Here is a 54489-nt window from a genome sequence, read left to right as displayed (position 1 = left end):
GGTGATTTAAACGCTGATGGTTATGTTCAGTTAACAGCAGGTAAGTTAACAAACGGTAAGCTTACAGGTTCAGGTAATGATGGTAAGTTTGTACCAGCTTCATATGATGGTCTTTCATTCTACTATACAGAAGTTCCATCTAACATGAACTTTACATTAAGAGCAAAGGTAACAGTTGATCAGTGGTATTTATCAAATGGTCAGGAAGCATTTGGTCTTATGGCAGCAGATCAGCTTGGCGGTTCTGGTTGGAACAATGCATATTACGCAGCAGTAACAAAGACAGAATATTATGTAGATGCTGATGGAAATGTAACAACAGATACAACAGCAACAAAGGTTACACAGAAAATCGGTATTGAATCACTTGAAAAGACAGGTGTAACAGCAGAAAATATTTCTTTAATGGAAGCTAATGATACAAATACAATTAATAACAATTTCTCATCATCAGCTTATCCTTTAGAGCAGAGATATTCTGATTCATCAAATGTAATCGGAAATAGTGTTAATACAAGTTCTGATCAGAATATTACAGAAATGTATTTAACAATTCAGAAGAATAACACAGGTTATTTTGTAACTTACGAATCAGTAGATGGTTCATATTCAGTAACAAAGAAGTACTATGATACAGAAGCTCTTTCACAGATTGATGCAGATTCAGTTTATGTAGGTTTCTTCGTATCAAGATATGCTCAGGCAACATTCTCAGATGTAACATTTACAACTGTTAGTCCTGAAAATGATGCTCCTGCAGAAGAGCAGCCAGTTGAAACAATTGAAACAGTAGCAACAATTGATTCAGCAGCTACAACAAATAAGTCTACTTACGAATTACAGTTCACAGCTAACGCAGATGGTGTAGCAACAGTTTACCAGAATGGCGAAGCTATTAAGGAAGTAGCTGTAACAGCTAATGAGCAGGTTAAAGTAGAAACAACACTTAACTTAGGTAGCAATACATTTACAGTTAAGTATGATGCAAATGATAATTATGTTCCTGGTGAATATAAGGTAATGAGTAATTATGATGAAATCACAATTAGTCAGACAGTAACATACAATGCATATAATGGTGAAACAATTTATGTATCTCCAAACGCTAATGGTACAGGTAGCAAGGAAGATCCAGCTGACTTACAGACAGCAATTAAGTATGCTCAGCCAGGTCAGACAATCGTAATGATGGAAGGTACATATAAGTACACAAGTACTGTAACAATTCCAAGAGGAACAAACGGTACAGAAGATGCACTTATTTACTTAATCGCAGATCCAGATGCAAGCACAAGACCAGTTATTAGTGGTGCAAATGCAAGTGGACATGCAATGGAAATCGCAGGTAACTACTGGTATATCCAGGGTATTGACGTTACAGAGTCAGCTGATGGTAAAGATGGTATTCACTTAAGTGGTAGCTATAACACAGTTGATAATGTAGAGACTTATGAAAATGGTAACACAGGTCTTCAGATTTCAAGACTTTCTGCTAATGATGCAGATAAGTCAACATGGCCTTCATACAACTTAATTCTTAACTGTACATCTTACAATAACCACGATAAGGGTTATGAAGATGCTGATGGTTTTGCAGCTAAGTTAACATGTGGCGATGGAAACGTATTTGATGGTTGTATTGCACATAATAATGCCGATGATGGTTGGGATCTTTTCGCTAAGGTTCAGTCAGGTGCAATTGGTGTAGTAACAATTAAGAATTCAGTAGCATATGCAAATGGATATCTACTTGATGGTACAAATGCTGGTAACGGTAACGGATTTAAGATGGGTGGCGATTCAATGACAGGCTATCATATCCTTTATAACTGTGTAGCATTTGATAACAAGTCAAAGGGTATTGATTCAAACTCTTGCCCAGATATTCAGATTAGTATGTCTACATCATTTAATAATGAAGCTAACAACGTAGCACTTTATACAAATACAGCAGCTAACACAGATTATTCTGCATCAGGTATTCTTTCATTCAGAACACAGAATACTGATAATGCTGAAAATATTAAGCTTGTAGGTAGTCAGGATTCAACAAAGGTTTACCAGTCAACAAACTACTTCTGGAAGTCAGCATCAGGAGAATCAAAGGATGCTTCAACAACAGTAACAAGTGATTGGTTTGAATCAGTAGATACAGGTATGGATTATACAACACATGTTTACAGCGAATTACCTGTAACTCGTAATGAAGATGGAACAATTAATATGAACGGTCTCTTAGTCTTAACAGATAAGGCTGCAGAGGGAACAGGTGCAACACTTAACGCAAGTACACTTACAGCATCTAAGGAAATTACTGTTTCAGAAAATGTAACAACAGGTTTAATATCAGAAGTTGCAGCTGATGAAGATGTAACATATGCAGTACTTGATGGTGATGGTGTAGTTGTTACTCAGGGCGAAAGCTTTGTAGTAAGATCAGCAGCAGATTTTGCTAAGTTTGTTAAGGTATTAGTTGACGGCGTTGAAGTTGATCCAAGTAACTATGTAGTAACAGAAGGTTCAACAATCGTTACATTTAATGCAGCTTACTCAGCAACACTTGCTACAGGTACTCATACTGTAGAAATTGTTTCAGAAGATGGAGTGGCAACAGCAACAATTACAGTAGCAAGCGCTACAACAGGTGAAGTTGCAGCAGATACAGCTACAGTAGTAGCAGCAGATTCAGCTACTGTAGCAGCAGATTCAAGCGAAGTTTCAACAACTGATAAGAAGACAGGCGATAGCGCAATGCCAGTTGTTTATGTAAGTCTCATGGCATTAGCAGCAGTAGCATTTGTTACTAATAAGAAGAGAAAGAACGCTTAATAGATAGTCGAATACAAGATTTTTTCTTAAGGTTTAAATTAAACAAAAGACCCTTTATTACTGAATTAATAAAGGGTCTTTTAATAAATAACCAATGATAAAACATAAAAAGTACAATATTACATCTTGGGGAATGACTAATTTTTATGTATAATTTCCACAGCAGACAAAGGGACCACCGCAAGGGTTCGTAGACGGGCATGAAGTATATATACAATTTAATAACGGGAGGACAACACAATGAAGTTTAAAAACTTTAAGAGAGTGCTTGTAGGGGTATTAGCATTTGCGCTAGTTATCGCTTCAATTCCATTTTCTGGAAGCTTGGTAAGTGTAAAGGCTGATGAGTTAAGCAATGGTTTAACTGCAACAGAAGCCGTAAAGGGTGAAACTTACAAAATGACTTTTGCTGGATTAGATGGAAGCGATTACAAACATACTCCAGGTACAAGCTTAGGCTTAGTAACATTTGTAAAGAACACAGCTAACAATGGCGCACATGGTTTGACTATGAACGATGGTGCTGAGATTACTGTAAAGGTAGCAGGACCTTGTACAATTACAGTTTCATCATGTTTTTATGCTAATGAATCGACAATTCTTTATATGAATGGAGAACAGGGTCAAAAGGCAAAAGTTGGAACTGATGGCGATACTTTAACTTACGAATACACTGGTGGAGCTGGAGAGGTTACATTTAGTGCAGTTGATGGTACAACATGGATTCATGAAATTACAGTAACACCTAATCCATATGTTGCTACAACAACAACATGGAATTTCAATAAGTCTAATGCAAACTATTCAAGTGCATATTCATTAGCACTTCAGGGAGCTAATAATGGTACAGGTACATTTGAAGGCTTAGAGATTGATGCTACAAATGGTAAGTTAGCAGCAAGAGATTCAGATGCACAGGCTAATGCAGGTACAACAATTACAATTCCTGTTGGCTCATATTCAAACTACACACTTAATGTAGTAGCTTATAATGGCGCAACAATGAGTGTAGATGGTGCTACACTTACAACAACTGAAGCAATTTCATGGAACAACTATTCAGTAACGGGAACTACTGATGAAGAAACAGAATCAATTGTACTTTCAATCGATTCTAATACATATATTAAGGAGATTTCATTGACTGAGGCTAGATCAACAGACCCAACACAGGCAGGAAATGGAAAAATCGACGTAGTTGACTTTGGTGCAGAGCAGTTAGATAGTAGTGTTTACAATAATTTACTTACAGAAAGCATTCAGACAGCATTTTACGGTTCAAGTGTTGCAGCTGGTACTCCTGGTGTAAATATTGGTGACTTTACTATTTATGATACAGAAGGTAACGAATTCATTTATTTCTGTGCTGGCGGTAAGACAAACAACAGATATAGAACAACTAATACAAACTTAACTAGATATGATGAAAAGAGTAAGAAGGATGCAGATGGTAATGAATACAAGGGTTACATTTATTCTAACAATCAATCAACAGATAGCGTATATATGAACTTTACATTAGTTGAAAATGATATTTTAACATTAATGCTTGGTTCAAACGGTGGTGATGCTACATATTATTTAGTATCTCCAAGTGGAAATATTCAGACATTTAATTTTAAAAACAAGGCTGGTCTTGAAGAAGCAACATTCTATGCTGCTGAATCAGGCACATATAAGTTATACTGTACTAACGAAAAGTTAGTAATTGCAAGAGCAACAAGAGTTCACACAGTTCCAGTTAAGATTACAGGTACATCTACATATGCAGATCCTAATGGTCTTGGAACAGCAGCTCCATCAGGTTACAGCTTAGTATTTACTAATAAGCAGACAGGTGGAGAAACAGTTGCTGAAGTAGCAGCAGATGGCTCATATAAAGCTTTCCTTTATCAGTCATTTGATTATGAAGTATCATTAAAGAATGCTAATGGTTATGTTATTGCAAGCCAGGATAAGTTAAGTGTTTCATCAGATGTAGAGTCACTTAGCCTTGATTTTGTAATCAATCCAGTAGAGCTTGTAACAATTACAGGTAATATTACAGGTATTAGTGCAGATGCGGCTGCAAAGGTACAATTAGCATTTAAAGCAGATAAGATTTATGTTCCAGAATTAACAATTAATAGTGATTTATCTTTCACATTAAAGGTTGAAGCTGGTGTTACATATGAAGTAGTAGCAACAGATGCTGCTGATTACACATTATTAACAACATCTATTGAAACAGATGGAGATGCTGTAAAGAATATTGAATTTGCAGCTAAGGATACATATGATGCAACAATTACACTTGCAGGTATCTCAAGTGAAGATGCTAAGAATGCAGTAATTACATTAACTAATATTAATGATACTTACGAAGATGGTACAAGCTATGTTTATACATATAACTATGGCGATAATATTTCCTTAAGAGAAGGTCAGTATTCAATTAAGGTTACAGGTATTGGTAACTATGCATACGAGCAGGCTCCAACATATGATTTAAAGCTTGGTTCATATGATAACACAGCTGATAAGACAGGTAATAGCGTAGAAGTTAAGTTCTATGATGTTACAGATTGGAATTTCTCAGTTTACAATAAGGCATATGATGGAAATGGTATCGAGACAATTAATGGTAGCAATTACTACTATGGTTTAGCTCTTAATGAAAATGTATTAGAGAACAAGACATACCTTCTTCTTAACGAATCAGCAGATGCTGAAGGTAATACAGTAAATGGTACAATTGAAGTACCAGTTAAGGCTGGCGATATCGTAACATTATCATACTGCTATAGCGCTTACTTTACAGCAGGTGATGTAACAGTAGCTAATAAGTCAGGTTCAACAAGTTTAATTGAACAGACAGAGGTTGTTGCAAGCCAGGATGGCACAATGACAATTAAGTCAAACGGTGGTCAGACATACTTCACAGAGATTAGCGTTGTAACTCCAACAGAGTATAAGAGCGTTATTACAGTAGGTGCAGATAAGGATTACCAGACAATTAATGATGCATTAGATGCAGCAAGAACAATGCAAAGAACAGATGACCAGGAAGTTACAATTGTAATTGATCCAGGTACATATCAGGAAATGCTTGTTATTGACGTTGACAATGTTAATTTAGTAAATGCAGCAGGAGATGCAGCAAGTACAGATCTTACAAATTCAGGTGTTGATATCGTAGATACAGCAGTTAGAATTACATCATACTATGGACATGGTTATGCATACTATAGTATGGATAAGAATTGTAAGTATAATGCAGATTTATTAGATGTTAATACATACAATGGTTATTATTCATTCCAGAATCCAGGTTCTGGTACAACAAACGGAAGCTACTGGAATGCAACAGTAGTTGTATATGCAGATGGCTTTAGCGCAGATGGAATTATTTTTGAGAACTCATTTAACCAGTATCAGTCAGAGCTTGCAGCTAACGATACAATCGTTGCACTTAGCAGTGCTAAGGGTGAATCAAAGGGTGCAAGAAATGACTACGAAGTTGGTTCAACAGCAGTTCAGGCAAAGGCTTATGTAGAAAGAGCAGCAGCTCTTGCAATCGTAAGCAATGTTTCAGATACATATTTTGATAATTGTAAGTTCATCGGTAGACAGGATACACTCTATGGTGGAACTGATTCTACAGTAGTATTTGATCAGTGCCAGATTTATGGTGGAACAGATTACATCTTCGGTGGTATGGAAGCTATTTTCTATCAGTGTGATTTAGTAGCTAACACAAGTGAGGATGCAAACGATACTTTCTACATTACAGCAGCTCAGCAGTCTTCTGGTAGAGGTTACTTAATGTATGAGTGTACAGTTACATCAACAACACCAGGTGTTGATACAGCTTCAACAAAGCAGTCTAAGCAGGGTTACTTTGGTAGACCATGGCAGGCTAATACAGCTGAAGTAGTATTCTACAATACAACAATTGAAACAACAGATTTCTATGATGGTGAATCAAAGCTTCTCATCTGCGATGAGGGATGGAATTCATCACTTGGTGGAAAGTCTACATTAAGCTATGAATATGGTTCAGTAGATGAAAATGGTAATGCAGTTGATACATCTAGCAGAGTTTCATGGTCAACATTACTTACAGAAGCTAAATTAAATGATGGTACAGAAATTAGCTTTGTAAACTTCGTTGGTAAAGATTTTATATTAGATATCATTGAAGATGGTGGCTTAAATTGCATTAATTATGAAGTATTAGATGGTGCAAATTCAACAGTAACTGTAGGTGAAGGATTAATAGTAAGATCTGCAGCAGATATTAGTAAATTCGGAAGAGTTACAGTTGATGGTGAAATAGTTGATCCTTCTAATTACACAGTAACAGAAGGTTCAACAATTATTGAACTTTCAGCTGATTACTTAGCATCACTTGGTGAAGGTTCACATACTGTTACAATTCTTTCAACAGATGGCGCAGCATCTACAGTATTTACATTACTTGCAGCTGAGCCTTCAACAGAAGAGCCTTCAACAGCTGAGCCTTCAACAGAGGAACCAGCAACAGAAGAGCCTTCAACAGAAGAACCAGCAACAGAAGAGCCTTCAACAGAAGAGCCTTCAACAGCTGAGCCTTCAACAGAGGAACCTTCAACAGAAAATACAACTGGCGAAGTAGCAGCAGATACAGACGTAGTAGCAGCTGAAACAACAACAGCAAGTGCTACAGAAGCTTCTACAGCGGCTAGCAATACAACAGAAGTTGCAGCAGATACAACTGTTACAGCAGATAGAAATAATTTCGTAATCGGACTTGCTCTAGCAAGCGTTTCAGCAGCAATTGCAGCTGGTGCAGTAGCAGCTAGAAAAAAGGAAGAGGAAGAATAAAACAAGGTTAGTAAAAGCAGTTAATGAATTAATACTTAGCTTTAAACTGACATAAAAAATAAGCTTGCAATCATTAATTCCAATTTATTCCAAGTGGAATAAGGAGTTATTGATTGCAAGCATTTTTATTTTTATTTAGAGATACATTTTCAAAGACTATAAACTAATCTTCTTATCTAATAAATATGCGGTACCCCAGATCATAAAAAACATAGAAATCAAAGATATAATAATCTGTGGTAAAATAGAGAATAAGTATTCTCCAATATTTTCAGGGCTTGAGTTAAGCTTTGGCAGGTGGTTTATAATAACTGCATATACAATGACAAATGCAATAAAGAGTGCAACTGAAAGAAATCCTCTAGCTTTGCTATTTGAAAGAATTGTAGCTGATATTGTTATTGATAAATATCCCATTACAACATAAGTTAAGAATACAATTACAACACTAATAATTGTAAATACAATTGATAGAATAAATGTTGAAAGATTTGTATCTAAACTTACTAGAACAATGTCTAAAATATCTAGTGCTGAAAAATTTGCTGTATCAAAAAGACTAGCATATAGTTTAATATCCCAAAATCCAATAGCTGCGAATACAAGAGCAACAACAAAAGCTGTTAAAATTGCATGTATAAGCTTTGAAAGAATAATTGAAATTGTTGAATTTGGTGTCATGAAAATAAGATATATAGTCTTATTTTTAAGCTCCTTACTATAAGAACTAATGGCAAGGGCAAATACAATAAAGTAAGAAATAGCAGTAGCAAATACTAAAAGTACAATTGCTAATTCGAGTCCGCTATAGTCTACATTGCTATAACAAATTAAAAAATAACCTTCTAAAAAAGCTAATGCTAAAAAGAAAATCAAAAGTGGTGCTATATTTTTTCTAATTTCATATTTTAATAATTTAAACATGTCATCCTCCTTAAGCATAGATTCTCTTGTACTGATCTACAAGATTTAATCCAGTCTGATTACGTAATTCTTCAATAGAACCAGCAGATACGATGTTCCCCTGCTTAATGAAAATAGCGTGAGTTGAAACTGCTTCAAGCTCATCAACTAAGTGAGAAGAAACAATCATGATTCTTCCTGGACCTGAGTTGGCTGCAATAGTTGCTACCATACGTTCTCTAGAAATAATATCAATGCCGTTTAGAGGTTCATCAAGCATCATAAGACCAGAGCTTCGTGAAAGTGAAACAGCAATTTTTAATTTTGCTAACATACCTGTAGACATTTTATAAGCTTTTAAATTATCAGGAAGCTGCATATCATTTAAGAATGAATAGAACTTATCCTTATTAAAATCAGCAAAGAAATCGCTAAAGTAATTGCTGATATCCTTTGGTGTCATATATGAATAGAAATAACTTTCTGTTGGCATATATGAAATGTCTGACTTAGCTTCACAAGAAAGTGGCTGTCCCTTATAAAAAATTTGTCCGCTGTCGGGCTTTACAAGACCCGCAATCATTTTCATAAATGTAGATTTACCACTACCATTAGGACCAAGTAAGGCATATACATTTCCAGCTTCAAGGGAAATACACTGATTGAATGCGGCTGTAATATTTGAGTATTGTTTGTTAATGTTTTGCAATACTAGCATATGTTCCTCCTTTTGGAAAACATCCGGCTTTGTCATTAGTTTATAGCCTATATATAGTTTGATGTTTTCAAATGTAAAAAAATTATATCATAATATTTATATAATTTATAGTAGTTTTTTATTCTTGTTGACTTTTGCTTTTGGTGATAAGATTTAGACATATAAAAACATTTTATAAAGGATTATTGTGAGGTAAAATATGTATATAATAGCAGGTTTAGGAAACCCAGGAAAAGAATATGAAAAAACAAGACATAATGCAGGTTTTGCAGTTATAGATGAGTTAGCAAGTAAGCATAATATTGACATTGATAATTCAAAGTTTAAGGGCATGCTTGGTAAAGGTGTAATTAACGGTGAGAAGGTAGTACTTGTAAAACCTCTTACTTATATGAATAATTCCGGCGAATGCATAAGAGCGGTAATGGATTATTACAAGGCTGATATTGAGGATTTCATTGTGGTTTTTGATGATATTAGTTTAGATGTAGGCAAATTAAGAATTCGACCTAAGGGAAGTGCTGGCGGTCACAACGGAATTAAGAGTATCATCGCTCATTTAGGTTCAGACGGCTTTAAGAGGGTTAAGTTTGGTGTAGGCAACAAGCCTTCTGGCTGGGACCTTGCAGATTGGGTACTTGGTAGATTTAACAAAGAAGATGAAAAGACTTTAGAAGATGCAAAGAAGAGAGCTTGCGAGGCTATTGAAACAATTATGGCGGAAGGTACTGAATTTGCCATGAACAAGTTTAATTAGTAGATAGTTAAACAGGCTAGGTTAAAAGGAGAAACTTATGGATACATTTTACGATCCAATACGTAAGCTAGAAGGCATTAAGGAATTAAATACAGTTCTAGATGGCAAAGGCGGAAAACTTGTATCTATATCAGGCTGCATAGATACGCAAAAGGTGCATTTAGCCTCTGCAATTGCTAGCGATTATAATTTCCTACTTATTGTAAGCTCTGACGAAGTGAAGGCTAGAAAGATAGCTGAGGATGCGGCATTTTTTAATGAAAATGTATCGTATTATCCAGCTAAGGATGCGATTTTTTACAATGCAGACATTTCCGGAAAGCAAATTGTAGGACAGAGAATTGAAGTTATAAATAAGATTATCAATGAGGACAAGTTAACTATTGTTACCACAATTGATGCACTTTCAGATACTTTAATTCCAATTGAAAAATACATTGATAATACTTTAGTTTTTAAGACAGATGACGTCTTAGATTTAGATAAGATTAAGTCAAAACTTGTGGCTATAGGTTATGAGAGAATGCCTATGGTTGAGGGAAGAGGCCAGTTTTCTATACGTGGTGGTATTATTGACATTTTCCCATTCACCAGTGAGACTCCAGTAAGAATTGAGCTTTGGGATGATGAGATTGATTCTATTAGATACTTTGATGTAGACAGTCAGCGCTCTATTGAGAAAGTAAAGGAAATAAGAGTATTTCCGGCGACGGAATACATTTTCACAGAAGAGGAAATTGAAGAAGGATTAGAACTTATTGAAAAGGAAGCTAAAGCACAGTTACAGGTCTTTAATATTGAAAAAAAGAGACGTAGTAAGGAAGATATTGATGCAGGTAATGCCATTAGAAAACTTGTGGCAGATGCTAAAAGAACCGGGGATTATTCTAGGTTTATTAAGGCTTTCTCAAGTGAAACTGTGGGCTTTGCAGACTATTTGCCAAAGGGTAAAACTTTAATCGTTCTTGATGAATTACATAGATTAAAGGAAAAGTCTGATTTAGTAAGCTATGAGTATGAGGAAAGCATGAAGCACAGACTTTCTTGTGGTATGGTGCTTCCTTGTCAGACTAGTTTGATTCGTCCTATGGATGAAATTATGGCAGGACTTAAGGACTTTAAAAAGCTGACACTGTCTGCTCTTGACTATACTTATAAATTGAATAAAATCGACTTTTCAATGAATCTAGAAACAAGAACTATTAGTTCTTATAATAATAGTTTTGAGATGCTTGCCAATGATCTTGCCAAGTATAAGAAGAATAAATACAGCGTGGTTTTGGTTTCTAGTTCAAGGACTAGAGCTAAGAGAATCGTGGATGATTTAGCAGGTCTTGAGATTGAGAGTTATTATAGTGATGATTTTACAAAGCCTATAAAGCAGGGCACTATTATGGTGACTTATGGTAGTTTACATGCGGGCTTTGAATATCCTTTACTAAAGTTTGTATGTATATCTGAGAGTGACATTTTCACAGATAGGGAAAAGAAGAGACTTAAGCGTAAGAAGGAGGCCAAGAAAAATGGTAACTCTATCGCTAGCTTTAACGACTTAAACGTAGGGGATTACGTGGTTCACGAGACTCACGGTCTTGGTATCTATAAGGGTATTGAAAAGATTGTGGTTAATGACGTGGAGAAGGATTACGTAAAGATTGCCTATGATGGTAATAGTAATTTATTCCTTCTTGCCACTCAGTTAGATAGATTGCAAAAATATGCCGCGGCAGACGTAGAGAAAAAGCCTAAGCTTAATAAACTTAACTCTGTGGAATGGTCAAAGACTAAGAGTAAGGTTAAGTCTGCGGTTGAAGAGGTGGCAAAGGATTTAGTTGAGCTTTATGCCACACGTTCAAAGATTAAGGGCTACGAGTTTACAGCGGATACTGTTTGGCAGCAGGAATTTGAGGAAATGTTCCCATACGAGGAGACTCTAGATCAGTTAAATGCCATTGATGATACTAAAAAGGACATGGAAAGTCCTAGAGTTATGGATAGACTGATTTGCGGGGATGTAGGTTATGGTAAGACAGAAGTTGCTATTAGAGCGGCCTTTAAGGCAGTTCAGGATAGCAAGCAGGTGGCTTATCTTGTGCCAACTACCGTGCTTTGTAATCAGCATTTTAACAACTTCAAGGAAAGACTAAAGGACTTCCCAGTTACAGTGGAGCAGTTATCAAGCTTTAAGACCTCCGCTCAAAATAAGGAGACGGTGGCTAAGCTAAAGAAGGGCACTGTAGACATTGTAATAGGAACTCACAGACTTCTTTCAAAGGATGTGGAGTTTAAGGATTTAGGCCTACTTATTATTGATGAGGAACAGCGCTTTGGCGTAACTCATAAGGAAAAGATAAAAAAGCTTAAGGAAAATATTGACGTACTTACACTTTCAGCAACTCCAATTCCTAGAACTCTTCACATGAGTTTAGTGGGAATTAGAGATATGAGCGTTTTAGAGGAGCCACCGGTGGATAGAATTCCTATTCAGACTTTCGTTACAGAGCATAACGATGAGATGATTCGAGAGGCTATTAATCGTGAGCTTGCAAGAGATGGTCAGGTTTTCTATGTATATAACAAGGTTAAGGGCATTGAGGATATGGCGGCTCACGTGGAGTCCCTTGTTCCTGATGCAAATGTAGCAATAGCTCATGGTCAGATGGACAAACGCCAGCTTGAGCGAATCATGACAGACTTTATTAATCATGAAATTGATGTACTGGTATGTACAACAATTATTGAGACAGGTATGGATATTTCTAACTGTAACACAATGATTATTGAGGATGCAGATAACTTCGGTCTATCTACTCTTTATCAGTTAAGAGGTAGAGTTGGTCGAAGCAACAGAACTGCCTTTGCCTTCCTTTTGTATAAAAGAGACAGAATGATTTCTGAAATTGCAGAGAAGAGATTGTCGGCAATCAAGGAATTTGCAGGCTTTGGTAGCGGCTTTAAGATTGCCATGAAGGATCTAGAAATTAGAGGTGCGGGTTCGGTACTTGGCCGAAGCCAGCATGGACACATGGCAGCAGTAGGTTACGACCTTTATTGTAAAATGTTAAATCAGGCCGTTAATAAGCTTAAGGGTATTAAAAATGAATACGATTTCGAGACAACAATCGACTTAGACGTAGATGCCTTTATTCCTTCTACTTATATTAGAAGTGAGTATCAAAAGCTTGATGCCTATAAGCGAATTGCAAACATCGAAACTATGGAAGAGCTAAATGATATGGAAGATGAATTAGTAGATAGATATGGAGAGCTCCCAGCGGCAGCCCATAATCTAACTATGATTGCTCTTATTAAAGCCAAGGCTCACAAGATTGGCTTTATTGAAATTAAGGGTGGCCTTCACAATGCCATAGGCGAAAGCGGCAATTCTCAGTGGTTTACTAACATGTCCATTTCACCAAAATCAGAAATTGATGTGGAAGCCCTTGATGAATTTTTAGCTAGATTTGGCGGGGCTCTAGCCTTTAGTGTTAGGGATGCTAACTTTAGATGGAAGGTTACAAAAAGAAAGTTTGGCAATGCCAGGGAATATCTAAATGGACTTAATAGCTTAATGGATGATTTCTTGGAAAATGTTGTAAAAAAATAGACTTAAAGAGTGGATTTAATTACACTTATGAATTAAAAGTGCGGAGGATTTATGGGAAAAGTTAAAGACTTTTTGAAGAAAAAAGACATCGAAATATCTGTAAAAAGATACGGTGTAGATGCCTTAGGAGCCATGGCCCAAGGTCTCTTTTGTTCCCTTTTAATAGGAACAATACTTAATGCCATTGGAACACAGTTTTCCATTGGCTTATTAACAAAGACAATAGCAACTATTAGTGGAACTGATTATACAATCGGTGGTTTAGCATCAGCTATGAGTGGTCCAGCTATGGCACTTGCAATAGGTTATGCCCTAAAGTGTCCTCCACTTGTGCTTTTCTCTATGGTATCAGTAGGCTTTGCTGCCAATGCCCTAGGTGGAGCTGGGGGTCCTTTAGCAGTATATTTTATATCTATTATTGCTGCTGAGGCAGGAAAGTTAGTATCAAAGGAAACAAAGATAGATATTCTTGTAACACCGATTGTTACTGTAGTTGTGGGAATTATTGTCTCAAGTCTAATTGCGCCACCAATAGGTAAGGCAGCTCTTTGGCTTGGAAATATTATTATGTGGGCTACGGATTTGCAGCCATTCCTAATGGGAATTGTGGTGTCCGTCTTTATGGGCATTTTCCTAACCCTTCCAGTATCTTCTGCTGCAATCTGTGCGGCTCTTGGCTTAGTTGGTCTTGCAGGTGGTGCAGCAGTGGCAGGATGTTGTGCTCAGATGGTAGGCTTTGCGGTTATTTCCTTTAGAGAAAATAGATGGGGTGGTCTAGTTTCACAAGGTATTGGAACATCTATGCTTCAGATGGGAAATATTGTAAAGAATCCTAAAATCTGGCTTGCGCCAATTCTTGCATCAGCTATTACAGGACCTATTGCAACTTGCATCTTCCATTTAGAGATGAATGGTGCAGCAATTTCTTCAGGTATGGGAACTTGTGGAATGGTAGGTCCTCTAGGAGTTTATACTGGTTGGCTATCTGATATTACTAAGGGCTTAAAGACTTCGATTACAGCCTTTGATTGGATTGGTTTAGTACTAATTTGCATAGTTTTACCAGCAGTATTTGCCTTGATTTTTGACCTAATTATTAGAAAAATTGGTTGGGTTAAAGAGGGCGATATGAAGCTTGAAGTATAGAAAATTCAATAAATCTTAAAAGTGGTAAGGTATAAAACTTTACCACTTTTTTTTCACAAATTAGGTTGACATAAAGAATAAAAATGATTATAATTCAGTTTAGTACTTTAAAGCGTAACGCTTTAAAGCGAATAAAGAAAATGCAAAAAAGTTTGTAGACAATATAAGTAACAACACAAAATTAGGATATGTAGTAAATGTGAGATGTGATGCATTTTCATAAGGATTCTTATTAGGAGGAAAGTGAAATGTTGGAACAAAAAGGTGATTTAACGTCGTTTAGACCAGACATTAAAGTAGTTGACTGTACATTACGTGATGGAGGACTCGTTAATAATTTTGAGTTCTCAGATGACTTCGTCCGTGATTTATATAAGACAAATGTAGCAGCTGGAATAGATTATATGGAATTTGGTTATAAGGCTTCTAAAGAGGTTTTTGATCCAAAGGACTTCGGTAAGTGGAAGTTTTGTAATGAAGAAGATATTCGCGCTATTGTTGGCGAGAATAATACAGATCTTAAGATCGCAGTTATGGCAGATGTAGGTAGAACTGATCTTAATGATATCCCACCAAAGTCAGAGAGCGTGGTTGATCTCATAAGAGTCGCTACTTATATCTACCAGATACCAGCAGCTATTGAGATGATTGAGGACTTTGCTAAGAAGGGTTATGAAGTAACTGTAAACATTATGGCTATTTCAACAGCTTCTGAGACAGAACTTGATTTAGCTCTTGAACTTTTAGGTAAGAGCTCAGCTAATGTAATTTACTTAGTTGATAGCTACGGTTCATTATTCCCAGAGCAGATGTGCAGATTAGCTGAGAAGTACTTAGCAGTTGGGGAAAAGTACAACAAGGCAATTGGTATTCATGCTCACAATAATCAGCAGCTTGCTTTTGCTAACACTATTCAGACAGCAAGCATCGGTATTAGCTACTTAGATGCAACTGTTAATGGTATGGGAAGAGGCGCTGGTAACTGCTGTACAGAATTATTACTTGGATTCCTTAGAAATCCTAAGTATAAGATTGCTAATATTTTCAAATTTATTGAGACACACATGGTTCCACTTAAAAAGAGTGGTGTTACATGGGGCTCTGATATTCAATATATTATTACAGGACAGGCCAATCAGCATCCTAGAGCAGCTATTGCTTTTACAGCTGAGAAGAGAACTGATTACTCTAAGTTTTATACAGAGGTAACAGCCTACGAATAAGATATTTTCACTATTTCATACTTTATATAACCAAACAAAAAAGACTGCATATTGCAGTCTTTTTTGCTTTAAAACTTTTTATTTATCTGCGTTTTGTGTATAATTATTAAAAATATATAGAGGAAACTAGTTTTATGGAAAGAAAAAAATTATATATTGGAATTTGTGATGATGAGGATTATTTTATACAACAAATAAAGTTTGCTATAGATAGTTATTTAGAAGAAAAATATGATAATTATGAATGCCTATTAATGCACAGCGGAGAAGAATTGTTAGAATATAAAGGGGAAACTATTGATTTATTATTCTTAGATATACAGCTTTCTGGTATGAATGGTATAGAAATAATGAATAAAGTTTTACATAGTAATAAAGTATGGCGAATTGTTTTTGTATCTTCTTATGAGGAAGAAGTTTGGAATAGTTTTAGTATGAAGACTTTAGGCTTTTGTAGAAAACCGATTGTAGAAGAGGAAATTGCAAAGTATATAAAAATAGTTTTGTCAGAGCTTAGGAAAGATTTTCTGATTAAGTTCAAAGAAAATGATGATTCCACATATGTAAAACTTAGTGAGCTTTATTATATAGAGGCTGAAGGAAGTTATATAAAATTATTTACGGCAAAAGGTAGTTTTATAATATCTGGTAAGATTGGAGATTGGGAAAAGAAATTATTAGATTACCATATTTGTAGAATACATAAATCTTACATGGTCAATCTAATGTATGCTAAGGTTGAAGGAAACGTAGTAATCGTGAGCCCTATAAATGAAAAACTTACTATTGGCAGATTATATAAGAAAAAATTTAAGGAATCTTATGAAGATTTTATACTAGAAAGTATGAGGCTTAGACATGATATTTAATGGAAATTTTTTTGAGATGATTATTAATATAATGGCTTTCGTTTTAGCATTTATGTTTGTTTTGACAAGTTTTCGCAATATTAGAAGAAAAAACAAAATACTCACTAAAGAAAAAGAAGAATATAATTATCTTTTAAAAAAGCAAGAAGAGTATTTGAATCTGGTTATAAAGAGAGATGAAGATGTTAGAAAATTTAGACATGATTTAAATGCTCACCTTATTATTCTAGAAGATTTATTGAATAAAAAAGACATAGAAGAAGCAAATAACTATATAAATAAAATCAAGAATAATACAAGTATGGAATCTAAGGGTAAGACATCTAACTCAGTTATAAATGCTATAATAAATGATTTTACTAACCGCCTAGACGAGGATAAAATAGAATTTAAATTAGATTTTAATATAGATATTATTAATCATGAGAAAAATTTTGATATAGCTATTTGCATTTATAATCTATTATTAAATGCTATTGAGGCTTGCGAAAAATTGGACGTAAATAATAGAAAAATAATTATTTCGATGGAACAAATAGATAGTAAGTTTTATTTTAAACAAAAAAATTCTTGCGGAATTACTCATAACATAGAAAAAGTGACTAAACTAAAAACAAGTAAAAATGATAAAAAAAGACATGGATATGGATTGAAAAATGTAGAAGAAATTGTAAAAAAGTATAATGGTAAAATTAGCTATTCGGTTAAAGAAAAGTATTTTTATACAGAGTTATTATTATAGAGCCTGAGTTTATCAGGCTCTTTTTTATTGATAGTACATCTAATTAGGTTGTTTGTGATAAATATATGTCGTTTATGAAAAATTTTTAAGGGGAAAGTTTTGGCGTGTTATATTTTTCTATGTCAATGAAGACAATATATATGAAATGAGATTGAAGATGACTATTTTTATGATTTACTTTAATGCTAAGGAGGACATATGGACACAGTTTTAGAAGTTTCTAACCTATCAAAAAAATATAATGATTTCTGCTTGGATAAGGTATCTTTTAAAATAAAAAAAGGACATATAGTGGGGTTTATAGGAACTAATGGTTCAGGAAAATCTACTACAATTAAGTCAATCTTATCTTTGATAAAAAGCGACAATGATAAAATAGAATTTTTTGGAAAAAAATTATCAAAAGATACAAAGAATAGATTGGCAGTAGTATTAGATGATGGATATTTTTATGAAACATTGAAATTAGAAGAAATGAAAAAAATAGTTGCTGCATCTTATAGTAATTGGGATGAAGATAAGTATAAAAAACTAATTTTAAAGTTTAAACTTAATAATAATCAGAAATTAAAAACCTTATCTAAGGGAATGAAGATGAAATTTTCTATTGCCTTAGCTCTAGCCCATAATGCGGAATTAATAATAATGGACGAACCAACAAGTGGACTAGATCCATTGGCTAGAGCACAGTTAATGGAATTTCTAAAAGAAATAGTTGCTAAAGAAAAATGTAGTATATTTTTTTCAACGCACATAATTAGTGATTTAGAGAAAGTGGCAGATGATATAATATTTATTAATAATGGCAAGATTATATTTGAAGATACAAAGAAGAATATAGAAGAAAAATATAGAAAAATACTTAAAAATGAAAATGCTGGTATTGAGGATATTATGCTTTATCAAGTAAAGGGAGAATGGAATGAAGATTAAGAATATATTTTTATTGACTAGAAAAAATTATATGTTAATTCGCAAGTATATTTATATTTCGGCAGTTATTGCATTTTTAGCACCAGGTATTTTAATAGCTAAAACAGAGATTCCAACAGAATTTAAAGATTTTTTTGGAAGTGCGATTTTTTTGATTGTTGAAAATGTTATAGTGCTTTTTTTAGCTAATTCTTTGGCATTGATTGAAGAAAATTCTAGTAAAGGATTGGCATATTTATGTACAACACCTTATAGTCGCAAAGAAATTGTTGTATCAAGTTATTTCTTTGATTACATAGTATATTTTAGTTATTGCCTAATATATGGCTTATCTAGCTTATTGTTTAAAAGTAATTTGATTAAATTAGATTGGAATCTGTTTGTAATGGGCTTGATTAGTGCTGTTTTAATTAGAGCGGTCCTTATTCCAATCAGTTTTAAATTTGGATACGATAAGGCTAAATATATAATAACTGTTTTAATAATTGTTATTCCTTTTATTGCTTCATATTTGCCTAACGTTATTGATGTAAGAAATTTTAATCTAATGAGTTTATTTAACATGTCGATTAAAATGAGTTTACTTGCAATAGCTTCACTGCTTATAGCTGAATTATTATCTATAAATGTTAGCTTTTATATATTTGATAATAAAGAATTTTAGGAGTAAGAGATTTATGAGGTTTATTATATTTATTTTGGCGTTTTTATGCGTTTTACTAATATCGTATTATATTAGAAACAGTAAAAAGAAATAAGAGATTAAACATGAAATGAGGTGACCACAAAAGTTAAATTTTAAATTTAATTTTTGTGAGTCACCTCATTTACTATAAATTTTATATAGGAATGAAAGTAAGCAAATGTTAACTTATAACCTGGATAAATTTAATTTGTCAAAGCTTCTTTTTGTATCCATTTGCCGTTTAGGAATCTAATTCCAAAGAATAGGGAACGGCAGCCCCAGTCAATAAACATACCAATCCATACACCAAGTACGCCAAAGCCAAGGATTAGTCCGAAAATGTAACTACTACCGACTCTGAATATCCACATTGATAGGATGCTTACAATCATGGTGTAATGCACATCACCTGCGGCTCTAAGGGCATTTGGCATTGTAAATGATAATGGCCAGATAAATAGAGATGTAATATTAAAGGCTCTAAGTACCACAGTGGCAATATCCACAGCCTCAGGAGATAAGTTAAACCAAGTTGGAATGTAATGACCTAAGAAGAAGAGGGTGATATTACAAATCCAATCTCCAATGTAAGCCCAAAGAAGTATCTTTTTAACATAGTGCTTGGCTTCATCTTTTCTACCAGCACCAATACACTGACCGACTACTGTAATAAGGGCGAGTCCCATGGAACTTGCTGGGATATTAGCAAAGTCGATTATGGTGTAACTAACTGAGTTAGCAGCAATTGCTGCCTGTCCAAGGGTTGTAACCATGCGGACAACCATAAGCTTACCAATCTGGAACATTCCATTTTCAATACCAGATGGAATACCTATAAAGAGAATCTTCTTAATAAGTGAGAAGTTTGGAAGGTAGTCAGCAAGCTTATTAAGTCTAATTGGTGACTTCTCTCGCATAATGAAGTAGCTCATAATGGCACTACCAACAACTCTACTTAAAAGAGTAGATAGGGCAACACCAAAGACACCCCATTTAAAGCTTAGAACAAATATAGCATTACCGACAATGTTTACAATGTTCATAACTAAGCTTATGTATAAACTAATCTTTGAATTTCCTACACTTCTAAATATGGCAGCTCCGGCGTTGTAAATACCAAGGAAAGGATAGGAAATAGCTGTAACTGTAAAGTAAAGAACCGCAAAGTTCATAATAGCAGCTTCAGTATTACCAAAGATTCCTGATAAAACCGGTCTTGCAAATATAACGGAAATTCCCATCATAATTAGGGCAAATACAAGAAGTACTGTTTCTAGCTGACCTGCAGCCTTCTTTGTTCGCTTCTCATTACCTGCACCAATATATTGGCTACAAATTACGGCACCACCTGTTGCAAGGGCAGCCATAATCTGAATAATAAGTCGGTTAATATTATCTACTAATGCGACACCAGCAACCGCAGCTTCACCTGCCTGTGAAACCATGAGCTGATCCACAAAACCAACTGTTAAAGAAAGAACTTGTTCACCCATTAAAGGGATAATAAGTTTCTTTAAGTCCTTATTGGAAAATATCATAAAAAACTCCGATCTAAAAAATTTACATGAAACGAATTGTATTGTAGACCTAAGTCAAATTTAAAGCAATAAAGAAAATTTTTTTCTTTCCTTGATATTACAGATTTTATAGAAATGAAAATGTAGACTTATAATCTAGGTAAATAAAAAGATGACAGTAAAACTACTGTCATCTCTTTGATATTATTTAAGAATAGGATTTTAGCAAATTGTATGAATCCAACCCTCAGGAGCTTCAATTGTTCCCTGCTGAATTCCAAGTAATGTCTCATATAACTTCTTAGTTACAGGACCCATTTCCTCCATACCGCTTGGGAAGCAGATTTCCTTGCCGTGATCGTTAATCTTACCAACTGGTGAGATAACTGCAGCAGTACCGCAAAGACCACATTCAGCAAAGTCCTTAACTTCTTCAAATGGTACAACTCTTTCTTCAACCTCTAAACCTAAGATTTCTCTAGCAACATATACAAGTGAACGTCTAGTGATTGAAGGTAAGATACTATCTGACTTAGGTGTAACCACCTTTCCGTCCTTAGTTACGAATAAGAAGTTTGCACCACCTGTTTCCTCAACGTTAGTTCTAGTTGCTGCGTCAAGGTACATATTTTCAGCAAAACCTTCTTCGTGAGCTTTAACGATAGGGTAAAGGCTCATGGCGTAGTTAAGACCAGCCTTGATATTTCCTGTTCCGTGAGGAGCTGCTCTATCAAAATCAGAAACCTTAATAACGATAGGCTTAGCGCCACCCTTAAAGTAAGGTCCTACTGGAGTTGCAAACATTCTAAACTGGTATTCATCTGCTGGCTTAACGCCGATAACAGGATTTGTACCAAACATATATGGTCTAATGTAGAGAGTTGCGCCTGAACCGTAAGGTGGAACCCATTCCTTGTTTGCAAGAACGAGCTTATCAAGTGCCTCTAAGAATCTACCCTCTGGTAATGTAGGCATTTCAAGTCTCTCACATGAATCATTTAATCTACTAGCATTGAGGTCAGGTCTAAATGTAACGATGTGACCATCCTTAGTTGTATAAGCCTTAAGACCCTCAAAACATGTCTGAGCATACTGTAATACGCCAGCACATTCGCTTAAAACAACCTTATCATCATCTGTGATGCATCCTTCGTCCCATGCTCCATTTTTAAAATTAGTTACATATCTTGCATCTGTCTTCATGTAACCAAAACCAATATTGGCCCAATCAATATCTTTTTTCTCTGCCATAAAAAGTACTTCCTTTCCCAAATATAGACACAATAAGTAAAATAATCTATGTGTTTTATGATATTTTAACTCTTATAAATAACTTATGTCAATATAAATGTCATACAACTTACAAAACTTGTCATACAACTCAAAGAACTCAGTTAATATCTGTAAGGAAAATGTGTAGCTATACATTAAAAAAGAAAATAGAGGAAACTCTCTCTTAATATTTTACAGTTTTTCTGTCTAACTTTGTATACTGTATATATGAAAAATATTAGAAACTAAAGTGGATTTTAAAAAATAGTTTGTGTTATAATAAGTTTAGTTAGAAGGGGTTTTGTGGTAGGCAGTGGTCTAGCATAAAAAACATCCGTGATGGATAAAATTTGGGGCAATAAGAATTGAGGTGTTTTAAGTGGCAGAGATGATGACTACAGAACGTTTACTTAAGGCTGATGTTTCTTTAGAAGAGAGCAAGCAGATTGAGCGTGTTCTTAGAAGAAATAACATTTCATATTTTGAGAAGTGGAATTTACATGGTGGTCTTCTCAAATTTATGAATAACAGTAAATCAAGTAAATGTGATATCTACATTCATGTAGATTCATACGACAAAGCTAAAGCAGTTTTAGGAGAGTAAGCTTTTAGTGTGGGACGGGTAATGTATCCGCAGGGTCGATAGGACTCTAAATACAATCTAATTAGGGAGCTTTGAAAAAATCAGACAAGGCATCTAAAGATCTCGGGATTATATTAGTAGAAATTACTAGTATAATCCCTTTTTTCACTTGAATATTCGTATATAATAGAGTAATATTTTTATTAGAAGAGTTATAGAAAAATATTTACTAGTAGTTTTTAGGGATGGAAACTATCTAGGCATACTAAAAATAACGTGGCACAATAGTAAAGCTTACGCTTTTGAAGCGGGGGATTGCTTACACTGCGTTCAATAACTATGGGGAAATTATTTAGTTGTTGGAAGACTGCAGCTTTTGCAGCAGAAAAAGAGGTAGAGGATGTTAAAAAGAAAGAAAAATGTGGAGATTGATTTAATCGAGCTCTCAAAGGAAGAAATTCTTGAGAATGAGAAGAAAATTTGGGGTTATTCTCCGGAGTGGAGAAAAAGAGATGTGGCAGCAGATGAGGATTTTATAGCTAAAAAGAATGCTAAGGAAGCTAAGGAAATCAAGGAGGAGACTCCTAAGGATTTATCTAAGCTTGAGGACTTATCGAGTCAGAGTAAAGATGTCAAAAGCCTTCAGCCTAATGACAAGGTTGAGATTATTGAAATCGAGGATTTAGATCCAAGGGATTTAAATGCCAAGGATTATAACTTAAATGAAGAAATTAAAGAAGAGATTAAAGAAGAGATTAAAGAAGAGCAGGATATTCTTGTAGATGATGATTCTGAAGAAGATTTGACGGATAATTTTTTTGATGACATAAAAAGTAAAAAGAAGTCTGAAAAAAATTTACCTGATAAGAAAAAACTTGGGGCAAAGAAAATCTTTGGAAGGATTGCTCTTTGTATTCTAACGGCTGTGATTATCATTGTTCTAGCCCTTTTAGGTCTAGTACTTATAATTGAGCATGGCCCATCGAAGGCAGCCAGAAACCTTTTTGTAAATTCTGTACTTGAAACTAGTGCAGGAAAGTTTCTAGCTACAACTTTTGTTTCAGCAGAAGTAATTGATGAAATTCAGTCACAAAATTCCATCGAACTAACAGATGAGGTTACAGACTCATCTTTAATAAATGTGACTTCTGAAAATGTAGACACAGAAAACACAGGCACTACAACTGACGAAGATGGTATCGAATTAGTTGAAATTAATGGTGGCTCTTATAATGGTTATCTTTTAAAGATAAAGGATCCTTCAAGAGTTATGGTAGGAACTTGTGGTACATTTGGCGGCTACGGCTTACACGTAGATGCAATTGTTGAAAGATACGGGGCAGTCGCAGGTGTAAACGGCGGTGGCTTTGAAGATACTAATGGTATGGGAAATGGCGGCACACCAATAGGTCTTGTTATTTCAAATGGGGAATTATTAGCTGGTGAACTTGATAAAACTTACGATATTGCAGGCTTTGATAGTAACAATGTCTTAGTTGTAGGTAGTATGACAGGTCAGCAGGCAATTGATAGAGGAATTAGAGATTGCTGTTGTTACGGCCCAACTTTAATAGTAAATGGCGTGGCAACAACAGTTTATGGAACAGGTAGTGGAATCAATCCAAGAACCGCAATAGGCCAGTGCGCCGATGGAACGGTTTTGCTACTTGTAATTGATGGTAGACAGATTAACAGTATTGGTGCTACATTTGCAGATATCATTGACGTAATGTTAGAATACGGCGCTGTAAATGCTTATAACCTTGATGGCGGTAGCTCAACAACTCTTTACTATAATGGAGAATATGTAAATAGTACTGCACCGCTTACAGGCTCAAGACTTATACCAACAGCAATTATTGTTAAGTAGAATTTGGGGAGGAAAATTATGAAGAAGGGAGTCTTCTGGAAGGTCTATGGAATCGTAGTTACTTGCTCGCTTGTTTTAATTCTAGCCGGCTTAGGAGTTCTATGGTTTTACTTAGACAATTATGAGAAGTCTAGACCAGAGTATAAGGTCGAGGAGATAGTTGAAAAATTGAATAAATCGGACATCGACGACTTACTAACATATTTAGACATTCAGGTTACTGAGTTTGAAAATATGGACTCTGTTAAGGAGTATTTAAAGTCCGAGCTTAGTGGAGAGTGGAGCTACACTAAGAATAGAAATGACAGTACAGATGAGGAGCCTTGTTACATTTTAATAAAGGATGGAGACAAGGTGGGCAGCCTTAGCCTAAATAAGGATGGCAAGCAGGGAATTTTTAAAATGTCAAACTATAGCCTAGCAAGTTTTAATACGGAGCTTAATAAAACAAGAACTGTAACAATTAAGGCGCCAAACAATGCTGCAGTTTTTGTTAATGGCATTGAATTATCTGATGATTACGTAAGCTCTAATGATGAAGAAGTTGTGGATTTAGAGTATGTTGTAGATTATATTGAGACACCTACTTATAAGAGCTATAAGCTTGATAACATCTATGGTGATTTAGATGTGAAGGTTGTTGGTGTTAGTGGAAATGAATTGTCAGTAGAGGCAACGGAAACAGAGGATGAGAAAATCGTTGCCTATGAGTATTCTTTTGATTGTAGTGAGGATTTTATAAATTCTGTAGATCAAAGAGTGCGTGATTATATTTACGAATATGTAGACTATGTAATTAATACAAAGCAGGTGAGCAAAGTTCAGAATTATACGCTTTCTGCTAGTAATGCTAGAAAACTTTTTTCAAATTCTGCTGTGGCTATTGCTTGGAATGGTACACCTAAGAGTATTGATTATGGCGAGATTGAAACAAGCAATTATCAGCAGTACACAGAGGATTGCTTTAGCGTGGAGGCCAGTGTAACAGCTTCTGTTGTGACAAATAGCGGGGATGTAAGGGAGTATCCTACAACCTTGAAGATTATTTGGGTGAAGAAGAGTGGAAGTTGGTATGTAGTGGACTTTAAGTTGGGGCGTTGAAGTGGTGGAATGTGAAGGGGGGATGAAATCCCTTCTTTGTTGGGGTCCGAGGGGGCCCCTTTTTTAATGCAGTGTTTTGGGGGAGGGGAGAGCGCGCCCTCAGAAAACACGCTTTCGCTCAGAGCGCCTAGTAACAGTACTTCGCTTCTTAAAAGGGGCTTCCCCCCCTTTTAAGGAGCGAGTGCTGACTGGCGCTCAATGGTTTTCTTCGGGGCCTCTCCCCCTCCCCCCTATGCGGTTATAAATGGGCCCCCAGGGGAGCGTAACGATTAAGGGATTTCATCCCCCGATTCACATTCCCCCGCCGAGGCCCCCTCGGCGGGCACCCCCTCCGGCAGTGTATGACTACCGGGGGAGGGGAGAGACGGACGCCAAATGCGCGATGCTGTTTGGCTGGGGAGTATTTCCGGGAGGGTGCGTTGGGAGAGAGGGACGCCAAATGCACTTTGCTGTTTGGCTGGGGAGCGATGCCGGAAGTGGTGGAGAGGGACGCCAAATGCGCTTTGCTGTTTGGCTGGGGAGTATTTCCGGAAGTGTTGGAGGAGGGACGCCAAATGCGCTTTGCTGTTTGGCTGGGGAGCGATGCCGGAAGTGTTGGAGGGACGGACGCCAAATGCACTTCGTTGTTTGGCTGTGTATCGCGCCCCGGACGCAAATGCGCTGCGCTGTTTGCTGTTTTTTGTTTTTGAAGAAAATGGACATATTGCATTTTGCAAATTTGCATAAAAAATACCGACTTCATCTTTAGAGTTTTCTCAATCTAGAGTTTCTTCTAATTATGATAGTCGGTATTTTTTATTCTTAAATTTCTTATTACTTTTTCTTTTATCCAAAATCTTTCTTTAAGCTTCTTTTTCTTCTTCGCTTAATGACTGCATATACTGATGCATTGATTCTGCTACGACTTTTGAATGTGCTACGGCTTCTACTACTGTTCTTGCGCCGTTTACAACGTCGCCGGATGCAAAGATTCCAGGTCTACTTGTGTGGCCTGTTTCGTCTGCATCGAGTAAGCCTCTTGCTGTTGCATTTAAGCCTTTTGTTGTATTAACAATGGTATTCTGTGGGCCTTGGCTGATGGATACGATGATGCTGTCTGCATCATAGAACTTATCAGTGCCTTCAATATCTGTTAATGTGCCATCTTCTGCTTCTTCTACTTCTCTTAAAATGATGCCGTCGTCTTTGATTTCAACTGGCTTTAGGTTGTAGAGGAATTTTACGCCTTCTAGCTGTGCGTATGAGAATTCATACTGGCTAGCTGCAACTTCCTTAGTGATTGATACACAAGTAAGGTCTTGTACACCTTTACGGATGGCTGTTCTAGCCACATCCATAGCTGCATTTCCGGCACCGATTACGATTACCTTCTTGCCTAGCTTATAGCTATCTGGGTTGTTTAGGTAGTTGATACCAAAGTGTACATTTCCAAAGGTCTCACCTTTAATATGAAGTGAGTTTGGCTGCCATACGCCAGTTCCGATGAATATTGCCTTGTAGCCATCGCGGAATAAATCGTCGATGCCAATAGCTCCACCGATTCTTGTGTTTGGTCTTACCTGAATGCCTTTTAATTCTAGGTGACGGTATTCAAGGTCATCGATTACTGACTTTGGAAGTCTGAATTCTGGGATGCCGTAACGTAGTACGCCACCGATCTTATCTTTGCCTTCAAAAATAGTTACTTTATAACCGTATCTTGCTAAAATAATAGCAATTGTAATACCTGCAGGACCTGAACCTATGATTGCAACTCTCATGCCATTTGATGGCTTTGGGCCGGCAACCATTTTGTTTGCGTATGTTGTTGAAATGTAATTTTCTATTGTTGAGAAATGTACAGGTGCACCTTTTCTACCTAGAACGCAGTGTCCTTCACATTGTTTTTCATGATTACAAACCAAGCTACATACAGTTGTTAAAGGATTGTTCTCGAAAAGCATTTTTCCAGCTTCGTCTAACTTGTTTTCCTTTAAAAGTCTAATGGCAGTTGGGATGTCTGTGTGAATTGGACAACCTTTCTGACACTGTGGTACTTTACACTGCAAGCAACGGTTAGCTTCATCCATTACGTGTAATGCCATAACTTCTCCCTCTTTCTGCGCTTTCTCGCGCTTGTCTTTCTTATGTTAAAAATCATATCATTTTTTATTAAATTAGAAAAGAGAAATACAATAAATTAAAATATTAACAATCTTTTCTTTCAAATTGTTATGAAAAGATGTAAAATGTAACTATGAATAATGACACGTGAAAAATGCCAAATTTTAAATTTTGGGGTGATTTTTAATGGATAAACAAATTATTATATGCATTGGCAGACAGTATGGTTCTGGCGGTCATGAAATCGGGGAGAAGTTATCAAGGAGGCTTGGTATTTCATTTTTAGATAGGAAAATGTTAGACAAGCTGGTAACTAGCATAAAAGTGGACAAAAACGCCGCCGACAAGTATAAAAGGAAGAGACTTTTTACTAGGGAGTCGGATATTGTTATGGATAGCGTTGGGGCTGTGGTAAATGAACTGCAGTTTGACTATATTACAGAGATGGCAGACAGCGGGGTTAGCTTTGTAATTGTAGGCAGACTAGGTGATCAGGTGCTAAAGGGCCGTGAAAATGTGATTACCATTTTCATAACAGGTGACAAGCATGCAAGAATTGAAAGAATTATGTCAAAATATAAGGTGGACTTAGAGACGGCTAAGGAAAAGATAAGCAGGCATGATAGCAATAGAAAGAGATTTCACAACAGTCAGCTGCGCAACAGCTGGGGAAATGCTAAGCGTTATGACCTTTGTCTAAACAGCTCAAAGCTAGGTATAGATAAGAGTGTGGATTACATTATAGACTATCTAATGCTAAGATATGGCAGATCAAAATTCTAAGAGTTTAGAATTAAGGAAGCTTCTACCCTTTACTTAATTTCTTAAAATTTATATAATGGTAGGAGACTAAAAGAGAAAAATATTTAATAAGAGGTAAAAAAATGAGATTAGATAAGTATTTAAAAGTATCTAGATTAATAAAGAGACGAACAGTAGCAAATGACGCTTGCGATGCAGGTCGAGTTACAATAAATGGAAAAGTTGCCAAGGCTTCTTATGATGTTAAGGTAGGCGATATTATTGACATCCAGTTTGGTAATAAGAACGTTAAAGCTAGGGTTACAGACGTAAAGGATGTAGTCAAGAAAGAAGAAGCTAAGGAAATGTTTGAGTATTTATAGATTGGGTTTGAAAAAATAGGAGAAATTATGGTTAGGGAATCAAGGAGAGAAAAGGAAAGAAGAAGAAAGCGCCAGCGTTGGTCTACAAAATTAGCACTTGGAGCAGCTGTGGCGGTTCTTGCAATGTTTGCTTTACTACTTATAAATAATCAAATGAATTTAAATGCCAAGAACAGAGAACTTGAATCACAAATCAATGAGGTTCAATCACAGGTGGATGAAGAAACTCAGAGAGCCAGTGACTTAGAGGACTATCAAGAATACATTCAATCAAAGAAATTTGTAGAGGAGATTGCAAAGAATAAGTTTGGATTAATCTGTCCAGATGAAATTATTTTTAAGGCCGATGAATAATAGAGTTAAGAGAGTATATGATTTTATAAATGAGAATAATATGCTAGAGAGCGCCAACTTGATAGTGGGACTATCAGGGGGCGCTGATTCTATTTGCTTAATTTCTATTCTAGATAGCTTTATTAAAGATAATAATCTAGACATTCATTTGCTGGCGGTCCATGTAAATCATGGGATTCGAGAAAATGCCACAAGGGACGAAAATTTTGTAAGAGATTTTTGTAAAAATAAGACAATCGATTTAGTGGTAAAAAGAATTGATTGCATCGGAATTGCAAAGGAATTAGGCCTTACAGTGGAAGAGGCAGGCAGATTAAAGCGTTATGAAATCTTTGAAGAGCTTGCAAAAGAACTAGATGAAAAGATTGGGGCGACCACTAAAACAACTACTAAAACAGCAGCTAAAATAGCTAGTAAATTAGAAAACTTCAATAAGCCTACAAGAATCGCTGTTGCCCATCACCAAAACGATCAGGCAGAGACTATTCTTATGAACATGGCAAGGGGCACAAATCTTAAGGGCCTTAGGGGCATTAAGCCTGTAAGGGACAGAATTATTAGACCGCTTCTTTGCCTTAAAAGGTCGGAGATTGAGGAATATATAAGAGAGAATTCTCTTTCCTATGTAGTGGATGAGACGAATTTTAACAATGACTACACTAGGAATTCTATAAGAAATGTTATAATCCCAAGTTTTGAAAAAAATGTAAATAGTAATTTTGTAGAGAACCTCTCTAATATGGCTAGCCGTATGCAGTTAATGGAGGATTTTATTGAAAATGTCACAAGTGATGCATTTTCAAAAGCAGTCTTAGTAGAGGGCGAGGTCTATAAGATAAATTTAAAAGAGTTAGCTTGCCTTGATAGATTTATTGCAAATGAGCTTATATATAGGGTTTTATCTTTGGCAGCAGCTGCTAAAAAAGACATATATGAGATAAATGTAAAAGACGTTTATAAATTAGTGAGCTTAGAAACTGGTAAGGAAGTAAGCCTTCCCTACGGTCTTGTGGCAAGAAAAGGCTATGATTATATTTTTGTAGAAAAAAGACATACAGTAAATATAGAAGAAAGTCAGAATATAAATATAGAAGATAATCCGGAAAAATTAAAACTAGAAATCGATTTGGAAGCTTTGAAAAAAACGGACATGGAAAATGAGCTTTTAATTGAAAGGGATTTTGATGCATTTTACAAAGGAAAAATTATTAAGATAAGGGGCCTTAGATTAAGACTAGTTGATAATAAAATTTCAATAAAAGACTATAACAGTGACTATGCTAAATGTTTTGATTATGATAAAATTAAGTCAACAATAGTAATACGCTATAGAGAAGCAGGAGACTTTCTTGTGGTGGATGAACTTGGACATTCTCATAAGTTAAAGAATGAGTTAATTAATAGAAAGATTGATAGGGATTTTAGAAAATCTTGTCTATTAGTTTGTCAGGATAATGAGTGTTTATGGGCATTTGGCGTAAGAAGATCCGAATCTGCATTAGTTAGTGACACAACAAAAAAGGTTCTTATAGTCGAATTTCTATTGTAATTTTTATTGAACAGAACTTCACTACTTTAAAGTTGTAATAAGTTGGCTTGACGACTAAGATTATGGCACTATAATTAAATTTTATCTTATAATAAATAACTTATATTATAAAGATTAGGAAGATTTAATTTTGGAGGTAATATTATGGATAACCATTCAATTAGCGTACTAATTTCTGAGGATGAATTAGCTAAGAGAATTAACGAATTAGGCGAGAAGATTAACGAGGATTACGAAGGTAAGGAGGTTACACTTATTTGCATTCTTAAGGGAAGCATCTTCTTTACTTGCGAACTCGCTAAGAGAATCCATGTTCCAGTAATTATAGATTTTATTCAGGCTTCAAGCTACGGCAGTGGCACAACATCAAGCGGTACAGTTAAGATTAAGAAGGATCTTGATGAGAGCATTGAAGGCAAGGATGTAATTATTATTGAAGATATTATTGATTCAGGTAACACTTTATCAAAGTTAATCCCTCTTTTAGAAGAGAGAAAGCCTGCTAGCTTAGAGGTATGTACATTACTTGATAAGCCAGAGAGAAGAGAAGTTGAAGTTAATGTTAAATATAATGGTTTCAACATTCCAGATGAATTCGTTGTTGGATACGGTTTAGATTACGATCAGAAGTATAGAAACCTTCCATTTATCGGCGTTTTACATATGGATGAGAACTAATACCTAATTACTTATAGAGTAATCTAGATAGATTATTAGGGGAAGAAAAAACTATATAAGGAGGCTTGGGATGGAGTCAAAGAAGGACAACAGGTTTGGCGGAATGGGTGTTTACTTATTTGTCATTATTGTTATTGCTCTTATTTGGTTCGCAGTTTATTTAATAGGTAACCAGTCAGCGGATTATACTTACAGCGATTTCAAAAAAGACATCAAAAATGAGAATATAACCTCCGTAGACATTAAGCAAAATTCAGAGGTACCAACAGGTGTAATTACTATTACACTTAATGATGATACTACGAAGAAACTTAATGTATCAGATGTAACAGAAGTAGAGTCAGTTCTTGAGGATAACGATATAGAATATACTCTAAAAGATGTAACAAGAGTTAGTGTGTGGGTAACAACAATTCTTCCATTTGTACTTAGCATTGTGGTAATTGTTATTATCTTAATGTTCATGACAAGACAGGCCAACGCAGGCGGTGGCGGTTCTAAGATGATGAACTTTGGTAAGAGTAGGGCTAAGCTAATTAATAACGAAGATAATCAGATTAAATTCGAGGATGTAGCTGGTCTTCATGAAGAGAAGGAAGAATTAGAGGAAATCGTAGATTTCCTAAAGGATCCTACAAAATATACTAACTTAGGAGCGCGTATTCCAAAGGGTGTTATTTTGACAGGCCCTCCGGGAACAGGTAAGACTTTACTTGCTAAGGCCGTTGCAGGCGAGGCAGGGGTTCCATTCTTTAGTATTTCAGGTTCAGATTTCGTAGAAATGTTCGTAGGTGTTGGTGCATCTAGAGTACGTGATCTTTTTGAAGAGGCTAAGAAGAATTCTCCTTGTATAGTATTTATTGATGAAATTGATGCCGTTGCTAGACGTAGAGGTACTGGTATGGGTGGTGGCCACGATGAACGTGAGCAGACTCTAAATCAGTTACTTGTTGAGATGGATGGTTTCGGTGTAAACGAAGGTATTATTGTAGTAGCTGCTACTAACAGAGTAGATATCTTAGATCCAGCTATTTTAAGACCTGGTCGTTTTGATAGAAAGGTTGTAGTTGGTAGACCTGATGTTAAAGGTAGACTTGAAATCTTAAATGTACATGCTAGTAAGAAGCCACTTGGCGATGATGTAGATTTAGATAGTTTATCAAGAACTACAGCAGGTTTTACAGGCGCAGATCTTGAGAATCTTCTTAATGAGGCGGCAATTAATGCAGCTAAGAATCAGAGAAGATATATTAGTAATGAAGATGTTAAATATGCCTTTATTAAGGTGGGTATAGGTGTTGAGAAGAAGAGTAAGATTATCTCTGAGAAGGAGAAGAAGATTACAGCTTATCATGAATCAGGTCATGCTATTCTTTTCCACGTATTACCAGATGTTGGTCCTGTTCATTCAGTGTCAATTATTCCTACCGGTCAGGGGGCAGCAGGTTATACAATGCCTCTTCCTGAGAAGGATGAAATGTTTAATACTAAGGGCAAGATGTTACAAGACATTATTGTTAGCTTAGGTGGTAGAGTTGCAGAAGAGCTTGTCTTTGATGATATTACAACAGGCGCTTCACAGGATATTAAGCAGGCAACTCAAACAGCTAGAGCAATGGTTACAAAGTATGGTTTTTCAGAAAAGCTTGGTACAATTAATTACGATACTGATAATGATGAGGTATTTATTGGTAGAGATTTAGCTCATACAAGACCTTATGGCGAAGCTATTGCAGCTACAATTGATGAAGAAGTTAAGAGAATTGTTTCTGAATGTTATGATAGGGCTAGAAAGATTATTCTTGAGAATAAAGATGTCTTAGAAAAGTCAGCTAATCTTCTTCTTGAGAAAGAGAAGATTTCAAGACAAGAATTCGAAGCTTTATTTGATGAGGATAGCACAGTAACAGAGTAAGAGATACATTTTTATTAAGATTAATTAGGATCGGTTTCGTAAAGAGGCCGGTCCTTTTTTTCACAAAACTTGTCAAGAATTAAAAATTTCGCTATACTGTTATGGGTAATGTAAATTTATGTCTATTATGAAAGGAGGATAAACGCATGAACGATATTCCAGGACGAAGTATGGATGATTCTGTTCCATTGCAGAATTTATTTTTTGGAAAATGTATTTCTTGTGTGAAGTCTTCCTCATTTATATATATTTTCTAAGAAGTTATTCTGTCGAATCGAATTAATCTATCGAGTTTATTCATACTTTTAATTTAATACGGAGCAGAATCATAAGCTTTCCTACTAGTTCACAGGCGTTAATATGAACTTATGATGAATGAGAAAAATGTTCTACTTACGACTCTATTAGAGAATCGTGAGTATCTTAATGTGCGCAAAGAATTGCTAGAAATGAATGAAGTGGATGTAGCAAATTTTATTGAAGAGGCACCAGCTGAAGAAGCAGCTGTTGTTTTTAGAATGTTACCAAAGGATTTGGCAGCAGATGTATTCACTGAATTTAACACAGACATGAAGCACCACCTTGTGGTGACCATGACAGACCAGGAACTTTATAGTATTATCAATGATTTAGCAGTAGATGATGCGGTAGATATGTTAGAGGAGATGCCGGCTACAGTTGTAGAGCGTGTGCTAAAGACAGCAGATCCTAACATGAGAAATACGATCAATCAGTTTATGCAGTATAAAAAGGACTCAGCAGCTAGTGTTATGACCCCTGAGTTTATTGGCTTAAAAGAGGACATGACTGTAAGAGAGGCCATTGACTATATTAGGGAAAATGGTCAGGATAGTGAGACTATTTATACTTGCTATGTTATGGATGCCAAGAGAGTTCTTGAGGGTGTAGTAACTGTTAAGACTCTTTTAGTTTCAGAACTTGATAAGAAGATTTCTGAGATTATGTCTAAAAATGTAATCTTTGTTACAACGGATGAAGATCAGGAAGAGGCTGCAAAGATAATTTCTAAGTATGACTTCCTTGCTTTGCCTGTTGTAGATAGTGAGAACAGATTAGTAGGTATTATTACCTACGATGATGCAATGGATGTCATGACAGAAGAGACAACTGAAGATATTGAGCGAATGGGTGCCATGGTGCCATCAGAGACACCTTATCTTAAGACACCAGTAATTAAGCTAGCTAAGAATAGAATTGTTTGGCTTATGGTGCTTATGATTACAGATATGATTAGTGGCGGAATACTTGCTAGTTGGCAGGAGGCCTTTACTGCAATGCCAATTCTTATTTCCTTTATTCCAATGCTAACTGATACAGGCGGAAATGCCGGTGGTCAGGCATCTACTCTTATTATTCGTTCTCTTGCTATGGGAGAGATTAGACCAAAGGATTGGTATAGAGTTTGGTGGAAAGAGGCTAGAGTAGCGGTTATTTGTGGTTTCTTCTTGGCAGTATTTGATGTGGCTAGAATCTGGATTATGTATCCAGGTCAGTATTTAGTTGGTATTACAATTGGTATCGCCTTATTCTGTACAGTAGTTATGGCTAAGTCAGTAGGTGGAATCCTACCTTTAATTGCAGCTAAGTTAAAGCTTGACCCAGCTGTTATGGCTTCACCAGTTATTACAACTATTGTAGATGCAGGTAGTTTACTAATTTATTTAAATACAGCAGCATTCTTATTAAGAATATAAAAACTAATTGTGTAAAGTTTGGCTAGGTTTTTTACCTAGCCTTACTTTTTTGATGGTTTGTTAAAAAATAGTCATTCAAATTTGATTGAAATAGCCAAAAAATCACGGATTGTATTCTGTATACATGATACAGTTATGCATAACTACCAAAAAAATCTTAATTTTTTTGGTATGTTTGGTAACACTTTCGATTGCTGATTTGCTATTATAATAACTGTAAAAACCCCCAATACATTATATATTTTTTGCTACACCCCATAATAAGTGAAATACCTTCTCGTGAATAAATCGATCCCCCCAGATTTATTTATTCAGAGGAAATGGGAACGTAAGGAGACGTGCTATGGCACGTCTTTTTTCTTTTTATTCTAATATTCTAAATGAGCGTTTATGATTGAAATTCGATATATTTATCATATTATTCCTAGATTTAACTTGAAAAAATCAACTATACGATATAAAATTATTTTAAAGATATAGCTAAGGGGAGAAGTGTCCTATGAGGTTAATGAGAACATTTGAAAACCTAGCAGATTGGGAGAAGAAAGCTGTATTTATGTGCGGTGTAAAGCCTACACTACACACTAAGTACTTATTTTCTGATGGAACTAAAGATTATAGAAGGCCGGAAGAGCCAATGCCTGGGGACGAGGTGGCTATTCGCCTAAGAACAGGAAGGTTTAATGTTGATAGGGCAATCTTAGTTGCTAATAATGTGGAATATGTCATGAACAGAGTAGAATCAGACATTGTATTTGATTATTACGAGGCTAAGATAAAGGTTGGAAATGACAGGGTCTTTTATTATTTTAAGGTAGAAATTGGTAAGGCAATCGGGTATTACAATCAAATCGGGGCAACAAAAGATTTGAATCCTTATTATAATTTCCAAATTTCACCAGGTTTCAAAACACCTGCATGGGCGAAGGGTGCAGTTATGTACCAAATCTACGTGGATAGATTTTACAATGGAGATGAATCTAATGATGTATTAGATGACGAATATAGCTATATAGGAGAGCATGTTACTTCTGTAAAGGACTGGGGAAAATATCCTGCAGCCATGGGCGTTAGGGAGTTTTATGGCGGCGATTTACAAGGGGTGCTTGATAAGCTCGATTATTTAGAGTCCTTGGGGATTGAGGTTATTTATCTTAATCCTATATTTGTATCGCCATCTAATCACAAATACGATATACAGGATTACGATCATATTGATCCACACTTTGGAGTTATTGTGTCTGACAAGGGTGAGTTACTTGATAAGGAAGATCAAGATAACACCCATGCCACACGTTTTATTGATAGAGTTACTAATATGAAAAACCTTGATGCTAGTAACGAGTTTTTCGCAAAGTTTATGAAGGAAGTTCATAAGCGAGGTATGAAGGTCATTATTGATGGCGTGTTTAATCACTGCGGTTCCTTTAATAAGTGGCTAGATAGAGAGCATTTATATAGCTCTTCTAATACAAAATATGAAACGGGTGCCTACGAGGCTGCAGAAAGTCCTTATAATTCTTTCTTTAAGTTTTATAGTAATCAGTGGCCAGATAATGATTCTTACGACGGTTGGTGGGGCCATGATACTTTGCCAACACTAAATTACGAAGAGTCAAAGAAGCTAGAGGAATACATTTTAAATATTGGTAAAAAATGGGTTTCACCACCCTACAATGTTGATGGATGGCGACTTGACGTTGCAGCAGACTTAGGACATAGCGCTGATTATAATCACGAGTTTTGGCGAAAGTTTAGAAAGGTGGTTAAGAAGGCTAATCCTAATGCCATTATTTTGGCTGAAAATTATGGCGATTCTTATGACTGGTTGCAGGGAGATCAGTGGGATACCATTATGAACTACGATGCCTTTATGGAGCCTATTACTTGGTTTTTAACGGGTATGGAAAAGCACAGTGATGAGTTTAGGGCAGATTCTGTGGGAAATCCTGATTATTTCTTTGGGGCAATGAGACATAACATGGCTAGAATGGGCCATCAAAGCTACATGATTTCCATGAATGAGCTTTCAAACCACGACCATTCTAGATTCCTTACAAGAACTAATAGAATGGTAGGTAGAACTGCTAGCCTTGGTCCTGAGAAGGCTTCTGAAAATGTAAACAAAGCCGTATTTAAAGAAGCGGTGGTAATGCAGTTTACATGGCCGGGAGCACCGACTATTTACTATGGTGATGAGGCAGGAGTTTGTGGATTTACAGATCCAGATAATAGAAGAACTTATCCATGGGGAAGTGAAGATAAGGAATTAATAGCTTTTCATAGGGATATTATTAAGATGCATAATGAAAATCAGGTGTTTAGAACGGGCTCTTATAAGCCACTTTACTCTGAGCATAACATTTTATCCTATGCAAGGTTTACAAGGGAAGATTCAGCAGTGGTTATTATTAATAACAGCGAGGATGAAAGAAGAGTTAGAATATCCTTAGTAGAGGCTGGCTTCTCATATGATGATGACGTGGAACAGATAATGGTTACTTTTGAAAATGGATATAGTACCGATAAGCTAGGATATCATTTAAAGAACGGATGGCTAGATATTGGACTTAGAAAGACATCAGCAGTTGTATTAAGACGCTTAAGGTGGTAAAATAGGGTAGTGAATTGGACAAAATCTAATTCACTACCATTTGTTTTTTTAGGCAAATGTCATCGTTAGGCCCTAAGATATTATTAACTTAACCTAACCGAAATAAGAAGAAGTGCGAGGATTTTTTATAATGGCTACGGATAATAACAACGGGGGTAAAGCTAAGATTAAGATTAACCGTAAGATGAGAACTTGGAACAAGTTTAAGAAGTATATTATAGGTGGGGGTTTGGCGATTCTAGTTGTTGTACTTGCAATTGTATTTACAAGTGTATTAACTAAAAAGTCAGTTAAGTCTACAAACAATAAAGAGACTACAGCAGTTGCAGAGGCAACTACAGAAATTGTAACAGAAACACAAGCACAGACAGAGGCTGAAACAGAGTCTGAGACAGAAACAACTGCAGCAGCAACAACTGGTAATAGCTATTCAGTATCAGCAACAGCAACAAGTGAGTCTTATACATCAAGTGCTTTCTATGAGAATGCAGCATTCCTTGGAGACTCAGTAATTAGTGGTATTAGCCATTATGGATACGCAGCATCAACTAATGTAGTAACAGATGCTAATATGACAACAGATAAGGCAACAGGTTTTGTTGACTCAGTTGCAGCTATTAATCCAAGTGTTGTTTATGTAATGGTTGGTCTTAATGATTTCAACTATGGTACAAGATCTTCTAATGATGCATATCAGTATATGCTTCAGTTAGTAGCATCACTTAAAGAGAAGTTACCAAGTGCTAGTATTGTGGTGCTTTCAGTAACACCAATTAGTCAGACATATGATGATGCTCATAATGCTAATCAGGCAGATATTGATACATATAACAATTTATTAAGCGAAGGTGCAAGCTCTAACGGTTATACATTCGTTAATATTGCAGATGCCTTTAAGGATTCAACAGGTCATTTATCATCAGATATGACTAATGCAGGTTATGAACTTAAGCCTGACTACTATCCATTCTTACTTAATAAGCTTGCAGAATGTTTACAGTAATAAACTAATCGGTGAAAAGATTCCGATGAATACTTGATAATATTTAGAAATTGATGCTAAAGTTCTTGGTGTGCGAGGGCTTTAGCATTTTTAATCAGTTGGACTAAGCTCTAACTAAGTTTAGATACGGAGGAATTTATGAAATTTCATGTTTTAACATTATTTCCCCAGATGATTATGGATGCCCTTAATACTAGTATTACAGGCAGAGCAATAGATAAAGGTATCCTCTCAGTTAATGCGGTGGATATAAGAGACTATACTCACGACAAGCACCTTAAGGTGGATGACTATCCTTATGGTGGTGGAGCCGGAATGGTAATGCAGCCGGGTCCTGTTGTGGAGTGTTATGAAAATATTGTCACTAAGGGAACAAAGCCAAGGGTGGTTTATATGACTCCCCAGGGAGAAACATTTTCACAGGCAAAGGCTAAGGAATTAGCACAGGAAGAGGAATTAGTGATTCTTTGTGGACACTACGAGGGTATTGATGAGAGAGCCCTAGAGGAGATAGTTACAGACTATATCTCTATTGGAGACTATGTGCTTACAGGTGGTGAGCTTGCGGCTATGGTAGTTATTGATTCTATCTCAAGACTTGTGCCGGGAGTCCTTAATAACGATGTTTCCGCTGAAACTGAGAGCTTTTCTGATGGCTTATTAGAATACCCTCAGTACACACGTCCTGTGGAATTTAGAGGCAAAAAGGTGCCGGAGGTATTACTTTCAGGACATCATGCCAAAATCGATGAATGGAGACATGAGAAGTCTTTAGAGAGGACAAAGCGCTTTAGACCAGATCTTTATGAGGCGTACTTAAAAGATCATCCAGAAGAAAGGAAAAATTAATGGCGACTAAAAGGACCAAGGAGATTTTAGCTCTTTTAGATGAGCATTATGGAAGGGATTTTAGGGTTAGTTTAAATTACAACAGCCCTTGGGAGTTATTAGTGGCTACTATGATGTCGGCTCAGTGTACAGACGAGCGCGTCAATTTAGTTACTAAGGAGCTTTTTAAGAAATATAAGACAGTTTCTGATTTTGCAAAGGCTGACTTAAAGGAGCTTGAAAAGGATATCCATTCCGTTGGCTTTTATCACAATAAGGCAAAGAACATTATTGCCACAGCTAAGATTTTGTTGGAGAAATATAATGGCGAGGTGCCAAGCAAGCTAGAGGACTTAACTAGTCTTGCAGGAGTTGGAAGAAAGACAGCCAATGTCATAAGGGGTAACATTTTCAATGATCCAAGTATTGTGGTGGATACTCATGTAAAGAGGATTTCTAATAGACTTGGATTTACTAAGGAAACGGACCCTGAAAAGATTGAGTTTGAGCTTATGAAGGTTCTGCCAAAGGACCATTGGATTTTATATAACATCCAGATTATTACTTTTGGTAGGGAGATTTGTGTGGCAAGAAAGCCCCTTTGCGATAAGTGTTTTCTAAAGGATATTTGTAAGTCAAAGGATAAGAAGCTTTCATGAGTGGGAATATATTTGTAAGGAGAAAGTATGCTAAAGAGATTTGTTGCCCTAGACCTTGAAACTACTGGGGTTGATCCTAGTAACGACAAGATTATTGAAATTGGCATGGCAAGAATTGTGGAGGGGGAAGTTGTTGCGACTTTTAATCAGCTAGTGAATCCTGACACAGAGCTTAGCCAGAGAATTATAGATATTACTTCAATTACACCTCTCGATTTAATTGGCAAGCCAAGCATTGAAGAGATAATTGGAGATGCAGTGGAATTTATAGGGGACGATGTGATTTTAGGTCACAATGTTGCCTTTGATTATAGCTTTTTAAAGGTGGCAGCTAAGGCTAATAATAAAAATATACCTAATAAGGTTATTGATACTCTTAAAATCGCAAGAAAGTTATTGCCAGAGCTTCCCTCAAGAAAATTAGTGGATTTATGTGTTTACTTTAATATAGATCCAGGACATTCTCATAGAGCCTATGATGATGCCATTAGTGCCTTTAGACTTTATGAAAAGTTGGCGGCATTAACTAGTGATGAGGAATTAATTAATGGAGCAGAGGAGGTCTTTTATTCAATAAAGAAGACATCGCCTATTACGGCTGCCCAGATTAGATTTCTTTCATCCCTTTGTGCACAGCACAATCTGACTCTTGAAAAGCCTATAGAAGAATTTACAAAGAGTGAGGCTTCAAAGGCTATTGATGGGATTTTATCAAATTACGGTAGATAGGTTTGAATAAAAAAGACATATAAAAAGCGAGCAAGGAGATAATCTCTTTGCTCGCAAATTTTTTAATCTAGAAAGGAGCTATTGGACTTCTTTGCTAGTTCAAGGGTGAAGGTAAATTCTGTACCGACACCTACTGTACTGATTACATCGATGTTTTCATCGTGGGCTGCAATAACTTCTTTGGTAATTGAAAGGCCAAGGCCTGAACCCTTCTTGTCTCTACCTCTTGAGGCATCTGATTTGTAGAATCTATCAAAAATCTTATCAAGATTTTCCTTTGGAATTCCACAACCGTGATCCTTTACAGAAACAAAGGCTTTCTCGCCTCGTTCCTTAACGGTAATTGCAATGGTTGAGTGGTCTGGGCTAAATTTAATAGCATTATCAATTAAGTTATAAATAACCTGACCAATCTTTGATTTATCCCCCTTAACTAATTCCTTAGAGCTTGCGTAAATTATTGAGAAGTTTATGTGTCTTTGTTTACATTTTCCTTCAAAAGTTTCAACGGTGTGTCTTATGATGGAATTTAAATCAAAGGTTGTAATCTCAAGGCGCACACTCTTAGGGTCAAGTTCGTTAAGAGTTAAAATGTTACTAGTTAATTTAGTAAGTCTATCTGTTTCAAATAGAATTATTCGAATATATTTCTTAATCATTTCTGGTGGAACTGTTCCATCTTCAATGGCTTCAAGATAGCCCTTAATTGAGGTAAGAGGCGATCTAAAATCATGGGAAATATTGGATAGGAACTTTTGCTGGAACATATCCATATCTCCAACTTGATTTGCCATATATTCAAGGGAAGAGCTTAACCTACCGATTTCGTCGGTATTTTTAATATTAATCTTGTAGTCAAAATTACCTTTACCATATTCTTCCGTTGCCTTGATAATCTTCTTAAGAGGCTTGTGAACCTGAATAAAGTAGACAATCAAAAAGGCAAGGGTTAGCACAAGCACGATTGTTAGGGTGATGTAGTTTATGTTAAAGGTGGCATCAACTCTATCTTGCACCACGGATTCTGGCATGCTAATAACTACGTAACCTTTAATTTCATAGGTGTAGGTTATTGGCGCATATACTGTGATTGCGGGACTGTCAAAAGTTCCATAAAAATCGCTATATTCCGTGTGTCTTCCCTTTAACTTGCTATAATCAAAGCCCTCTACGGTATAGAGCACATTTGAATCGCTGCTGTTGCTATTATCATATTCTGTATCAAGTACCACAGTTCCATTTGGTTCTATGAAAATGATACGAGTGCCGTCAAGCTTAGAAATAGTCGCTAATTCTAGCTCAATTTCACGTAAATGTGATTCACTAAAATAGTCTAGGGCATATTCACTAGATATCTGGGTTGCCATTGAATACATATTCTCTGCATAGTAATGGTACTCCCTGTTGTAGTGAGTTTTATAACATACAGTATTAACTAAAATTAGGCTACAGGCAGTAATTAGCACATATATCAAAATATGTTTATAAAGCATTTTATAGCGCATATTAGTATTCTCCCGTTAATGTCTTATTTTACAACAAATTTGTATCCAATACCCCAAACGGTCTCAAGGGCCCAGTGGTCATTGTCCTTTATCTTTTCACGAATTCTTTTAACGTGTACATCTACTGTACGTGTATCTCCTGCATATTCATAACCCCAGATATTATCTAGTAGCTGTTCTCTTGTAAACACCTGATTTGGTGCAGCTGCAAGGAAATAAAGTAATTCAATTTCCTTAGGTGGCATATCGATATTGCTGCCAGCATAGCTTACAGCGTAGTTGTCTAGGTTAATTGTAAGGTCTGGGTATTCAACACATTTTGAATTAGAGTTTTCTGCTAGAGAAAGCTGTGGAAGGTGGTAGCGACGAAGCACTGCCTTAACTCTTGCCACTAATTCCTTAGTTTCAAATGGTTTAATCATGTAGTCATCAGCGCCAAGCTCAAGTCCTAAGACCTTATCGAAGGTTTCCCCCTTTGCAGATAACATAATGATTGGTGTGTTGCTATGCTTTCTAATCTCCTGACAAACCTGATAGCCATCCATGCCTGGAAGCATTAAATCAAGGATAATTAGATTTGGCTTGAAAGTCTGAAACTGAGAAAGAGCGCTTTCTCCGTCATAAACTATAAGTGTCTCATAGCATTCCTTTGTTAGATAAAGTGAGATTAATTCGGCAATATTCTCATCATCATCTACGATCATTACTTTTTGTTTTGTTGCCATTTTATTTTTCCCCTTTTTTTTATTTAAAATCTACGATTGTAACGCCTGCGTCGCCCTCCCCGATATTTCCAAGTCTAAAGCTTGCAATATATGGAACGCCACGTAAATAGGCGGTAATACCATTTCTTAGGGCTCCAGTACCCTTACCATGTACAATTCTTACCTGTGGAATCTTTGCAATATAAGCATCATCTAGGTATTTATCAAGAACTGAAATGGCTTCATCAACAGTATATCCAAGTAAGTTGATTTCAGTTTTTACATGAGCGGCCTTGCCCATCTTTATCTTGCTAGAACCAGTAGAAGTTTTAGATGCATTTGCCTTAGACTCCTCTGGGTCCTTATAGTTTTCAAGTATCTCTAGATTCTTAATTGGCATCTTAGTTGATAAGCTACCAATAAGGACATTTACTTGTTTCTTTGTTGGGTAAATATCAGTAATTCTACCGATTACATTCATTGTAAGAACGCGAACATACATGCCCTTCTTGAAATCTTCAATGTTAGAAGATGTGTGCTTTGTAAGCTTAGCAGGTTCAACCTTAAGCTTTTCATTACGCTTATTAATCTTAGTTCTAACTTCAGTTCTGCGCTTTTCAAGCTCTTTAACAGACATGCCGGATTTATTCATAACTTTAATTGTCTCATCTGCGTAGTCCTTAGCCTCCTGTAGGATGGCAGCAGCCTGTTCGTTGGCACGACGTAAAATCTTATCCTTACTCTGATCGATTCTTTCATTCTTAGATTCAAGCTTTTCCTTAAGACTTTCAATCTCAGCCTTGTAAGCAGTGATTTCTTCCTTCTCACGTTCTAGCTTTGCTCTAGTATTCTCAAGGTCTGTAACTAAGTCCTCAAACTTAATGTCATCTTCTTCTAGACGCTTGCTGGCATCCTTTAAAATGTATTCAGGTAGGCCAAGCTTCTTAGAAATGGCAAAGGCATTACTCTTTCCTGGTACACCAATAAGTAGCTTATAAGTTGGACTTAGAGTTTCTACATCAAATTCACAGCTGGCATTCTCAACTCCTTCAGTAGTAAGGGCATACATCTTAAGCTCTGAATAGTGAGTAGTTGCCATAGTTGTTACATTTTTATTCTTTAAATGGTTAAGAATAGATGTTGCAAGGGCTGCACCCTCAGTTGGGTCAGTACCGGCACCAATTTCATCAAAAAGCACAAGGCTTTTTTCATTGGCATGGCGTAAAATCTTAACCTGATTTGTCATATGAGATGAGAAAGTAGAGAGAGATTGTTCAATACTTTGTTCATCACCAATGTCTGCGAAAACATTTTCAAAGACAGCAATATCAGAATGCTCGAGAGCAGGAATGTTAAGGCCTGCTTGAGCCATGAGGGTTAGTAAACCCACTGTCTTTAGGGAAACTGTCTTACCACCAGTGTTTGGACCTGTGATAATAAGTAGCTTAAAATCGCGGCCAAGGTAAATATCAATAGGAACTACAACGTGCTGTTCAATAAGTGGGTGACGCCCCTTCTTAATGTTAATAATTCCGTTGGTATTCATAGTTGGTCTTGCGGCCTTCATCTGCTTTGATAAATTTCCCTTAGCAAAGGCAACATCAAGATTTGTAAGAAGTTCATAGTCGCTTAAAAGTACGTCCTGATATTCATTGGCACTTGCACTAAGCTTAGCTAAAATGACTTCAATCTCTGCCTGCTCCTTTAGTTCTAATTCTTTAATGTCGTTATTTAATTTAACAACTGAAGCTGGTTCAATAAAGAGTGTAGAACCTGTAGAGGACTGGTCATGGACCATACCTGGAACCTGAGACTTATATTCAGCCTTAACAGGAAGACAGTATCTTCCGTTTCTTGATGTAATAACAAAATCCTGTAGACAATTCCTTACGCTTGAGGAATTTAAAAGACGGTTAAGCTCTGTGTGAATCTTATCGGAGCTAAGTCTTTTGTTTCGTCTAATGTCACTAAGTGTAGCGGATGCCTCATCTGCAATCTCATCTTCTGAAAGAATGCAGCGCTTAATTTGATTGTTAAGGCTTGTGGCCTCTTCAAGGGCATCGATGCTTGGTTGAAGACTATCTTCTTTATATTCGTAATATTCCTTGATTTGCTTAGATAATGTAAGTATATCACTAATGTTTAGAAGTTCTCTAGTGTTAAGTGAACTTCCCATCTTAAGTCTTAAAAGAGAGTCTCTAATGTCACGAACCTTGCTAAAATCAAGGCTGCCCTTCTGGAAAATTCTAGAAAGAGCGTCATTAGTTTCGTCTAGCTTTTCATTTATAATATTAATATCAGTTTCAATCTTTAATTTTCTAAGAATTGCCTTAGCTCCTTCAGAGGAAGCCTTAGCTACTAACTGTTCTTGTATCTTGTTAAATTCTAATGTATATATTGCTTTCTTATTCAAGAAAATGTCACTCCTAACTAATAAATATATCTAATAGGTACAAATAAAAATAGTGCACCAAATTAATTTTATCTTATTTTGAGGTAAAAAACCATAATATTGTGTATAATATAGAATGTAAAAAGGGTTTTATTTATAAAGAAAGGGTTTTTATGACAGGCGACAACGGGGAGAATTCAGATTTTGAGCTATATACTGAAAAGGTAGTTTTAAATCCTAGAGTGAAGTATAAGAAATTAATTAGGATTGTTAGAATTATAGTAATCATTATCTGGATACTTGCAGCAATAATATTATTATATAAATTGGTTTGGCCAAAGATTAAGGCTAAGATTATAGAGAAGAATACTGAAGTCATCTATATTGAGAAGGATGACTATGAAGATTATTTTGATGATCAGTACAGTGAAGATGATATTCCTGATATTGGGGATGACTATGATAGTGCCCTAAATAATCTTAAATCCATGGTGGATGCTTGTAAGTCAAGTGTGGTAACAATTGATTATAAGTATAATGACCTTGAATCTGAACTTGGCGATAACAGCGCTAATCAGATGCCAGGGGTTATTGTGGGGCATGTTAATTCGGAATATTTGATTATAACAAGTGCAAGTGTAAGAGATAAGAATGATAAGGATGTTGAGTTGGTAGTTAATTTTAGCGATTCAAGTCAGGTGGTTTTAAGTCAAGTTTACACTTCAGAAGAATTAGGTTTAAGTTTATATAAGTTTAGTGATTCTGCGATTTCTGTGAATATAAGAGATTCCTTAAAAGTAGCAACATTAGGTAATTCCTATGTGCTAGATCAGGGAGATATGTTGATATTTGTTGGAAAATTGCATAGTTCTGTGGATACAATTAATTATTGTACTATTACAAGTTTATCTACAAAGATAGCCATAGACCATAATTTCGAGATACTTGAAACTAATGTTGCTAAGACTAGTGGCGATTATGGATTTTTATATAATTCAAGTGGAGCCTTAGTTGGCATAACTTATGAAAGTGAAAATGCTACAGTAAAGGCTCTTGGTTTATCAGATTTAAAATGGATCATTGAAGAGATGATTAACAATCAAGGGGTAATGTACTGCGGTATTGAAGGACAGAATATTACTGATGAATTGGCAGAGAAATATTCCCTTCCAACAGGGGTTTACATTTCTTCTGTAGAGATTAATTCACCGGCTTATTTAGCGGGCTTACAGGCAGGAGATGTAATTGTTGAAGTGGATGGAAAAAGCCTTTTGACAATTCAAGAATTTAGTGAGAAACTATATCAGAAATCAGACGGTGATGTAATGGAAATTACCGTTAAGAGAAAAGGTAAAGATAGCCTACAGATGATAACCTTTGACGTTACAGTTAAAAGAAAGTAGGCAGGTTTAATTAGAAAGGATAACTAAAGGTTAGAGAAACAAAATGAGATATATAGAGACATTAAAAGATGGAGAAAGAATTAGCGAAGTTTATTATGTAAAGCAGAAACAGATTGCCCTTACAAGAACTAATAAGGAATATGGCAATGTAATTCTTGCTGATAAGACAGGTCAGATTGATACTAAGATTTGGGACTTAAATTCTGGTGGAATTCAGGAGTTTGAGGTAGGCGATTTTGTAGATGTATCAGGCCAGATTTCAAGCTACAACGGAAGCCTTCAGTTTAAAGTTGAAAGAATTAGAGTGGCTAATGAAGATGAATATGTAATTTCTGATTATGTACCATCCTCAAGATATGATGTGGAGGATATGTTTAAGGAATTACTTGGCTTTGTAGATAGCGTTAAGAATGAATATTTAAAGCAGTTACTTAATTCCTTCTTTAGAAATGATGAGAATTTTGTTAAGGCATTTAAGAATACATCAGCAGCAAAGACAGTTCACCACGGTTTTACAGGAGGCTTACTTGAGCATTCCCTTTCAGTTACAAGACTTTGCGATAAGATGGCATCAAACTATGACTATTTAAACAGAGACTTACTTATTAGTGCAGCTATGCTTCATGATGCAGGTAAAACTAGAGAGTTATCAGAGTTTCCTAAAAATGATTATACAGACGAAGGAAATTTCCTTGGACATATAGTAATTGGTTATGAGATGGTTATGGAGAAAATCAAGAAGATTGAAGGCTTCCCGGAAATTCTCAAATTAGAAATTGGACACTGTATCTTAGCTCACCACGGCGAACTTGAATATGGTTCTCCTAAGAAGCCATCAATTGCAGAGGCTATTGCTCTTTCAATGGCAGATAATATTGATGCTAAGTTAGAGACTTTAAGAGAAGCTCTTGAAGCTAAGGACACTAACGATTGGATTGGCTTTAACAGATGGTTAGATGCTAATGTTAGAAAAACTATCTAAGAGCATTGTTCTTAAGGGGTTGTAGTTTAAGAGCATTGATGCTTTTAAGGATATATTAACGTTTTAGATAGAAAAAAAGAGACATTATTAAGACAGCTTGTGACGATTCGTTGCAAGCTGACTTTATGTAAAGAAAGGATTAATATGCCATATAAAAAGAACGACACAGTTAAATTAACAATTACAGATTTAGGCACTAGTGGAGAGGGTATTGGTAGAGTTGATGGCTACACTTTATTTGTAAAGGATGCCCTAATCGGGGATGAAATCGAGGCAATGATTATTAAGGCTAAGAAAAACTATGGCTATGGCCGTTTAATGAAGATCCTAAAGGCTAGTCCTGCAAGAATCGAGGCAAAGTGTCCTGTTGCTAGACAGTGCGGCGGTTGTCAGATTCAGCAGATGAACTATGAGGCTCAGCTTTTATTTAAGCGTTCTTTAGTGGAAGGTAATCTAGAAAGAATTGGTGGTTTCACAGGAGCTTCTAAATTAGAGGTTCTTCCAGTTATTGGCATGGAGTCGGAATTTAATTATAGAAATAAGGCACAGTATCCAGTGGGATTAAATAAAGATGGCAAGATTGTTATGGGCTTTTATGCTGGTAGAACCCACTCAATTATTGATAACCAGGATTGTCTTATTGGTGCTAAGGAAAATGTCTATATTTTACAAAAAGTTAAAGAGTGGATGGAGGAAAATGCTATCCCTGCATATGATGAAACTAAGCATAAGGGACTTGTTCGCCATGTACTTATAAGAACAGGCTTTACAACTGGTCAGATTATGGTCTGTCTTGTAATTAATGGAAATGGCTTAAAGGCAGAGCAGGCAGATAAGCTTAATGAGAAATTACTTTCAATTGATTTTAGTAAATTAAAGACAAGTGCTGCTTCAAGATTTAATGACTTAGAATCAGAAGATTTAAAAAAGGACTTAAAAGCTAAGGGTGATGGTGTTGCAAGAATAACATCTATTATGCTTAATTTGAATAAAAAGGACACCAATGTAATCTTAGGGGAAGAGTGTAAAACTCTTTATGGCAGCAGTTATATTGAGGACTTTATTGCAGATATTAAATTCCAGATTTCACCATTATCTTTCTTCCAGGTAAATCCAATTCAGACTAAGAAGCTTTATTCTAAGGCTTTAGAATTTGCAGGTCTTACTGGAGGAGAAGTGGTATGGGATATGTATTGTGGAATAGGTACAATTTCTCTCTTCCTTGCTAAAAAGGCAAAGGAGGTTTATGGAGTGGAAATAGTTCCTCAGGCCATTGAGGATGCTAAAAATAACGCTAAGATTAATGCCATCACAAACTCTAACTTTATGGTGGGTAAAGCTGAAGAAGTGGTTCCTGAAATTTATGGTAAAGACGGGGACGCTTCTGCAAAGCATCCAGACGTAGTTGTAGTTGATCCTCCAAGAAAGGGTTGCGATGAGGCGCTTCTTAATACACTTGTATTAATGGCACCTGAAAGAATTGTTTATGTAAGTTGTGATTCAGCAACACTTTCAAGAGATCTTAAGTTCTTATGCGAGAAGGGATTTAAGGTGGAGAAAGTGCAGCCTGTGGATATGTTCCCTCATACTGTTCATGTAGAAAATGTATGTTTATTGGTTCAAATTAAATGATACCGAGCACCACATTACGCCGGAAGGGCTTTACGAAGCAAATCATTCAATGAATAAGTTTTATGTTACATTGGAGATAGCAGAGTGGATTATCAAACAGTAAAAAACATCAGCATGGAGGAGGAAGTCGGATTTTGCGAAGATTATTTACACTTGATCTTAAAGACTACCAAGAAGATTTTAAGACATATAGAAGACCGTCTGCTAGAGCAATCATACGAAGAGAAGGCAAACTTCGCATGGTATACAGCCCTGTCGAGAAGTATTATAAGTTTCCTGGTGGAGGAATCCGTGGTAATGAGGACAGGATAGATACGCTCATTAGGGAAGTGCGAGAGGAAACAGGTCTTGTTGTTATACCGGAAACCGTTAGAGAATACGGCAGCGTTTTGAGAAGACAAAACAGTGATAGAGATGAGAATACCATTTTTGAGCAGGAAAATTTCTATTATTTCTGTGATGTAAGTGAAGCAAACATAGGGCAGGATCTTGACAGTTACGAGGAAGAATTGGAGTTTACTTTAAGAGATGTTGATATTGACGAAGCAATCCGGGTAAATGACGAGTATACCAGTGAGAACGCTTTCAATTATCAGATGATAAAGAGAGAGCTGCGTGTGCTTCAAATGCTGAAAGAAGAATTCTTTACAGTCGGGAATAAAACTACTGTGATTTTTGTGAGGCATGCGCAGTCGTTGCACTCATGGGAAGATGACAGGACCAGACCACTTACTGAGGAAGGAATGTTAGATAGAGCAGTGGTTTTGGATACGATAAAAGGTAGACAGATTGACGCATTTTTTTCAAGTCCATATAGAAGATGTGTAGATACTATCCAAGCGGCTGCTGATTTTTTCACTATGAGTATTATCACGGATGAAAGATTCTGCGAGAGGAAGTGCGGTGAACACGGAAATGGAATGGGACAATTTTCTAAAAGGTGGACAAATTTTGATTATGCGGAGCAAGGTGGAGAATCCCTCAGATCAACGCAGGAACGCAATGTCAGTGCTCTATTTGACATTCTTGACAAGTTTAATGGGAAAACAGTTGTCATAGGTACGCATGGAACTGCACTTAGCACCATTCTGAATTATTATGATCCAGCATTTGATGTGGATGATTTTCTTCGGTTCATTGATTGGATGCCATATATAGTGGAATTATCATTTATAGGTCATGAACTGATAGATAAGAGGGAATTGGCACATATTTATAAGGAATATCAAAAGTGTTGACTATATTTGTAGAGGTAACTCTAACAAATATTAAGGAGGGCTTATGCCGTGGAAACAAGAAAAATAAAATCCGAATGAATGATGACACGATAAGGAAACGTTTACGTGTATATGTACCAATAGCCAGAGAAACTTATTTATACGAAAAAATTGGTGACCGACTCAAAGATTATTATAAGTAATGTTATTACAACCCAGGCTTAGGGATGAAATTAGAAAAGAGCATGTGTCAAAAAGCAAGTTGACAGTAACACAGTGCAGAATTAAAATAGTGTCAGAAAGCGAGGTGGCACGAAATGAAAGTTACAACTCTTGATGAAGCCCTTAAGAGAATAAAAGAATTAGAAAAAGAGGTTGCTGAGCTTAAGGCGGAAAACGAAAAGCTTCGTAACCGTAACTTCGGTGGTCGAAAAAAACATGATGAAGCTTGGATGTCTGCATACAATGATTTCATTTTGAAGTATGAGAGCGGAAAGACTCTTGTAGAGATTGTTGCAGAAGGTGATGTCAGCCGGAGAACAGCTTATCGTTATCTAGCATATTACAGGGAATTGCAGAAAATTGCAGATGATTCAAAAATTGTTCGAAAGTGAACAATTTAATCGGATTTTATCGGAGGATATATGGCAAAGACAATAAAAAAAGAAACTATACATGCTGCAGGCATAGATATAGGTATTTACACAACTGATTTTAAGAATGAATTTATATCATTGACAGATATAGCTAGGTATAAAAGCATTGATCCTAGAATTACAATTCATAACTGGTTGCGTGGAAGAGACGTGGTAGAATTTCTTGGACTTTGGGAAATTTTACATAATCCTGATTTTAAACGTATCGATTTCGATACGTTTAAAGAAGATGCAGGTACAAACGCGTTTGTGTTTTCAATAAAGAATTGGAAAGATGAATTAGGCGCTATAGGTTTGTTCACAAAATCCGGAAGATATGGTGGTGGGATATATGCGCACATTGATATAGCTTTTGAATTTGCATCTTGGATTTCTCCGGAATTTAAGCTTTATATCATCAAAGATTACCAACGGCTCAAGTCCGACGAAAACAGCCGATTGTCTCTGAATTGGAATCTGAATCGTGAGATAGCAAAGTTGAATTATCGTATTCACACAGATGCTATTAAGGATAATCTTATTTTGCAGGAGCTTACACCGGAGCAGATTTCATATAAATATGCAAATGAAGCGGATATTTTGAATGTGGCATTGTTTGGTATGACGGCAAAACAGTGGCGTGAAAATAATACTGATAAGAAAGGTAACATTCGAGATGACGCAACGCTGAATCAACTTCTTGTACTGGCAAATATGGAAAGTTATAACGCAATTCTCATAGAACAGGGGAAAGCAATGTCGGAGCGTCTTGTATTGCTTAGAGAATTAGCTCTTAAGCAGATGGAAACTTTATCTGCTGTCAGTATGGATGCTATCAAAAGGCTTCCAGGAGGAGAGTCGTAAATGAAAAAATGCCATATGCTTTCAGGTCCGGATTATACAATTTAGGTATGCTTTGAAATATTTTCAGATGGTATAAAAAAATCATAGGAGTGAAAAAACATGGAATATAGAGTGGCAACTTTGGATTATATTGATTTATTGACTGCTTCCCGTGTTAAAGTTTTAAGAGCGGCAAATAAGTTAGATGATTCTGTTGATATGACAGAGGTAGAAAAAGAATCTTATAATTATTATAAAAAGGCATTGGCAGATGGTACCCATTTTGCAATTCTCGTAATGGATGATGGTAAATTTATAGGCGCAGGCGGTGTTAGCTTTTATAATGTTATGCCGACCTATCATAATCCCAGTGGCAAGAAAGCTTACATCATGAATATGTATACAGATCCGAGCTATAGACGACAAGGGATTGCTTATAAAACCTTAGATATGCTTGTTAATTTTTCAAAAGAACGTGGAGTTAAACAGATATCATTAGAGGCAACAGATATGGGGCGACCTTTATATGAGAAATATGGTTTTGTAAAAATGGAATCAGAAATGGAATTAATATAGGAGGCTACGTTGGGAATCAAATATACAGATAAACATGATTTTAATAAAAATGAACTGGAAGAATTATTTTTGTCGGTTAATTGGTCTTCAGGTCATTATCCGGAAAAACTATGTGTTGCAATGAAAAATTTCAACACAGTTTTTTCTGCCTATGATGGGGACAAATTAGTTGGAATGGTTTGTGCCATGGATGATGGAATAATGAATGCATATGTCCATTATTTATTAGTTAATCCAGAATATCATAATCAGATGATTGGCAGAACACTAATTAATAAGATTAAAGATAAGTATCAGGATTATCTTAGAATAGCTGTAATTGCTTATGACAATGAAATGCATTTTTACCAGAATTGTGGTTTTGAAAAGAGCAATGATGCATCGCCAATGTTTATAACATCTTTATGGACATAAGGAATATCTGTAATTAAGTATTTAATAAAGCAATAATGAAAAATGGGCAAAGGAGAATATCCAATGCCCATATGAAGAAAAAAATCTCCTGTAGGGCAACAAATCTCAAGATTTCTTCTGTGCTTTTTATCTTTTTCGCCCTTATTTTACGCATATAGGCAATTTTAGTTTTATAAAACCTTGAAAAGGCAAGAATTTGTTGCCTTTTTGACAGCTTTTTGTGAGGTTTAGATTAGTTGTAAATTTATTGAACTTTCCCAAAACCGGAAATTTAATCTTTTTCCAGACTTTTTCCTTGATTTGGGCAACCCGGCCAGTACCTTATTTTTTTAGCATTCGTAATATGGTAAGATTATAAAAGTGCGTAGAAATGCCTATTTTGCGGCATGTAAAAAGATTTTGACATTGCTAAAAAGTGTAAATGTCAAAGCCTTTTGATGGCAACGAAATCAATATCTTGGTATTGTGAGGTGGAAGGAGAGACATAAGAATGGAATTTGGGAACAGAATCAAAGAATTAAGGAAAGCACAAAATATTAACCAGGATGAATTGGCTGAAAAGTTATTTGTTTCAAGGCAGACAATTTCAAATTGGGAGAATGACAAAAGCTATCCGGATATTCAGAGCGTATTGCTTCTAAGTGAAATCTTTAATGTCTCCGTAGACCAACTATTAAAAGGAGATGTTGAAAAGATGGAAAGAATCATCACAGAACAAACGCAGGCAGACATTAATAAGATGCACACCTATGTGATAGGAATGCTGATTTCTATAGTGGCACTTCTTATCTTTATGCCAGTATTGGCATACACAACCGGATTTTGGTTTTTCATACCATCTGTATTGCTGTTTGCTTGCGCAATGTATTTTGCCATTAGAATTGAAAAGTGTAAAAAGGAATATAATGTTCAAACGTATAAGGAGATTGCTGCCTTTACAAAGGGAGAGACGCTTTATAAAGAGGACCAGATTAGAGAAGAAGCAAAACGTCCTTATCAAAAAGTTTTAGCACCGATACTGTCAGCCGTTATAGCTGCGGTGGTTTGCGGTGGAATATTACTGATTTTAGAGCTTTTATTTTAATAAACTGTTTAACGAAAATAACCAACATTTAAGGAAGTGATAATATATGAGTTTAAATGATACAAGCAAATTCATGAGTCTTATTCTTAGGCATAAACCAGAGACAATAGGCATCAGCTTAGATGAACATGGCTGGGCCAATGTCGATGAATTAATTGCAGGAATAGCAAAGACTCATGAATTTAGTAGGGATATCTTGGAAGAAATTGTCAGGACTGATAATAAACAGAG

At 35.9% G+C, this 54489-nt stretch carries 43 protein-coding genes; 35 read left to right on the top strand and 8 right to left on the bottom strand.

Annotated features, from left to right (window positions below):
* The coding region (locus QVA17_RS04695; RefSeq protein WP_330635155.1) for a hypothetical protein at positions 1-2829 on the top strand (2829 nt) is incomplete at its 5' end.
* Between the two features lie 240 nt (positions 2830-3069).
* Entirely contained in the window at positions 3070-7674 is a 4605-nt protein-coding gene (locus QVA17_RS04690; RefSeq protein ID WP_287386795.1) for a pectinesterase family protein, read from the top strand.
* Positions 7675-7830: 156 nt separating this feature from the next.
* Here the strand turns inward: QVA17_RS04690 and QVA17_RS04685 are convergent, their stop codons facing one another.
* Positions 7831-8598, bottom strand: coding sequence for a hypothetical protein (locus tag QVA17_RS04685; protein WP_287386794.1), 768 nt, complete (start codon positions 8596-8598; stop codon positions 7831-7833).
* Between the two features lie 10 nt (positions 8599-8608).
* Positions 8609-9295 (bottom strand): ABC transporter ATP-binding protein, encoded by a 687-nt coding sequence (locus QVA17_RS04680; protein ID WP_287386792.1) that lies wholly within the window; start codon positions 9293-9295, stop codon positions 8609-8611.
* A 199-nt stretch (positions 9296-9494) separates the two neighbouring features.
* Here QVA17_RS04680 and pth point away from each other — a divergent pair, with 199 nt between their 5' ends.
* The 8 genes from pth to QVA17_RS04640 all read left to right on the top strand — a co-directional run bounded on the left by pth (position 9495) and on the right by QVA17_RS04640 (position 19236).
* Positions 9495-10052: an aminoacyl-tRNA hydrolase gene (gene pth / locus QVA17_RS04675; protein ID WP_027430970.1), complete on the top strand. Its 558-nt coding sequence runs from the start codon at positions 9495-9497 to the stop codon at positions 10050-10052.
* 37 nt (positions 10053-10089) lie between these two features.
* On the top strand, positions 10090-13659 hold the full coding sequence (gene mfd, locus QVA17_RS04670) for a transcription-repair coupling factor (RefSeq protein WP_287386790.1): 3570 nt from the start codon (positions 10090-10092) through the stop codon (positions 13657-13659).
* Positions 13660-13710: 51 nt separating this feature from the next.
* Complete coding sequence (locus QVA17_RS04665) at positions 13711-14805, top strand: PTS transporter subunit IIC (protein ID WP_287386788.1); 1095 nt, start codon at positions 13711-13713, stop codon at positions 14803-14805.
* A gap of 248 nt (positions 14806-15053) precedes the next feature.
* Complete coding sequence (locus QVA17_RS04660; protein ID WP_287386787.1) at positions 15054-16028, top strand: aldolase catalytic domain-containing protein; 975 nt, start codon at positions 15054-15056, stop codon at positions 16026-16028.
* A gap of 134 nt (positions 16029-16162) precedes the next feature.
* Positions 16163-16897 (top strand): LytR/AlgR family response regulator transcription factor, encoded by a 735-nt coding sequence (locus QVA17_RS04655; RefSeq protein WP_287386785.1) that lies wholly within the window; start codon positions 16163-16165, stop codon positions 16895-16897.
* Positions 16887-17639 carry a sensor histidine kinase gene (locus QVA17_RS04650; protein ID WP_287386783.1) on the top strand — a complete coding sequence of 251 codons (753 nt, stop codon included), beginning with the start codon at positions 16887-16889 and terminating at the stop codon, positions 17637-17639. The genes QVA17_RS04655 and QVA17_RS04650 overlap by 11 nt, the downstream gene beginning before the upstream one ends.
* Positions 17640-17837: 198 nt before the next feature.
* Positions 17838-18572 carry an ABC transporter ATP-binding protein gene (locus tag QVA17_RS04645; RefSeq protein WP_287386781.1) on the top strand — a complete coding sequence of 245 codons (735 nt, stop codon included), beginning with the start codon at positions 17838-17840 and terminating at the stop codon, positions 18570-18572.
* Positions 18562-19236, top strand: coding sequence for an ABC-2 transporter permease (locus QVA17_RS04640; RefSeq protein WP_287386780.1), 675 nt, complete (start codon positions 18562-18564; stop codon positions 19234-19236). Before QVA17_RS04645 ends, QVA17_RS04640 begins: the two co-directional genes overlap by 11 nt.
* A 224-nt stretch (positions 19237-19460) precedes the next feature.
* On the opposite strand, the gene QVA17_RS04635 is transcribed toward QVA17_RS04640, so the two are convergent.
* The gene (locus tag QVA17_RS04635) at positions 19461-20795 is read right to left on the bottom strand and encodes an MATE family efflux transporter (protein ID WP_287386778.1); all 1335 of its coding nucleotides are present in this window, start codon (positions 20793-20795) and stop codon (positions 19461-19463) included.
* 201 nt (positions 20796-20996) lie between these two features.
* The gene (locus QVA17_RS04630; protein WP_034245584.1) at positions 20997-22025 is read right to left on the bottom strand and encodes a branched-chain amino acid aminotransferase; all 1029 of its coding nucleotides are present in this window, start codon (positions 22023-22025) and stop codon (positions 20997-20999) included.
* A gap of 400 nt (positions 22026-22425) precedes the next feature.
* Between QVA17_RS04630 and QVA17_RS04625 the strand changes: the two genes are divergently transcribed.
* The 3 genes from QVA17_RS04625 to QVA17_RS04615 all read left to right on the top strand — a co-directional run bounded on the left by QVA17_RS04625 (position 22426) and on the right by QVA17_RS04615 (position 25600).
* Positions 22426-22650, top strand: coding sequence for a hypothetical protein (locus QVA17_RS04625; protein WP_287386775.1), 225 nt, complete (start codon positions 22426-22428; stop codon positions 22648-22650).
* Between the two features lie 379 nt (positions 22651-23029).
* A complete protein-coding gene (locus QVA17_RS04620) occupies positions 23030-24499 on the top strand; it encodes a phosphodiester glycosidase family protein (protein ID WP_287386774.1) in 1470 nt (489 codons plus the stop codon).
* Between the two features lie 18 nt (positions 24500-24517).
* Complete coding sequence (locus QVA17_RS04615; RefSeq protein ID WP_287386773.1) at positions 24518-25600, top strand: hypothetical protein; 1083 nt, start codon at positions 24518-24520, stop codon at positions 25598-25600.
* An 842-nt stretch (positions 25601-26442) separates the two neighbouring features.
* Here the strand turns inward: QVA17_RS04615 and QVA17_RS04610 are convergent.
* Complete coding sequence (locus QVA17_RS04610; protein ID WP_027430957.1) at positions 26443-27684, bottom strand: NAD(P)-dependent oxidoreductase; 1242 nt, start codon at positions 27682-27684, stop codon at positions 26443-26445.
* A 205-nt stretch (positions 27685-27889) separates the two neighbouring features.
* On the opposite strand from QVA17_RS04610, the gene QVA17_RS04605 reads away from it, so the two are divergent.
* From QVA17_RS04605 to QVA17_RS04550, 12 genes are all read left to right on the top strand, one after another.
* Positions 27890-28486 carry a cytidylate kinase-like family protein gene (locus QVA17_RS04605; protein WP_287386772.1) on the top strand — a complete coding sequence of 199 codons (597 nt, stop codon included), beginning with the start codon at positions 27890-27892 and terminating at the stop codon, positions 28484-28486.
* Between the two features lie 101 nt (positions 28487-28587).
* Positions 28588-28827: an RNA-binding S4 domain-containing protein gene (locus tag QVA17_RS04600; protein ID WP_027430955.1), complete on the top strand. Its 240-nt coding sequence runs from the start codon at positions 28588-28590 to the stop codon at positions 28825-28827.
* Positions 28828-28854: 27 nt separating this feature from the next.
* A complete protein-coding gene (locus QVA17_RS04595) occupies positions 28855-29181 on the top strand; it encodes a septum formation initiator family protein (protein WP_103952301.1) in 327 nt (108 codons plus the stop codon).
* Positions 29153-30730 carry a tRNA lysidine(34) synthetase TilS gene (tilS, locus tag QVA17_RS04590; protein ID WP_287386770.1) on the top strand — a complete coding sequence of 526 codons (1578 nt, stop codon included), beginning with the start codon at positions 29153-29155 and terminating at the stop codon, positions 30728-30730. Before QVA17_RS04595 ends, tilS begins: the two co-directional genes overlap by 29 nt.
* A gap of 144 nt (positions 30731-30874) precedes the next feature.
* Positions 30875-31408 (top strand): hypoxanthine phosphoribosyltransferase, encoded by a 534-nt coding sequence (gene hpt / locus QVA17_RS04585; protein WP_027430953.1) that lies wholly within the window; start codon positions 30875-30877, stop codon positions 31406-31408.
* 70 nt (positions 31409-31478) lie between these two features.
* The gene (gene ftsH / locus QVA17_RS04580) at positions 31479-33323 is read left to right on the top strand and encodes an ATP-dependent zinc metalloprotease FtsH (RefSeq protein WP_287386768.1); all 1845 of its coding nucleotides are present in this window, start codon (positions 31479-31481) and stop codon (positions 33321-33323) included.
* Between the two features lie 368 nt (positions 33324-33691).
* The gene (mgtE, locus tag QVA17_RS04575) at positions 33692-35038 is read left to right on the top strand and encodes a magnesium transporter (protein WP_242826353.1); all 1347 of its coding nucleotides are present in this window, start codon (positions 33692-33694) and stop codon (positions 35036-35038) included.
* A gap of 499 nt (positions 35039-35537) precedes the next feature.
* Entirely contained in the window at positions 35538-37652 is a 2115-nt protein-coding gene (locus tag QVA17_RS04570) for a glycoside hydrolase family 13 protein (RefSeq protein ID WP_287386766.1), read from the top strand.
* A 130-nt stretch (positions 37653-37782) separates the two neighbouring features.
* A complete protein-coding gene (locus QVA17_RS04565) occupies positions 37783-38655 on the top strand; it encodes a GDSL-type esterase/lipase family protein (protein ID WP_287386764.1) in 873 nt (290 codons plus the stop codon).
* A 138-nt stretch (positions 38656-38793) separates the two neighbouring features.
* A complete protein-coding gene (trmD, locus tag QVA17_RS04560) occupies positions 38794-39504 on the top strand; it encodes a tRNA (guanosine(37)-N1)-methyltransferase TrmD (RefSeq protein ID WP_074521691.1) in 711 nt (236 codons plus the stop codon).
* Positions 39504-40142, top strand: a complete 639-nt coding sequence (nth, locus tag QVA17_RS04555) for an endonuclease III (RefSeq protein ID WP_287386762.1) — start codon at positions 39504-39506, stop codon at positions 40140-40142. The genes trmD and nth overlap by 1 nt, the downstream gene beginning before the upstream one ends.
* Positions 40143-40169: 27 nt before the next feature.
* Entirely contained in the window at positions 40170-40871 is a 702-nt protein-coding gene (locus QVA17_RS04550) for a 3'-5' exonuclease (RefSeq protein ID WP_287386760.1), read from the top strand.
* Between the two features lie 62 nt (positions 40872-40933).
* Here the strand turns inward: QVA17_RS04550 and QVA17_RS04545 are convergent, their stop codons facing one another.
* The 3 genes from QVA17_RS04545 to QVA17_RS04535 are packed head-to-tail and all read right to left on the bottom strand — an operon-like array spanning position 40934 to position 45493.
* On the bottom strand, positions 40934-42376 hold the full coding sequence (locus QVA17_RS04545) for a HAMP domain-containing sensor histidine kinase (protein ID WP_287386758.1): 1443 nt from the start codon (positions 42374-42376) through the stop codon (positions 40934-40936).
* 23 nt (positions 42377-42399) lie between these two features.
* On the bottom strand, positions 42400-43101 hold the full coding sequence (locus QVA17_RS04540; RefSeq protein ID WP_027430944.1) for a response regulator transcription factor: 702 nt from the start codon (positions 43099-43101) through the stop codon (positions 42400-42402).
* 19 nt (positions 43102-43120) lie between these two features.
* Entirely contained in the window at positions 43121-45493 is a 2373-nt protein-coding gene (locus QVA17_RS04535) for an endonuclease MutS2 (RefSeq protein ID WP_287386756.1), read from the bottom strand.
* A gap of 152 nt (positions 45494-45645) precedes the next feature.
* Here QVA17_RS04535 and QVA17_RS04530 point away from each other — a divergent pair, with 152 nt between their 5' ends.
* The 10 genes from QVA17_RS04530 to QVA17_RS04480 form a co-directional block, all read left to right on the top strand.
* Positions 45646-46875 (top strand): S1C family serine protease, encoded by a 1230-nt coding sequence (locus tag QVA17_RS04530; RefSeq protein ID WP_287386754.1) that lies wholly within the window; start codon positions 45646-45648, stop codon positions 46873-46875.
* A gap of 43 nt (positions 46876-46918) precedes the next feature.
* A complete protein-coding gene (locus QVA17_RS04525) occupies positions 46919-47857 on the top strand; it encodes a 3'-5' exoribonuclease YhaM family protein (protein ID WP_287386752.1) in 939 nt (312 codons plus the stop codon).
* A 144-nt stretch (positions 47858-48001) separates the two neighbouring features.
* Entirely contained in the window at positions 48002-49489 is a 1488-nt protein-coding gene (gene rlmD, locus QVA17_RS04520; RefSeq protein WP_287386751.1) for a 23S rRNA (uracil(1939)-C(5))-methyltransferase RlmD, read from the top strand.
* Positions 49490-49623: 134 nt separating this feature from the next.
* A complete protein-coding gene (locus QVA17_RS12520) occupies positions 49624-50727 on the top strand; it encodes a histidine phosphatase family protein (protein ID WP_330635154.1) in 1104 nt (367 codons plus the stop codon).
* A 296-nt stretch (positions 50728-51023) separates the two neighbouring features.
* Positions 51024-51320 (top strand): hypothetical protein, encoded by a 297-nt coding sequence (locus QVA17_RS04505; protein WP_031556326.1) that lies wholly within the window; start codon positions 51024-51026, stop codon positions 51318-51320.
* A 30-nt stretch (positions 51321-51350) separates the two neighbouring features.
* Complete coding sequence (locus QVA17_RS04500) at positions 51351-52205, top strand: KilA-N domain-containing protein (protein ID WP_031556325.1); 855 nt, start codon at positions 51351-51353, stop codon at positions 52203-52205.
* A 99-nt stretch (positions 52206-52304) separates the two neighbouring features.
* Positions 52305-52760 (top strand): GNAT family N-acetyltransferase, encoded by a 456-nt coding sequence (locus QVA17_RS04495; RefSeq protein WP_287386748.1) that lies wholly within the window; start codon positions 52305-52307, stop codon positions 52758-52760.
* 9 nt (positions 52761-52769) lie between these two features.
* Positions 52770-53174, top strand: coding sequence for a GNAT family N-acetyltransferase (locus QVA17_RS04490; RefSeq protein ID WP_287386747.1), 405 nt, complete (start codon positions 52770-52772; stop codon positions 53172-53174).
* A 490-nt stretch (positions 53175-53664) separates the two neighbouring features.
* Positions 53665-54258 carry a helix-turn-helix domain-containing protein gene (locus tag QVA17_RS04485; protein WP_287386745.1) on the top strand — a complete coding sequence of 198 codons (594 nt, stop codon included), beginning with the start codon at positions 53665-53667 and terminating at the stop codon, positions 54256-54258.
* A gap of 46 nt (positions 54259-54304) precedes the next feature.
* On the top strand, positions 54305-54489 hold a 185-nt coding region (locus QVA17_RS04480), incomplete at its 3' end, for an RNA 2'-phosphotransferase (protein ID WP_287386743.1).

It is taken from the genome of Lachnospira sp. (assembly GCF_016290755.1).
GTDB classification, from domain to species: Bacteria; Bacillota; Clostridia; order Lachnospirales; family Lachnospiraceae; genus Lachnospira; species Lachnospira multipara.
This window is presented reverse-complemented; position numbering and strand designations above follow the sequence as displayed.

Coding starts and splice junctions, on each gene's coding strand:
- QVA17_RS04685 (WP_287386794.1), bottom strand. CDS start 8,598: ATGTTTAAATTATTAAAATATGAAATTAGAAAAAATATAGCACCACTT.
- trmD (WP_074521691.1), top strand. CDS start 38,794: ATGAAATTTCATGTTTTAACATTATTTCCCCAGATGATTATGGATGCC.
- QVA17_RS04485 (WP_287386745.1), top strand. CDS start 53,665: ATGGAATTTGGGAACAGAATCAAAGAATTAAGGAAAGCACAAAATATT.
- QVA17_RS04655 (WP_287386785.1), top strand. CDS start 16,163: ATGGAAAGAAAAAAATTATATATTGGAATTTGTGATGATGAGGATTAT.
- mgtE (WP_242826353.1), top strand. CDS start 33,692: ATGATGAATGAGAAAAATGTTCTACTTACGACTCTATTAGAGAATCGT.
- ftsH (WP_287386768.1), top strand. CDS start 31,479: ATGGAGTCAAAGAAGGACAACAGGTTTGGCGGAATGGGTGTTTACTTA.
- QVA17_RS04600 (WP_027430955.1), top strand. CDS start 28,588: ATGAGATTAGATAAGTATTTAAAAGTATCTAGATTAATAAAGAGACGA.
- QVA17_RS04540 (WP_027430944.1), bottom strand. CDS start 43,101: ATGGCAACAAAACAAAAAGTAATGATCGTAGATGATGATGAGAATATT.
- mfd (WP_287386790.1), top strand. CDS start 10,090: ATGGATACATTTTACGATCCAATACGTAAGCTAGAAGGCATTAAGGAA.
- QVA17_RS04595 (WP_103952301.1), top strand. CDS start 28,855: ATGGTTAGGGAATCAAGGAGAGAAAAGGAAAGAAGAAGAAAGCGCCAG.
- QVA17_RS04505 (WP_031556326.1), top strand. CDS start 51,024: ATGAAAGTTACAACTCTTGATGAAGCCCTTAAGAGAATAAAAGAATTA.
- QVA17_RS04645 (WP_287386781.1), top strand. CDS start 17,838: ATGGACACAGTTTTAGAAGTTTCTAACCTATCAAAAAAATATAATGAT.
- QVA17_RS04665 (WP_287386788.1), top strand. CDS start 13,711: ATGGGAAAAGTTAAAGACTTTTTGAAGAAAAAAGACATCGAAATATCT.
- QVA17_RS04640 (WP_287386780.1), top strand. CDS start 18,562: ATGAAGATTAAGAATATATTTTTATTGACTAGAAAAAATTATATGTTA.
- nth (WP_287386762.1), top strand. CDS start 39,504: ATGGCGACTAAAAGGACCAAGGAGATTTTAGCTCTTTTAGATGAGCAT.
- QVA17_RS04550 (WP_287386760.1), top strand. CDS start 40,170: ATGCTAAAGAGATTTGTTGCCCTAGACCTTGAAACTACTGGGGTTGAT.
- QVA17_RS04650 (WP_287386783.1), top strand. CDS start 16,887: ATGATATTTAATGGAAATTTTTTTGAGATGATTATTAATATAATGGCT.
- QVA17_RS04565 (WP_287386764.1), top strand. CDS start 37,783: ATGGCTACGGATAATAACAACGGGGGTAAAGCTAAGATTAAGATTAAC.
- rlmD (WP_287386751.1), top strand. CDS start 48,002: ATGCCATATAAAAAGAACGACACAGTTAAATTAACAATTACAGATTTA.
- QVA17_RS04635 (WP_287386778.1), bottom strand. CDS start 20,795: ATGATATTTTCCAATAAGGACTTAAAGAAACTTATTATCCCTTTAATG.
- QVA17_RS04660 (WP_287386787.1), top strand. CDS start 15,054: ATGTTGGAACAAAAAGGTGATTTAACGTCGTTTAGACCAGACATTAAA.
- QVA17_RS04605 (WP_287386772.1), top strand. CDS start 27,890: ATGGATAAACAAATTATTATATGCATTGGCAGACAGTATGGTTCTGGC.
- QVA17_RS04530 (WP_287386754.1), top strand. CDS start 45,646: ATGACAGGCGACAACGGGGAGAATTCAGATTTTGAGCTATATACTGAA.
- pth (WP_027430970.1), top strand. CDS start 9,495: ATGTATATAATAGCAGGTTTAGGAAACCCAGGAAAAGAATATGAAAAA.
- QVA17_RS04570 (WP_287386766.1), top strand. CDS start 35,538: ATGAGGTTAATGAGAACATTTGAAAACCTAGCAGATTGGGAGAAGAAA.
- QVA17_RS04500 (WP_031556325.1), top strand. CDS start 51,351: ATGGCAAAGACAATAAAAAAAGAAACTATACATGCTGCAGGCATAGAT.
- QVA17_RS04620 (WP_287386774.1), top strand. CDS start 23,030: ATGTTAAAAAGAAAGAAAAATGTGGAGATTGATTTAATCGAGCTCTCA.
- hpt (WP_027430953.1), top strand. CDS start 30,875: ATGGATAACCATTCAATTAGCGTACTAATTTCTGAGGATGAATTAGCT.
- QVA17_RS04545 (WP_287386758.1), bottom strand. CDS start 42,376: ATGCGCTATAAAATGCTTTATAAACATATTTTGATATATGTGCTAATT.
- QVA17_RS04495 (WP_287386748.1), top strand. CDS start 52,305: ATGGAATATAGAGTGGCAACTTTGGATTATATTGATTTATTGACTGCT.
- QVA17_RS04525 (WP_287386752.1), top strand. CDS start 46,919: ATGAGATATATAGAGACATTAAAAGATGGAGAAAGAATTAGCGAAGTT.
- tilS (WP_287386770.1), top strand. CDS start 29,153: ATGAAATTATTTTTAAGGCCGATGAATAATAGAGTTAAGAGAGTATAT.
- QVA17_RS04610 (WP_027430957.1), bottom strand. CDS start 27,684: ATGGCATTACACGTAATGGATGAAGCTAACCGTTGCTTGCAGTGTAAA.
- QVA17_RS04615 (WP_287386773.1), top strand. CDS start 24,518: ATGAAGAAGGGAGTCTTCTGGAAGGTCTATGGAATCGTAGTTACTTGC.
- QVA17_RS04690 (WP_287386795.1), top strand. CDS start 3,070: ATGAAGTTTAAAAACTTTAAGAGAGTGCTTGTAGGGGTATTAGCATTT.
- QVA17_RS04630 (WP_034245584.1), bottom strand. CDS start 22,025: ATGGCAGAGAAAAAAGATATTGATTGGGCCAATATTGGTTTTGGTTAC.
- QVA17_RS04680 (WP_287386792.1), bottom strand. CDS start 9,295: ATGCTAGTATTGCAAAACATTAACAAACAATACTCAAATATTACAGCC.